This is a genomic window from Chelatococcus sp. YT9 (genome assembly GCF_018398315.1).
GTDB lineage: Bacteria > Pseudomonadota > Alphaproteobacteria > Rhizobiales > Beijerinckiaceae > Chelatococcus.
Genome location: NZ_JAHBRW010000001.1, coordinates 1055184 through 1112854 on the forward strand (window position 1 = coordinate 1055184; position 57671 = coordinate 1112854).

General features: G+C 62.7%; 53 protein-coding genes and 1 other RNA gene (1 of these 54 only partly in view). 28 read left to right on the forward strand and 26 right to left on the reverse strand.

Annotation, left to right across the window (positions count from 1 at the left end):
• Positions 1–394 precede the first annotated feature (394 nt).
• The 5 genes from KIO76_RS04805 (at position 395) to KIO76_RS31545 (ending at position 5432) form a co-directional block, all read left to right on the forward strand.
• Entirely contained in the window at positions 395–601 is a 207-nt protein-coding gene (locus tag KIO76_RS04805) for a hypothetical protein (RefSeq protein ID WP_213321720.1), read from the forward strand.
• A 203-nt stretch (positions 602–804) separates the two neighbouring features.
• The gene (locus tag KIO76_RS04810; RefSeq protein WP_213321721.1) at positions 805–1971 is read left to right on the forward strand and encodes a methionine ABC transporter ATP-binding protein; all 1167 of its coding nucleotides are present in this window, start codon (positions 805–807) and stop codon (positions 1969–1971) included.
• The gene (locus KIO76_RS04815; protein ID WP_213321722.1) at positions 1961–2626 is read left to right on the forward strand and encodes a methionine ABC transporter permease; all 666 of its coding nucleotides are present in this window, start codon (positions 1961–1963) and stop codon (positions 2624–2626) included. Before KIO76_RS04810 ends, KIO76_RS04815 begins: the two co-directional genes overlap by 11 nt.
• Positions 2627–2668: 42 nt before the next feature.
• Positions 2669–3457, forward strand: a complete 789-nt coding sequence (locus KIO76_RS04820) for a MetQ/NlpA family ABC transporter substrate-binding protein (protein WP_213321723.1) — start codon at positions 2669–2671, stop codon at positions 3455–3457.
• Positions 3458–3782: 325 nt separating this feature from the next.
• Positions 3783–5432, forward strand: coding sequence for an adenylate/guanylate cyclase domain-containing protein (locus KIO76_RS31545; protein WP_213321724.1), 1650 nt, complete (start codon positions 3783–3785; stop codon positions 5430–5432).
• On the opposite strand, the gene efp is transcribed toward KIO76_RS31545, so the two are convergent.
• Positions 5408–5974, reverse strand: a complete 567-nt coding sequence (gene efp, locus KIO76_RS04830; protein WP_213321725.1) for an elongation factor P — start codon at positions 5972–5974, stop codon at positions 5408–5410. The genes KIO76_RS31545 and efp overlap by 25 nt on opposite strands.
• A gap of 143 nt (positions 5975–6117) precedes the next feature.
• Between efp and epmA the strand changes: the two genes are divergently transcribed.
• Together epmA and KIO76_RS04840 are read left to right on the forward strand one after the other, a co-directional pair.
• A complete protein-coding gene (epmA, locus tag KIO76_RS04835) occupies positions 6118–7176 on the forward strand; it encodes an EF-P lysine aminoacylase EpmA (protein WP_249729490.1) in 1059 nt (352 codons plus the stop codon).
• Positions 7177–7255: 79 nt separating this feature from the next.
• Complete coding sequence (locus KIO76_RS04840) at positions 7256–8290, forward strand: lysine-2,3-aminomutase-like protein (RefSeq protein ID WP_249729739.1); 1035 nt, start codon at positions 7256–7258, stop codon at positions 8288–8290.
• Between the two features lie 243 nt (positions 8291–8533).
• Here KIO76_RS04840 and arfB read toward each other — a convergent pair whose 3' ends face one another.
• Positions 8534–8956: an alternative ribosome rescue aminoacyl-tRNA hydrolase ArfB gene (arfB, locus tag KIO76_RS04845; protein ID WP_213321727.1), complete on the reverse strand. Its 423-nt coding sequence runs from the start codon at positions 8954–8956 to the stop codon at positions 8534–8536.
• 197 nt (positions 8957–9153) lie between these two features.
• Between arfB and KIO76_RS04850 the strand changes: the two genes are divergently transcribed.
• The 3 genes from KIO76_RS04850 (at position 9154) to KIO76_RS04860 (ending at position 11092) form a co-directional block, all read left to right on the forward strand.
• Entirely contained in the window at positions 9154–9456 is a 303-nt protein-coding gene (locus tag KIO76_RS04850) for a (2Fe-2S)-binding protein (protein WP_213321728.1), read from the forward strand.
• A 319-nt stretch (positions 9457–9775) separates the two neighbouring features.
• The gene (gene bfr, locus KIO76_RS04855; RefSeq protein ID WP_213321729.1) at positions 9776–10255 is read left to right on the forward strand and encodes a bacterioferritin; all 480 of its coding nucleotides are present in this window, start codon (positions 9776–9778) and stop codon (positions 10253–10255) included.
• 189 nt (positions 10256–10444) lie between these two features.
• The gene (locus tag KIO76_RS04860) at positions 10445–11092 is read left to right on the forward strand and encodes a glutathione binding-like protein (protein WP_213321730.1); all 648 of its coding nucleotides are present in this window, start codon (positions 10445–10447) and stop codon (positions 11090–11092) included.
• Positions 11093–11136: 44 nt separating this feature from the next.
• Here the strand turns inward: KIO76_RS04860 and KIO76_RS04865 are convergent, their stop codons facing one another.
• On the reverse strand, positions 11137–11739 hold the full coding sequence (locus tag KIO76_RS04865; RefSeq protein ID WP_213321731.1) for a MarR family winged helix-turn-helix transcriptional regulator: 603 nt from the start codon (positions 11737–11739) through the stop codon (positions 11137–11139).
• A gap of 523 nt (positions 11740–12262) precedes the next feature.
• On the opposite strand from KIO76_RS04865, the gene KIO76_RS04870 reads away from it, so the two are divergent.
• Entirely contained in the window at positions 12263–12523 is a 261-nt protein-coding gene (locus KIO76_RS04870; protein ID WP_213321732.1) for a YMGG-like glycine zipper-containing protein, read from the forward strand.
• A 35-nt stretch (positions 12524–12558) separates the two neighbouring features.
• Here the strand turns inward: KIO76_RS04870 and KIO76_RS04875 are convergent, their stop codons facing one another.
• A complete protein-coding gene (locus KIO76_RS04875; protein WP_213321733.1) occupies positions 12559–14022 on the reverse strand; it encodes a hypothetical protein in 1464 nt (487 codons plus the stop codon).
• Positions 14023–14035: 13 nt separating this feature from the next.
• Complete coding sequence (locus tag KIO76_RS04880) at positions 14036–15448, reverse strand: MBOAT family O-acyltransferase (RefSeq protein WP_213321734.1); 1413 nt, start codon at positions 15446–15448, stop codon at positions 14036–14038.
• Between the two features lie 248 nt (positions 15449–15696).
• Here KIO76_RS04880 and ggt point away from each other — a divergent pair, with 248 nt between their 5' ends.
• Both ggt and KIO76_RS04890 read left to right on the forward strand, forming a co-directional pair.
• Positions 15697–17406, forward strand: a complete 1710-nt coding sequence (gene ggt / locus KIO76_RS04885) for a gamma-glutamyltransferase (protein ID WP_213321735.1) — start codon at positions 15697–15699, stop codon at positions 17404–17406.
• Positions 17407–17414: 8 nt separating this feature from the next.
• Positions 17415–18398 carry an NAD(P)-dependent oxidoreductase gene (locus KIO76_RS04890; RefSeq protein ID WP_213321736.1) on the forward strand — a complete coding sequence of 328 codons (984 nt, stop codon included), beginning with the start codon at positions 17415–17417 and terminating at the stop codon, positions 18396–18398.
• 9 nt (positions 18399–18407) lie between these two features.
• Here the strand turns inward: KIO76_RS04890 and KIO76_RS04895 are convergent, their stop codons facing one another.
• The 5 genes from KIO76_RS04895 to KIO76_RS04915 all read right to left on the reverse strand — a co-directional run bounded on the left by KIO76_RS04895 (position 18408) and on the right by KIO76_RS04915 (position 21086).
• Entirely contained in the window at positions 18408–19235 is an 828-nt protein-coding gene (locus KIO76_RS04895) for a TIGR00282 family metallophosphoesterase (RefSeq protein WP_213321737.1), read from the reverse strand.
• A 111-nt stretch (positions 19236–19346) separates the two neighbouring features.
• Entirely contained in the window at positions 19347–19937 is a 591-nt protein-coding gene (locus KIO76_RS04900; protein WP_213321738.1) for a 5-formyltetrahydrofolate cyclo-ligase, read from the reverse strand.
• Between the two features lie 22 nt (positions 19938–19959).
• Positions 19960–20115, reverse strand: a non-coding RNA gene (gene ssrS, locus KIO76_RS04905) — 6S RNA.
• Between the two features lie 196 nt (positions 20116–20311).
• Positions 20312–20683, reverse strand: a complete 372-nt coding sequence (locus KIO76_RS04910; RefSeq protein ID WP_213321739.1) for a cell division protein ZapA — start codon at positions 20681–20683, stop codon at positions 20312–20314.
• Positions 20684–20813: 130 nt separating this feature from the next.
• Positions 20814–21086, reverse strand: a complete 273-nt coding sequence (locus KIO76_RS04915) for a DUF4164 family protein (RefSeq protein WP_213321740.1) — start codon at positions 21084–21086, stop codon at positions 20814–20816.
• Between the two features lie 284 nt (positions 21087–21370).
• Between KIO76_RS04915 and tkt the strand changes: the two genes are divergently transcribed.
• The 10 genes from tkt to KIO76_RS04965 all read left to right on the forward strand — a co-directional run bounded on the left by tkt (position 21371) and on the right by KIO76_RS04965 (position 32798).
• Positions 21371–23359 carry a transketolase gene (tkt, locus tag KIO76_RS04920; RefSeq protein WP_213321741.1) on the forward strand — a complete coding sequence of 663 codons (1989 nt, stop codon included), beginning with the start codon at positions 21371–21373 and terminating at the stop codon, positions 23357–23359.
• Between the two features lie 68 nt (positions 23360–23427).
• Positions 23428–24435: a type I glyceraldehyde-3-phosphate dehydrogenase gene (gene gap, locus KIO76_RS04925; protein WP_213321742.1), complete on the forward strand. Its 1008-nt coding sequence runs from the start codon at positions 23428–23430 to the stop codon at positions 24433–24435.
• A gap of 162 nt (positions 24436–24597) precedes the next feature.
• Positions 24598–25128, forward strand: coding sequence for a hypothetical protein (locus KIO76_RS04930; RefSeq protein ID WP_249729491.1), 531 nt, complete (start codon positions 24598–24600; stop codon positions 25126–25128).
• Complete coding sequence (locus KIO76_RS04935; RefSeq protein ID WP_213321743.1) at positions 25125–26321, forward strand: phosphoglycerate kinase; 1197 nt, start codon at positions 25125–25127, stop codon at positions 26319–26321. Before KIO76_RS04930 ends, KIO76_RS04935 begins: the two co-directional genes overlap by 4 nt.
• Before the next feature lie 80 nt (positions 26322–26401).
• Positions 26402–27466 (forward strand): class II fructose-bisphosphate aldolase, encoded by a 1065-nt coding sequence (gene fba / locus KIO76_RS04940; protein ID WP_213321744.1) that lies wholly within the window; start codon positions 26402–26404, stop codon positions 27464–27466.
• Between the two features lie 140 nt (positions 27467–27606).
• Positions 27607–28263, forward strand: coding sequence for a thiamine phosphate synthase (locus KIO76_RS04945; protein WP_213321745.1), 657 nt, complete (start codon positions 27607–27609; stop codon positions 28261–28263).
• Positions 28260–29417 (forward strand): tetratricopeptide repeat protein, encoded by a 1158-nt coding sequence (locus tag KIO76_RS04950; protein WP_213321746.1) that lies wholly within the window; start codon positions 28260–28262, stop codon positions 29415–29417. The genes KIO76_RS04945 and KIO76_RS04950 overlap by 4 nt, the downstream gene beginning before the upstream one ends.
• Positions 29418–29645: 228 nt before the next feature.
• Entirely contained in the window at positions 29646–30455 is an 810-nt protein-coding gene (locus KIO76_RS04955; protein ID WP_213321747.1) for an inositol monophosphatase family protein, read from the forward strand.
• 323 nt (positions 30456–30778) lie between these two features.
• The gene (locus KIO76_RS04960) at positions 30779–31765 is read left to right on the forward strand and encodes a flagellar motor protein MotA (RefSeq protein ID WP_213321748.1); all 987 of its coding nucleotides are present in this window, start codon (positions 30779–30781) and stop codon (positions 31763–31765) included.
• Between the two features lies 1 nt (position 31766).
• A complete protein-coding gene (locus KIO76_RS04965; RefSeq protein WP_213321749.1) occupies positions 31767–32798 on the forward strand; it encodes a peptidoglycan -binding protein in 1032 nt (343 codons plus the stop codon).
• Here KIO76_RS04965 and KIO76_RS04970 read toward each other — a convergent pair.
• Positions 32785–34635 carry an ABC transporter transmembrane domain-containing protein gene (locus KIO76_RS04970; protein WP_502761834.1) on the reverse strand — a complete coding sequence of 617 codons (1851 nt, stop codon included), beginning with the start codon at positions 34633–34635 and terminating at the stop codon, positions 32785–32787. The two genes, KIO76_RS04965 and KIO76_RS04970, sit on opposite strands and share 14 nt — an antisense overlap.
• Before the next feature lie 135 nt (positions 34636–34770).
• Here KIO76_RS04970 and rpmE point away from each other — a divergent pair, with 135 nt between their 5' ends.
• On the forward strand, positions 34771–35001 hold the full coding sequence (gene rpmE / locus KIO76_RS04975) for a 50S ribosomal protein L31 (protein ID WP_213321750.1): 231 nt from the start codon (positions 34771–34773) through the stop codon (positions 34999–35001).
• 293 nt (positions 35002–35294) lie between these two features.
• Here rpmE and rcdA read toward each other — a convergent pair whose 3' ends face one another.
• Complete coding sequence (gene rcdA, locus KIO76_RS04980; protein ID WP_213321751.1) at positions 35295–35816, reverse strand: protease adaptor protein RcdA; 522 nt, start codon at positions 35814–35816, stop codon at positions 35295–35297.
• Between the two features lie 437 nt (positions 35817–36253).
• Positions 36254–36448: a DUF1192 domain-containing protein gene (locus KIO76_RS04985; RefSeq protein ID WP_213321752.1), complete on the reverse strand. Its 195-nt coding sequence runs from the start codon at positions 36446–36448 to the stop codon at positions 36254–36256.
• Between the two features lie 449 nt (positions 36449–36897).
• On the opposite strand from KIO76_RS04985, the gene KIO76_RS04990 reads away from it, so the two are divergent.
• A complete protein-coding gene (locus KIO76_RS04990; protein ID WP_213321753.1) occupies positions 36898–37617 on the forward strand; it encodes a DUF1013 domain-containing protein in 720 nt (239 codons plus the stop codon).
• Positions 37618–38238: 621 nt separating this feature from the next.
• On the opposite strand, the gene KIO76_RS04995 is transcribed toward KIO76_RS04990, so the two are convergent.
• The 5 genes from KIO76_RS04995 to KIO76_RS05015 form a co-directional block, all read right to left on the reverse strand.
• Positions 38239–39042, reverse strand: coding sequence for a tetratricopeptide repeat protein (locus KIO76_RS04995; protein ID WP_213325029.1), 804 nt, complete (start codon positions 39040–39042; stop codon positions 38239–38241).
• A 707-nt stretch (positions 39043–39749) separates the two neighbouring features.
• The gene (gene rpsU, locus KIO76_RS31315; RefSeq protein WP_019403310.1) at positions 39750–39980 is read right to left on the reverse strand and encodes a 30S ribosomal protein S21; all 231 of its coding nucleotides are present in this window, start codon (positions 39978–39980) and stop codon (positions 39750–39752) included.
• Positions 39981–40143: 163 nt separating this feature from the next.
• Positions 40144–41256, reverse strand: coding sequence for a 5-(carboxyamino)imidazole ribonucleotide synthase (locus tag KIO76_RS05005; RefSeq protein ID WP_213321754.1), 1113 nt, complete (start codon positions 41254–41256; stop codon positions 40144–40146).
• Positions 41253–41756 (reverse strand): 5-(carboxyamino)imidazole ribonucleotide mutase, encoded by a 504-nt coding sequence (purE, locus tag KIO76_RS05010; protein ID WP_213321755.1) that lies wholly within the window; start codon positions 41754–41756, stop codon positions 41253–41255. The genes KIO76_RS05005 and purE overlap by 4 nt, the downstream gene beginning before the upstream one ends.
• A gap of 178 nt (positions 41757–41934) precedes the next feature.
• The gene (locus KIO76_RS05015) at positions 41935–42153 is read right to left on the reverse strand and encodes a YdcH family protein (protein ID WP_291975789.1); all 219 of its coding nucleotides are present in this window, start codon (positions 42151–42153) and stop codon (positions 41935–41937) included.
• Between the two features lie 495 nt (positions 42154–42648).
• Here KIO76_RS05015 and KIO76_RS05020 point away from each other — a divergent pair, with 495 nt between their 5' ends.
• Entirely contained in the window at positions 42649–43698 is a 1050-nt protein-coding gene (locus KIO76_RS05020; RefSeq protein ID WP_213325032.1) for an RluA family pseudouridine synthase, read from the forward strand.
• Positions 43699–43867: 169 nt separating this feature from the next.
• Entirely contained in the window at positions 43868–44767 is a 900-nt protein-coding gene (gene rpoH, locus KIO76_RS05025) for an RNA polymerase sigma factor RpoH (protein WP_213321756.1), read from the forward strand.
• Positions 44768–44911: 144 nt separating this feature from the next.
• Here rpoH and KIO76_RS05030 read toward each other — a convergent pair whose 3' ends face one another.
• Entirely contained in the window at positions 44912–46186 is a 1275-nt protein-coding gene (locus KIO76_RS05030; RefSeq protein WP_213321757.1) for a histidine kinase, read from the reverse strand.
• 31 nt (positions 46187–46217) lie between these two features.
• Entirely contained in the window at positions 46218–47510 is a 1293-nt protein-coding gene (locus KIO76_RS05035; protein ID WP_213321758.1) for an adenylosuccinate synthase, read from the reverse strand.
• A gap of 341 nt (positions 47511–47851) precedes the next feature.
• On the opposite strand from KIO76_RS05035, the gene KIO76_RS05040 reads away from it, so the two are divergent.
• Complete coding sequence (locus KIO76_RS05040; protein WP_213321759.1) at positions 47852–48769, forward strand: DMT family transporter; 918 nt, start codon at positions 47852–47854, stop codon at positions 48767–48769.
• Positions 48770–49000: 231 nt separating this feature from the next.
• Here KIO76_RS05040 and serA read toward each other — a convergent pair whose 3' ends face one another.
• The 6 genes from serA to ftsH form a co-directional block, all read right to left on the reverse strand.
• Entirely contained in the window at positions 49001–50590 is a 1590-nt protein-coding gene (gene serA / locus KIO76_RS05045; RefSeq protein ID WP_213321760.1) for a phosphoglycerate dehydrogenase, read from the reverse strand.
• A gap of 211 nt (positions 50591–50801) precedes the next feature.
• A complete protein-coding gene (locus KIO76_RS05050; protein WP_213321761.1) occupies positions 50802–51968 on the reverse strand; it encodes a phosphoserine transaminase in 1167 nt (388 codons plus the stop codon).
• Between the two features lie 239 nt (positions 51969–52207).
• Positions 52208–53092, reverse strand: coding sequence for an outer membrane protein (locus tag KIO76_RS05055; protein WP_213321762.1), 885 nt, complete (start codon positions 53090–53092; stop codon positions 52208–52210).
• 451 nt (positions 53093–53543) lie between these two features.
• Positions 53544–54365 (reverse strand): outer membrane protein, encoded by an 822-nt coding sequence (locus KIO76_RS05060; protein ID WP_213321763.1) that lies wholly within the window; start codon positions 54363–54365, stop codon positions 53544–53546.
• Positions 54366–54765: 400 nt separating this feature from the next.
• Complete coding sequence (gene glmM, locus KIO76_RS05065) at positions 54766–56115, reverse strand: phosphoglucosamine mutase (RefSeq protein WP_213325033.1); 1350 nt, start codon at positions 56113–56115, stop codon at positions 54766–54768.
• A gap of 271 nt (positions 56116–56386) precedes the next feature.
• Positions 56387–57671, reverse strand: the 3' portion of a protein-coding gene (gene ftsH / locus KIO76_RS05070) for an ATP-dependent zinc metalloprotease FtsH (protein WP_213321764.1). It continues 638 nt past the right edge of the window; 1285 of the gene's 1923 nt are visible here — the last part of the coding sequence; the start codon falls outside the window, past its right edge; its stop codon occupies positions 56387–56389.

Genomic DNA, 57671 nt, shown 5'->3' on the forward strand with positions numbered 1-57671 from the left:
CGGCTGATATACAATGGATATATGTGAAAAATCTAATTTTACAGAAACTGTTGACTTTCATGAGAGCGTCGTTATGTATGGACCCGTGGGATCGGCGAAAGCTGGTCCACCGCGGGAATTTGAAAGCAGCTTGCGCCGCGTCACCAAACGCTAAAGCGCCACGAAGTGTCTTCGTGGCTCCGGTCATTGCAGGAGATGCGCATGGCACTTTCTCTCTTGGATCAGACGCCGCCGAGCAAGGCTCCGCGCGCAGCCGGTCTTACTCTCCGCTCCCTGCGAATGTGTCAGTGTCGCCGTAACGGCACACCCATGTGCTGTTGTAGCCAGCACATCTGACCAGCCATTCCAGACAATCTGAGCGAGAGAGGCGCCACAGCACGGGCGCAGAACCATCATGTACGACAGTTATCTCATCGAGGTCGCAGGGCGGCCCGCAGGCATCGTTGCGCGGGACACCCATGGCTATCGGTTCCACGCGTCGGCGCGGCCGTTCTATAGCTTGAACGGGCAAGTCTTCGCCGATCCATGGGCTGCACAGAAGGCCGCGCAGCGCCATCTTAACGGAACCGGTCGACGTCATGTCCCGCACCGTGTCGACTGATCCCGCACGGTGTTGATGGCCGCGCTGCCCCGATGCGCTTGTGGCAGCGCGCAAGCCGACGCGGGGCCGTGTTCCATCAAACCCGGTGGCAAGGTCAAGCGTAATCGAGGTGGCGTTGCGAGCTTATACTTTCGCAGCACAAGCAATCGGCGCGGCTCCACCCGTGTTATTCTGCACCAATCCTGTGAGAAACGAGATCAACCGTGAACGCTCTTCCATTCCATCCGCAGCACGCCGCTCAGCCGCCGTTGGCCGCTGATGATGCGGTCGTGCGTTTCGAGGGCGTCGCTAAGACATTCGCCGCCCGCGGTGGGCAGACCGCGGTCGCAGCCCTGGAAGATATCGATCTTGCAGTCCGGCGCGGCTCCATTCTCGGCGTCATCGGGCGCAGCGGCGCCGGCAAGTCCACCTTGATCCGCCTCGTCAATGGGCTGGAGAAGCCGACAGCGGGCCGCGTCTTGGTCGATGGCACCGACGTCGCGCGGCTGCCGGAGAAGGAACTGAGACAGATCAGACGCACGATCGGCATGATCTTCCAGCACTTCAACCTGTTGTCCTCTCGCACGGTCTACGACAATGTCGCGCTGCCGCTCGAAATCGCAGGCGCCAGCCGGGAGGAGATCCGCAAGCGCGTCAGCCCGCTCATCGAACTCGTTGGCCTTGCTGACAAGCGTGACCGCTATCCGGCCGAGCTCTCCGGCGGGCAGAAGCAGCGCGTCGGCATCGCCCGCGCTCTCGCGACACGTCCCAAGGTCCTGCTGTCGGACGAAGCGACGTCCGCCCTCGATCCCGAGACCACCCACTCGATCCTCGACCTGCTCGCGACGATCAATGCCGAGCTCAAGCTCACAATTCTCCTGATCACCCATGAGATGGCCGTTATTCGAAGCATCGCGCGTGACGTTGCGGTGATCGATAGCGGCCGCATCGTGGAGAAGGGAGACGTCTTTGACCTCTTCACAAGACCGCATCATGCGACGACCCGGACCTTCCTGGCCGCCGAAAGTGGCCGCGCCCTCCCCGCCTATGTGGCCGCTCGCGTGACCGCCGCGGCCACTCCCGACAGCCAGGCCGTCCTGCGCATCATTTTCAGGGGTTCGCATGCGACCGACCCCGTGCTGTCGCAGATCACGCGCAACTTCGCGATCGACGTCAATATCCTAGGTGGCACTGTCGACGAGATTGCCGGACGGCCGTTTGGCACATTGATCGTCGCGGTGCCTGACGACGCCAGCCTGCTGCAACGCATCACCGCCTTCCTCACCGCACGCGGGCTCGACGTAGAGACCTTGGGCTACATAGCACTCGGCGCCGAGCAAGCCCCGGCAGATGCCGCGCAGAACAAAGGGGGACACAGCCATGTCGCCTGAAATCATCCGTCTGATCGCCGCGTCGACGCTCGATACGCTCTATATGGTCGCAGCCGCGACGGCGATCGGCACGGTGATCGGTCTGCCACTCGGCGTGTTCCTGGCCACGAGCAAGCGCGGTGAACTGCTGTCGGCTCCGCTCGCCAACAGTGTTCTCGGCATCATCGTGAATGCCACGCGCTCGACACCCTTCATCATTCTCACCGTGTCGATCATCCCGTTCACCCGCCTTGTCGCAGGCACATCGATCGGCACGACGGCGGCCATCGTCCCCCTCGCGGTGGCCGCCACCCCGTTCATCGCTCGCCTCGTTGAAGGCTCCATCCGCGAAGTCGACCAAGGCTTGATTGAGGCGGCACGCGCCATGGGCGCAAGCCCGGTGCAAATCCTCGCGAAAGTGCTGGTGCCAGAAGCATTACCCGGGATCGTGCTCGGCCTGACGCTCGCCATCGTCAGCCTCATCGGGTTCTCCGCCATCGTCGGTGTGGTTGGCGGCGGCGGCCTCGGTGATCTCGGCATCCGCTATGGCTACCAGCGCTTCATGCCGGATGTGATGGCGGCTGTCGTCCTCGTCCTCATCCTTCTCGTGCAAGGCATTCAAAGCCTCGGCGACGCCCTGTCTCGCAAGCTCAACAAGCGCGTGCGCCACGGTTGACGGCGCGCTCTACCCCGGAAACATCGTTCTACGGAGACCGCCATGAAATTCTCGTTCTCGACCCTCGCCATCGTGGCCAGCTTTGCACTGGCGGCGACATCCCTGTCCGCTCAGGCGGAAACGATCAAGATTGGCGTGACGCCCGGTCCGCACGCGCAAATCCTGGAAGCGGTGAAGCCAATTGCCGCCAAGCAGGGTGTCACGATCGAGATCGTGGAATTCTCCGACTATGTCGTGCCCAATCAAGCGTTGGATTCTGGGGATATCCAGGCCAACTCGTTCCAGCATGAGCCTTTCCTGGATAACCAGAAAGCCGATCGGGGCTTCAAGATCGAAAATGTGGGCTCGACCGTGACCTTCCCTCTCAGCATCTACTCCAAGAAATACAAATCGTGGAATGACATCCCCGACGGCTCCACGATAGCCATCCAGAACGACCCGACCAACGGCGGGCGCAGCCTCCTGCTCCTGCAGGCCAAAGGGCTGATCAAGCTGAAGGACGGCGTGGGCTTCAAGCCGAGCCCGCTTGACATCACGGATAATCCCAAGAAGCTGAAGTTCCTGGAAATCGAGGCGGCTCAGACCCCCCGCACCCTCGATGACGTGGCGGCGGCCTCGATCAACACCAACTACGCGACCTCGGCAGGCATCGATCCGTCGGCGATCATCCTCACCGAGGATGCGAAAGGTCCCTATGTGAACATCATCGCGGTCCGTAGCGCCGACAAAGACAAGCCGTGGGTGAAGGTACTTGTCGACAGCTACCACACGCCCGAAGTGAAAAGCTTCATCGAGAAAACCTTCAAGAACTCCGTGCTCGCGAGCTGGTAATTCGGAAGCAACGGCCGCCGCGCGTGGCCGAGTCGATGTGACTCCCTACTCAACTATTCTCCGCCCGAGACTTGGCAAACCCGGATGGCCCTCCCATCCGGGTTCTTTTTTGCGTTGCCCCGGTGCGCCTCTCCGTGTGCGCCACCGCATAGCTCCAGGCAGCCCGAACCCCGATGCTGCCCCTTGCCGGGACGTTCCGCTGGAATTTGCAGTCCTTCACCAGCCGGCTGGGGCGCCGACATGTGCCGCACGCGGCCTCGCGCGTTTCCGATAGGCTGCCGGGGCGAAAAGGGTTAGTTTCCGCCTGCTATGGCGAGGAGCAATCGTGTTCGGTTTTCTGGTTTGGACGGCGCTATACTGTGTTCTCGCTGTCCTGGCGCATAATTATGGGGCCATTGCCAACGACATCACGGTGTTGTGGCCGGCAGGCGGCGTCGCACTTTACCTGATGCTGCGCTACGGTCGCGCCAACCTCCTCATGGCTCTCGGGCCGACAGTCACCGGCGGTCTTCTCGCCGCCATCATAACGACCCTGCAGAAGGATCAACCGACCTTCGGGTTCTTCCTGACAGAGGTATTGCTCATCACCGCGGCAGTGATAGGCGCAATATCCGGCGCCGCCATGAGCAGGCTCTTCTTCCAGAATTGGGATGGCCCGAAGGATCCATTCAGCCATCCCCGGAGCATGGTCATCCTACTGGCGGCGGGCTGCGAGGCTTTCGCCTTCGGCAGCGCGCTGGTCGGCACCACGATATTGCGCGGTTCATTGGCCTTGCGGGGAATTGAGCCACTCGGAGGAGCCGCAGATTTCATAGGCAGCTTCATTCCTTGGCTCATCGGCGACCTCGCGAGTTGCGTGATGGTGACGCCAGCCTTGATCGCCTGGAGCCAGCCCGGCCGATGGGAGCGCCCCCCGGTAACAGTGCTGACCCTCTGGGGTCTGACGATACTGACGGCGCTCGCGGCGCTTTTCGTCAACCTGCCCGCTATGCTCGAGAATGCCGCCATGCTGCTGTTGATCGGGCCAGCGCTGGCAGCCGCAGCCTTTTCCACCAGGCCGAGGCTCTTCTGCGCCATCGTGCTGACAACCGCCAGCCTCACCCTGATGGTGGTCGGCAGTCACGACAGCGACTCGAATTTCGAGCTTCCGATCCTCCTGCTGCTGGCTCAGCTCTACATTCTTACCGTCACATCGACGCAATTCGTGCTTTACGCCACGGTGGCGGAGAGCCGGCGCAGCGCGGCCGAGCGCATCAATCTCGCGCGCCATTTTTCACCCAACATGGTGGAACTCGTGGCGCGCCTGGGGCGTCCCTTCGCGAAACCCCGCAAGCTTCCGGCCACGGTGCTGTTCTGCGATATCCGCAACTTCACCAGCTTTTCGGAAGCGGCAGGGCCGGAGGAGACGATGGAACTCCTGCGGGATTTCCATAAGGCGATGGCCAAGGTCATCTTCGCCCATCACGGCACGCTTGACCGTTTCCTCGGGGACGGGCTCATGGCGGTGTTTGGAATGCCCGAACCACGCAGCGACGACGCGCGACGGGCACTCGCCTGCGGATTTGCGATGCTGGAGGCGCTCGACGGCCTCAATCGAAGCCGCGCTGGACGCGGGCTGCCTGAAATCGCGATGGGGATCGGGATCCACAAGGGCGACGTGATGCTCGGGGACATCGGCGGTGAGCAGGCGCTCGCCATCACCGTAGTGGGCGACACGGTCAATGCCGCAAGCCGCCTGCAGGCCCTATGTCGAACCTACAACGCCGCGCTCATCGTCAGCCAGGAAGCGCTCGATGCGGTGCGCAACTGTGACGGCGGCATTATTCCGCCGGCACTGGGCCAACTCAGCCATATCGGCAACACGCTCTTGCGCGGCCGCAGTCAGGAAACAGAGATCTGGGGCCTGACCGAAGCGGCGCCTGTTCGGCCGCTCCTGCCGGCGGGAGAACCTCAGTCCTTCGCACGCTCGACATAGGTGTTGTCAGCCGTCATCACGACGATGCGCGTACCGGCGGAGATATGCGGCGGTACCATCACACGAATGCCGTTCGACATCTGAGCCGGCTTGTAGGATGAGGAAGCGGTCTGCCCCTTCACCGTCGGCTCCGTCTCCACCACCTCGAGCACCACGCGCTGCGGCAGCTCGATGGAAACAGCCACGCCCTCGTGGATCGAGATCATGCAGGCCATGCCTTCCTGCAGATAGACGGCCTGATCGCCGACCACATCGGCCGGAACTGTAATCTGATCGAAGCTTTCCGGGTTCATGAAGACGTAGTCGGCACCATCCTGATAGAGATAGGTGTGCTCGCGATCCTCGACATAGGCGCGCTCGACCTGCTCGGTCGTGCGATAGCGCTGCGAGGTCTTCACACCGTCGGACAGGCGTCGCATGTCGATCTGTGTGGTAGGCGTTCCCTTGCCTGGAAAGAAGCTCTCGGCCGACAGCACGGCATACAGCGCCCCGTCCACCTCAAGAATATTGCCTTTGCGCACGGAGCTCGCGATAACCTTCACGGTGGTCGTCCTTAATTTATCGAATGGCTACAGACATCGGCGCGCCTTCAAGCCACCAATGCCGCTGAATTTCGGTGCACAATACCGATCTTGACGGCAAGCGCCATATCCCGCACCGAAAAAACGCTCCGGATCTCTTCAAAATGCCGATGTTGCCGTCGTTCTCGCCGTCACCCTGGTGGTCCCGCGAACAGCACGCCCGCCGCCGTCCCGCTCTTCTCGCGCGACAAGCGATCATCCGAGCCCTGCGGGAACACTTCGCGGCGCAGGATTTCGTCGAGGTCGAGGCTGGCATTCTTCAAGTCTCACCGGGCAACGAAACACATTTGCATGCCTTTCGCACCATGCTCGTGGGCCTGGACCAGGGCGACACCCCGCTTTATCTGCATACATCGCCGGAATTCGCCTGCAAGAAGCTGCTCGCCGCTGGCGAGGCGCGGATCTTCGACATCGCCCGTGTCTTCCGCAACCGGGAGCGCAGCCCGCTGCATCATCCCGAATTCACGATGCTGGAGTGGTACCGGGCCGGGGCGAGTTATGAAAGCCTGATGGCCGATTGCGCGGACATTCTGGCGATCGCCGCCGACGCCGCGTGCAGCACCGTCTTCCGGTATCGCGAGCACACGGCCGACCCGTACGCAGACCCGGAGCGCCTCTCTGTCGCGGAGGCCTTCTCCCGCCATGCCGGCATCGATCTCGCCGCTGTTCTGCCGGGGAATGATCTGGGCGCGGCCCGTGACGCCTTCGCGGCCGCCGCGCGCGCGGCGGGCCTGCGCGTGGCGGAGGATGATGGGTGGAGCGACATCTTCAGCCGAGTCATCAGCGAATGCGTCGAACCCCGGCTTGGGCTGGGGCGCGCGTCCATCCTCCACGATTATCCCGTGAGCGAAGCCGCCCTCGCCCGCCCCAAGCCAACCGATCCACGCTTCGCGGAGCGCTTCGAGCTCTATGTCTGTGGCGTCGAGCTCGCCAATGCCTTCGGCGAACTGACAGACGCCGAGGAACAGCGCAGCCGCTTCATTCATGACATGGACGAGAAGGAGCGCATCTATGGCGAGCGTTATCCGCTCGATGAGGATTTTCTGGCGGCGCTGGCCGCGATGCCACCGGCGAGCGGCGCCGCGCTCGGCCTCGACCGCCTCGTGATGCTGGCTGTCGGTGCCCGCAGTATCGAAGACGTACTCTGGACACCCATGCCCTGAAGGGGCACAACCGCTCTTGATGAATTCACCCGTCAAACCATACCACCCCGGCGCCGCGCATGTGCGGCCCGCGCGCCAGATGACCCGCCCCGCGGAACTCGCGGCGGGCGGCCTCGTGGCGCCGGAGCGGATCGCCGCGCTCGATGCTGTCGCCGCCCGCTATGCCGTGGCGGTGACGCCGGCCATGGCGGATCTGATCGACGCCGCCGATCCCGACGATCCCATCGCCCGGCAGTTCATTCCCGATCCCGCCGAACTCAACCGCCGGGCCGGGGAGATCGACGACCCGATCGGCGACGAACCTCACGCCGCCGCGCCCGGCATCGTGCATCGCTATCCTGATCGCGCGCTGCTCAAGCTGGTGCATGTCTGCGCCGTCTATTGCCGCTTCTGCTTTCGCCGGGAGATAGTGGGCCCGGGCGCCAAGATGCTGACGCCGGACGAGATGGCGGCCGCCCTCGCTTATATCAGGGGGACGCCTGCCATCTGGGAGGTGGTGATCACAGGCGGGGACCCGCTGGTCGTCTCGCCCCGCCGTATCGCCGAAGCAGTGAAGGGCTTGGCCGCCATCGACCATGTCAAGGTCATCCGTTGGCACACCCGCCTGCCCGTCGTCGATCCCGCGCGGATCACGCCGGCGTTGGTGAACGCGCTCAAGGCCGAGGGCAAGGCGAGCTATGTGGTGCTGCATGCGAACCATGCGCGGGAGCTGACGCCCGCCGCCCGCGCCGCCTGCGGGCGCCTCGTCGATGCGGGTATCCCGATGCTCAGCCAGTCCGTGCTCTTGAAGGGCATCAACGACACGCCGGAGGCGCTGGCTGAACTCCTGCGCGCACTCGTCGAGAGCCGCGTCAAACCTTATTACCTGCACCAAGGGGATCTCGCGCCCGGCACCAGTCATCTCCGCACGACCATCGCAGAGGGCCAGGCGCTGATGCGCGCTTTGCGTGGCCATGTCTCTGGCATCTGCCAGCCGACCTACGTCCTCGACATTCCAGGCGGCCACGGCAAGGTGCCGGTCGGCCCCGGATATCTCTGCGAGAGCGTCGAAGCAGGCAGTTACGACGTCACGGACTATCAGGGCGTGACCCACCGTTATCCACCAAAGGCCTGAAGCTCCACGACAAGGCTTCACCTCACCCGACCTCGCCGCCTCGATCCCTGCCCTCAGGGGAAGGTGGCCTCGCGCCAGCGAGGTCGGGCGGGGGGTCAGAGGCCGGGAGCGATGCTCGGTTGGCCATGCAACTGTTGTCTTGCTTGCTGGCCGGCCAGCACTAGGCCCCACCCGGCGCCTACGGCCCCCAAGGGAGGGATCGGCGCTGCACTTCCACCGTTTCATCCCGGCGGCGCGCCAGTCTCACTCCTCTCCCGGCTTGCGTCCACGTAATCCCTTGATGGCGCTCCGGCGGCTCTTGCTTTCCAGTCGCCGCGCCTTCGAGGCCAGCGTCGGCTTCGTCGCGCGCCGGGGCTTGTCCACATGGGTCGCCTGCCGGATGAGCTCGATGAGCCGTTCGAGCGCCTCCTCGCGGTTGCGCTGTTGGCTCCGGTGGGCCTGCGCGGTGATCACGATCACGCCATCGTTGGTCAACCGGCTGCCGGCCAGCTTCATCATGCGGATCGCGACGTCGTTGGGGAGCGAAGGCGAGCGCCGGATGTCGAACCTGAGCTGAACCGCCGTCGAGACCTTGTTGACGTTCTGCCCGCCCGGGCCAGCCGCGCGGACAAAGCTTTCCTCGATCTCCCGTTCGTCGAGCTCGATGCGATCGGTAATGCGGATCATCGCCTGCCTGCCATTTGCCTCATCCGGCATAACGCGCCGGCCCAGATCTGCAAGCCCACGGATCTCAATACCACTGTCACGCCGATCTTCGGCGAGATGGTCGATTCTGTCGCAGGCACAGCCCTTGAATTTTTGACAGCACACGATAACTTCTTGATATCAAAGACTTTTTTGAACGATTCTAAACTGGACCGGTAATGATCGTCTGCCACTGCAACGTCGTGACCGATGCTGATATACGCAGCACATTGGCAGACGAGGACCCGATGAAGCCGCGCAGCCCCGCGCAGGCTTATCGCTGCCTCGGTTGCAGCCCTGACTGCGGCCGGTGTCTCGTAACCGTGCGCCGCATCCTGTCTGACGCCCGTGCCGCTGCCTGCCCGGTTGGCTGCGCGATTTGTCCCGGCGCCGCTCATAACCAGCACGATCATGACCATAACGAAGCCGCTCAGCCCGATATAGGCCTGCCGGAACAGGTTGCGCTGGTCGCGGCCGAGTAGGGTCGTTGTGCCGGCGTGAAGCCGGCGCCGGTTCGGACTGAAACGCTTCCCTTTCGCCTCGCATGAGAGGCGATCTACCTTTTCAAAAATGCACGACCGATCAGCCCTCGGGGCGGCGCGTCATCTCGCGATTATCTCCCTCAGGCGGGTGCACGTTCGTTCGCCTCGCTGAGGGGTTGTGCGGCAATTCGGATTGCCGATTCCTTCATGTCGCGCCTTGCCTGAAAACGCATTTTGTCTGGCTCGTCGGGCTTGATCTTTCGAATCCAAATTTATAATTATTCTAAATTGAGATTGCCTGCCAACGGAGCTGGATGCCATGAAAGGCGACGCGAAGGTCATAGAATATCTAAACCGTGGGCTGCGTAGCGAACTGACCGCGATCAACCAGTACTGGCTGCATTATCGCATGCTTGATAACTGGGGCTACAAGGCCATGGCCAAGAAGTGGCGCGCGGAATCGATCGAGGAAATGGTGCATGCCGACAAATTCGTCGATCGCATCCTCTTCCTCGATGGCCACCCGAATCTCCAAGTGCTGGACCCGCTGCAGATCGGTCAGACCGTCAAGGAAGTCATCGAATGCGACTTGGCCGCGGAAGTAGGGGCTCGTGCGCTCTACCAGGAGGCCGCAGCCTATTGCGAGACGCAAAAGGACTATCCGTCACGCGATCTCTTCATCGAGCTGATGACCGACGAAGAAGGCCACATTGACTTTCTGGAGACGCAGCTTGAGCTCATCAAGCAACTCGGTGAGCAGCTCTATGCGCAGAACCATATCGGCGAACTCGAAGACTGAGTAAGCCCCTCGCAAGCTTTCGACATTGCGTCGCCCCGGCTTGAAACGACACACCGGCCCGCCCCCCTCCGGATGGCGGGTCATCATCGGTTGATGGCGGCTGATTTGGAACCTTGCTCGGAATAAGGCATCCTCTGGCGAATGGATGGCGCACCATCCGAGCCTGGTGATGGTTTGAGCGAGCCGACGATGATCGACCTTTATTACTGGACCACCCCGAACGGCCATAAAATAACGATTTTCCTTGAGGAAGCCGGCCTACCTTACCGGATCTACCCGGTGAATATCGGCAAGGGAGAACAGTTCAACCCGGATTTTCTCAAGATCGCACCGAACAACCGGATTCCCGCCATCGTGGATCACGAGCCTTCCGGCGGTGGCGCACCGATTTCCCTGTTCGAATCCGGCGCGATTCTTCTCTATCTCGCCGAGAAAGTTCATCGCTTCATCCCAGCCGAGATCACCGGCCGATCCGAAGTCTTGCAATGGCTGTTCTGGCAGATGGGCGGCCTTGGTCCAATGGCAGGTCAGAACCATCACTTCAGCAATGTGGCCCCTGAAAAGATACCCTATGCCATTGAGCGCTATGTCAAGGAAACGGCCCGACTCTATGGCGTGATGGACAAACGCCTCGCCAATAGACCGTTTCTAGCCGGCGAATATTCGATCGCCGACATGGCGTGCTACCCCTGGGTCGTGCCTCACGAACGCCATGGGCAAAGCCTCGACGATTTTCCCAATCTCTCGCGTTGGTTCAAGACGATTGCCGAAAGGCCTGCGGTCATCCGCGCCTTCGCGAAGGCTGACGCCATACGGGCCCAGCAGGCTCAAGGCTGAGGCAAGGGGACCTGCGTCACCAACGGCGCGCAGGTCCCGGCACTTTATACGAGCCTCGCCTCGCCGTAGCGGGCGGCATTGGTCCAGATATGCTCGAGCCGTCGTAACGTCGTGAAAGTGATGCCAAATTCCCGCATCTGCTCGTCATCCCGCACCGCCAGACGATGGTATCCATCATCGATCTTGCGAATGAGATCGCACAGGTGCCGCCCTTGGTCCGACAACCGGATACGGGCCGCGCGCTTGTCACGCGGGGAGGCACTGCGCTCGACGTAACCGCATTCCACGAGCCGCTTGAGGTTATAGGACGCGTTTGAGCCGAGGTAGTGCCCGCGATCGATGAGGTCGCGTACCGATAGATCGTCCCCACCGATCGTGAAGAGCATCATCACCTGCGATGGGCTTACATCGTCAACACCCAGCCGCGTCAGATCATTGCGCAGAAGATCGAGATAGCGTCGATAAACACGCTCTACAATGCGCACGAGCTCCAGATGGGGCACGTGCCCGGGCTCCAGATCGTCGTTATCCTGATCGACGGGCGGCAACTGATCGATCGAAAAGTCGTGGACAGCACCACTTTCGATACGACTTGCACAAGGCGCGATCGACGCGCCTGCCTTGGGGCCTCTTGCTCTTTCTTCCATCCTCTCCTTACTCCACGCTCGCCACTCCAGATATGTCGTTTTGATTTTACTGTTAGCGCCAATACTTAGGAGCAAACCGTCACCATAGCAATATCTCTGGCATGGCTACAATCTAATAACATCGTGCTCACGCCATATTATATGTTCATATCAGCCAATTACAACCGGTCATATAAAAAGTAATTGCTCAGGATTTTGTTTATTGTCGATATCTCGACTTCATAATTAATTACAAACATATTTATATGCAAAAGGTTACCCGAATACACTGCAATATTCGACGGAAATCGAGGGCATCGGCATGCCCCCCGCAAACGCCAATATGCGACAAGGACTGGAACTGCGGCTGGGTGCGTGCAGTGTTGTTGCCGGAAGAGCGTCACGGCCCGCTGAGAAGCCGCGCCGCTTCATGAGCTGAAGGCAAAGGCGGCCATTGCGGTTGGCACGGTTTATTCTCGCACCGTGTTCGCCTAAAACGTGACTGTATGCTTCGTTATGTAGCGTCCATGGAGGAAGTCAGTCTATGAAAAAGCTATTGGCCGTCAGCGCTTTGGCGCTTGGTCTCGCAGCTTGCAACCCCAACAATCCAACGGATCGCACGGTTGGTGGCGCCCTCATTGGCGGCGGCGCAGGCGCTCTTGTTGGCGGCCTCGCGACAGGAACCGCTGGCGGTGCCCTGGCCGGCGCCGCCATCGGCGGTGTCGGCGGCGCAATCGTGGGCAATGCCACCACGCCCCGCTGCGACTATTACTGGTACCGTGGTCGCCGCTATCAGCAGTGCTGACGCGACGCGGCGGGCGCATCCATGCGCCCGCCCCTCTATCTGCTTCCGCAGTCTACCGTGAATGATTGCAGGTTGAACTTCAGAAGCCGTGGATCGTTGCCTTGGCCGAGCTGCAGCGGCGACTTCACTTTACGATGCCTTAGATGGAGCAGGGCGACGCCCCTCGCCTCTGCGGGCACGTCGACCGGCTCCGATGCCGATTGCCAAGCCTGCGATGGGGAGAGCCTGACCAGACTGTCCTCTTGATCCCCGTGGAGAAAATGGCCGAGTGTCAGCCGGCAGCGACTCTCAGGCAAACGGATGGCCAAGACGGATTCCAGCCCATCCGACCAGATGAAGCTGTTGGCTTCGGGCTGCGACCAGCCCCGGCCGAACAGGATGTTGTTCTGAATGGCCGTCTGATCGATCACGTGCTTGCCGTTACTGGCCGGAATCCGGCCCCAGTAAGCCGCTCCAGCGAGCGCAGCATCGACAGCCTCCAGCCGCTGTTGAGCGAGTTCGGTGGACGACCGGAACTCCGGCGCTAGAATTCCCGCCTCTGCCATCTGCTCGGCCAAACGGCGCGTGCGGATACGCGCGCCCTCCGCGATGGGGTGGTAGTATGTGTCGAGCATATAGCGCTCGTCGGCGAAATAGTAGTCACGTGGACTGCCGATGATGGGAATGCCGACGCGCCCCATCGCAGCCCGCAGCGCGTTTTCGGCAGGGCGGAAATCTCTCTCATAGTCATCGTAACAATCTTTTCCGATCACGACTGGCCAGGTGAGCGCGATCTTTGCCCGCCGGGCGCGCGCGATCCCAGCCAGTCTGTCTGCCAGCCGCTCCAGATCAGGCGCCCCGTTCTTTTGTCCGAACAGCAACATGCTGCGGCAGTCAAAAAAGCCGATATAGCGCGGGACGGGTCCATCGTTGAGCGCCGAGCCAAAGGGCGAATGCTCCAGCTGAGAATACCATCCGGATACAATGGCCTGAGAGCTCGGCGGCGCCTCGCCAAGCGCGCGGGAACGCATATACTTGAATATTGAGGAAAACCTCATGCCCTTGAAAAAGAACTTCATCCGATCCCAAAAGGACAAGGCACGGTAATAGTGCTTCAATGTCATAAAAACGTTATCTGTGAACGTCGGATCACTAAATTGGCCGACGTAGTAGTTCCACTCGAGCGGCATGATCAGAACGTCACCCGCATGGAGATACTTCTCCAGCCGAGCGAGCTTCATATCGAGCGGATAGCCCGCGTGATCTGCAAGCAGCACGGTCTGACGCCCGAACTTGCGTTCGAGAATCTCCGGATCAAGCCCCACATAGGCGTTGGATCCCGCATCGATGATGATCCGAGGACCGGTCGTTTGCTCAAAAAGAACCTGCCTCACAGACAGCGGAGGATCTTGGACTGGCAGGACCAGCAGGCGATCGAAGAGCAGGAAGCTCGCGATGGCGAGCGCCAGGAAGGTGACCACACCCGCCAGCAGGAATTGGCCGTTGCGGCTCGGTGACATCGGCGGCGGTCCTCTAAAAGTTGAAATAGAGGAACGGCGATGTTTCGCCGCCGCCTGCGTGGATGAGAGCGAGGAAGATTGCAACGCCCGTCGCCACGCCGCTCACCCAGCCGATGCGCCAGCGGCCGCCAAGAACGATCGTCTGGGAATTCGGGAGCGTCCAGACTATCCCTGCGCATAGCAGGAGCAGGGCGACAAGCCATTGCCAATCCATGGCAAAGAGGCTCATAGCATCGGGCGATTGGGCGTGGCCCACCATGGCGGAGAGGATGCCGGCCGCCGCCGCGCCATCCGGCGCGCGAAACGGCACCCAGGCTGCATTGACGAACAGGAACGTCAGCGGCAGCGCGAGGGCCGGGGTCATGCGCATCCCGGCTTGCACCCAAAGCCGATGCAGCACGATGGCGGTGCCATGCATGGCGCCCCAGATCACAAAGGTCCAAGCTGCGCCATGCCAGAGGCCGCCGACCAGAAAGACGATGAAGAGATTGCCGAGCGTCCGGGATTCGGTGCCGCGGTTACCGCCGAGTGGAATATAGAGATAATCTCTCAGCCAGCGTGACAGCGTCATATGCCAGCGGCGCCAGAAATCCTGGATATTAAGTGCCTTGTAGGGCGAATTGAAGTTGAATGGCAGGAGGTTGCCGAACATCAGCGCGAGCCCGACCGCCATATCGGCATAGCCCGAGAAGTCGAAGTAGAGCTGGAAGGTATAAGCGAGGCTCGCGAGCCAGGCATCCCCGATGCCGAGCACGGCTTTCGAAGCAAATCCGCGATCGGCGAACAGTGCGAGTGTATCGGCAACCGCGAGTTTCTTGAACAATCCGATCGCGAACAGGAGCCAGCCCTGCGCCATTTCGTCGGAGAAGATCGAGATCCGCCGCCGCGCGTGAAACTGCGGCATCATCTCTTTGTGATGGATGATAGGCCCGGCAACGAGATGCGGAAAAAAGGTTACGAAGAGAACATAGGGAATGAAGGGTTCATGATCGTGACGCTTGAGATAGACATCTGAGATGTAAGCGATCTGCGTGAATGTATAAAAAGAGATACCGACGGGCAGCGCGATTTGAAAGGCCGCGCCGTGCCAGCCGGTGAGATCATTCGCCGTGCGAATAAGGAAATCGAGATATTTGAAGACGGCCAGCAGCCCGACATCGAAGACCACGCCGGCGAGAAAGATCATGCGCGCCATGCGGGGATTGTCCCGCGCGCGCATCAGTGCGGCCCCGACAATCCAGTTGACGATGATCGACAGACCCAACAGCGCGCCGTGGCGCCAACCGTCCTGGACGTAGAAGACCACCGAGGCAACTGCGAGCCACGGCACAACGAACACAGCGCCGCGAACGCGCGAAAGAAACAACGCACCGGCCAGTACGATGGGCAGGAAGACGAAGAGGAACGACTGGGAAAAGAAGAGCACGCGTGGCCAAGTTTCTCGAGTGAGTCGTCGACTTCGCCATCGGCGAGTATGATTTTTCCATACGCCGCGCTGCGAAGACAATCAAGGCGCGGTCATCGCAGATTGGAGGCAGAGGCGGCGTAAGGGAAGATGGTTGTCGGACGCGACGTTTCGCGACAGAGTGCGCGCCGACTGAAAGGTCGCGCCATGGGCCCAACCGCGAATGGAACCGATGAGCGGCCCGCGCCGGGCCAGGGAATATCAACGTCATGACCGCCAACGCCTCGCTTCCCGGTCTGCCCACCGTCTCCCCCGCGCTCTTATGCGAGAAGACACCGGTTCGCGCAACGAAGGGGATGGTCGTCACCAACCATCCGCTCGCGTCGCAGGCGGCGAGCCAGATGCTGCTCTCCGGCGGCAACGCCATTGACGCGGCGGTGGCCGCCCTCTTCGCCCTTACCGTCGTCGAGCCGATGATGGTCGGCGTGCTCGGCGGCGGTCTGCTCCATATTCGGCAGGCAGACGGATCGCACTGCGTCATCGATGCCTTGTCAACCGCGCCGGCAGCCGCCCGCGCTGGCATGTACGAGACGGTGTCGGATGTACTGCCCGACTATCAACTCACCGTCGGTCGCCGGAATGAGACGGGCGCCGGCGCGGTCGCAGTGCCCGGGGCCCTAGCTGGCTGGTGCGAAGCCCTTAGGCGATTCGGCAAGCTGCCGCTTGGCGACGTCGTGGCCCCCGCGATCCAGCTTGCGACGCGCGGCTTCACCGTCACACCCTATCTTGTCGATTGCATCACCGACGCTGCCGCCGACCTTGCGCGCGACGCCGGCCTGGCTGGGCTTTATCTGCCAGGAGGGATGGCCCTGCAAACGGGGGATCGTCTCATTCAGGGCGACTATGCGGCGACGCTTCAAACCATCGCGGATGAGGGGGCGCCTGCGCTTTACCAAGGTGTGCTGGGGGCCGCCTTGGCATCGGCGACATCAGCTGGTGGAGGCTCCCTCGCGATGGAGGACCTCGCCAGTTATGCGACCGTCACCCGCGAAGTGATTCGCAGCCACTATCGCGGCTTCGAGATCGTCGGGCCACCGCCCCCCTCCTCCGCCGGTGTGCATATCGCCCAGATGCTCAATATCCTCGAGGCTTACGACATCGGCGCGCTGGGCTTCGGCTCGGCGGACAGTGTGCATCTCCTGGCCGAAGTATTGAAGATCGCCTTCGCCGACCGCGCCGTCGCCACAGCGGATCCGGCCTTCATCGAAGTGCCGGTCGGCCGCCTCATCGATCCCGACTATGCGGCGGAGCGCCGGGCGGCCCTGTCTATGGAGCAGGCGAAGGACTGGCTGCCCGGCATTCCCGCCGGCCGCGGCCTCATGCCGCCGGAATCGCCCAACACGACGCATGTCACGACCGCGGATAGCGAGGGCAACGTGGTTGCCGCCACGCAGACGATCAATTCCGTCTTTGGTGCGCGAGTGATGGTGCCCGGCACGGGCATGGTCGCCAACAACTACATGTTCAATTTCGACCCACATCCCGGCAGGGCGCTGTCGATCGCCCCCGGCAAGCGCGTCTTCACCTCGCAGGCCCCGATGATGGCGCTCAGGGACGGGCGGATCGCCTATGCGCTCGGCCTTCCCGGCGGGCTGCGCATCTTCGGCTCGGCGATGCAGGCGCTCATCAACCTCATCGATCATGGAATGGGGTTGCAGGAAGCGGTGGAAGCGCCACGTGTGTGGACGCAGGGGTGGGACCTCGAAATCGAACGCGGCATTGATGAAGCGGTGCAAGAGGAGCTAACCCGCCGTGGCCATCGCGTCACCCGCGTGGGACGCGTGGCCGGCGGGATGAACGCCATCGCCTTCCATCCCGACGGCTCCATGACGGGCGCGGCCTGTTGGCGGGCTGACGGCACCGTTCTCGGCATCGGCGGCGGCCTTGCCCGTCCGGGTGTCCGCTTTTCAGCTCACTGAGGTCCAGCATGCGCATCCACATCCAGAACACCGGCAATTTCAATCCCCTCTATGCCGTCGACGGGGCCCTGTGGACAGCGGCGCTGGCCCGCAACGGCGAGGACGCGGCCGATTATGAGGTCACTTTCGGCAAGACGCTGGACGACTATGCCAGCAACATCAGGGACGCCGAGCTCCTGCTCAGCCACAACCGCAGCATTCCAGACCTGTTTCCCGTCGAGGCGCCCAAGCTGAAATTCGTCATGTGCGGCAATGCCGGCCTCGATTCGCTCGCCCCCTTCGATTGGCTGCCACGTGGCGTGACCCTGTTGACGAACAGCGGCACCCATGCCGACAAGGCCGGAGAATACGCGATCATGGCGCTCCTGATGCTGGCGAACGGCGTCCCGGCCTTTGTCACGGCACAGGCCGCTGCACGCTGGAACAGGAAAACCGGCCGGCTTCTGCGTGATGGTCGCCTTACCGTCGTTGGCCTTGGCGCCCTCGGTGGGGCGGCCGCCCACCACGGTAAGGCCTTCGGCATGCATGTCACGGGGGTGCGCACCAGCGCCTCACCTCACCCTGCCTGCGATCGTGTGGTCGCAACGGGCGATATCGACAGCGTTCTGCCGGAAACCGACTATCTCGTCCTCGCTTGCCCGCTGACGCCGGCCACCCGCAACATCCTTGACCGCCGCCGCCTCGCCCTGCTGCCTTCGAACGCGGGCGTGGTCAACATCGGGCGCGGGGCACTCGTCGACGAGCCGGCGCTCTGCGATGCCCTCGATGCGGGCGCACTCGCCGGCGCGGTGCTGGATGTGTTCGTTGAGGAACCGCTGCCGCCGGATGCCCGCATCTGGACGACGCCCAATGTGGTGATCACACCGCATATGTCGGCGGACGATCCCACCCGTTACATGGCGAACACGCTGGACGTGCTCTTCGCCAATCTGAAGGCCCTGCGCGAAGGGCGCTCCTTGCCGAACGCCTTCGACATCACACGGGGTTACTGAGCCGGCGGGTCAGGTCCTCTCCCAGAAGGCCGGACGATTCTCAGCCAGATGCGGGCCGATGGACACCGCCGAGACCTTCACCGCGAGGCCCGTCCGGTCATCGGTCTCGACGGCGAGGCCCGTGAGCGTCCCCTCTCCCGTCGCGGGCTCCAGCCGCGCCCCCGGGGTCTTCTGCACGAAGCGGCGGACCGCCTCCTCATGCTGCATGCCGAGGATGGACTGGTAGTCCCCGCACATGCCGGCGTCGGACTGGTACGCCGTGCCACCCGGCAGAATGCGTGCGTCAGCTGTCGGCACATGGGTATGGGTACCCACGACGATGCTGACGCGCCCGTCGAGAAAATGGCCCATGGCCTGCTTCTCGCTGGTCGCCTCGGCGTGGACATCCACAACGATCGCGTCCGCGCCGAGGCCGAGGGGACATTCGCCGACCACACGCTCCATCGCCGCGAAGGGATCGTCGAGCGCGTCCATGAACAGGCGCCCCATGACATTGGCCACAAGAACACGCGCGCCTGTCGCGGTCTCGACCATGGCGACGCCCCGCCCAGGCGTGCCCGGCGGAAAATTCACCGGCCGCAGCAGGCGCGGCTGCCTTTCGATGAAAACGAGGGCTTCGCGCTGATCGAAGGAGTGATTGCCGAGGGTGACGACGTCAGCCCCGGCTCCCAGGAGATCGTCGCAGATCGCCTCCGTGAGCCCGAAACCGCCAGCGGCGTTCTCACCATTGATGATCACGCAATCGAGCGCCCACGCCTGTCTGAGACCCGGCAGAAGGCGTGTGACTGCGGAACGGCCAGGACGCCCCACGACATCTCCAAGAAACAGCAGACGCATGGCTCCCCTCGAAAAGCTTGTGTCGATCATCACGTCTTGCAGGGTTCGTCGCAGCGGCGCAAGCGACACCTGTCACGGCGGAAAAGTAATCAAAGGGAAGTGAACTGCGATTCACCTGCCGTCACGCCCGGCGGCGAGGACCCCGTGCTCTGTGGCGACATAGTCCAGAGGCTGGTCGTGGGGCTCGGTCGGCACCACCGGCACCTCCTGCATGGCATAGGCGAGACCTATCGTCGTCAGCGGTCCGCTTGCCCTGAGCCTTGCTATCACCCGGTCGAAGAAGCCGCGGCCATAGCCGAGCCTGTGGCCACGTCGGTCGAAAGCGACGAGGGGAACGAGAAGGATCGCCGGCCGCACCGACGGAGCCCCCGCGTGGGGGCCGAAGGTACCGAGCCCCACGGATTGAAGCGGATCACCCTCCCTCCACAGATGGAATGAAAGGTCATCATCCACGATCACCGGCAGAGCGGTCGGGACGCGCCGTTCGGCAAGCGCCGACAGCAAGGGTTTCGGATCGATCTCGCCCCTGATCGGCCAGTAACCGCCGACGGCATCCTGCGGACGAAAAATTGAGAGCTCCAGCACCCGCCCGGCAAGGGCGGTGCTGGCGGCGACGCCGTGAGAGGATGCAAAGATTTTGCGGGCAGCAAGGACGGAGGCGCGAAGGTCGGACTTGCGCGCCGCGATCGTTCGATCGTTCAAAGGCTTGACCCGTTGAAAGAAGCGCGGAGCCACGAAGGCCGTTGGAGTGACGATCCCGGGAACCTACATAAGTAGGTGGGCGCCGTATGCCCAGGTCCACGGACCCGGCCAGGGACAGCTCCCTAGGAGATCGTAAGGCCCCGGGGAATATGTCTCCTGACGCGCCCCATAGCCCCGCAAGGACGAAGATAATCGCCCCTTGCCCGGAATGCTAGAGCCCACCGCTATCAGAAATGACGTGAGGCAGCGACGTCGGGACGGCACAACCGCAGATCGCTCCGTCATTAGCGTCCTCTCTCCCGGCGGAAGAAGAACAGGGTGAGGGGAAAGGGTGAAAGTCCTTCACCCCCGCCTCCGGCGCGGCCTCTCAAGCATTACCCGTTCTGTTGCGGTGAATTGAGCTCGCGGGCTATGCGCTCGATGCGCTGGGCGGCGGAAGCGACTGCCTCGGTGAGTTCGGCCTCCATGGTACCAACGCGTTCGTCGCCGGCTCCGACCGCCTCCTTGAGCTTGGCCACCTCGGCTTCGAGATTGGCGATACCCCGTTTTGCCTCGGACAATTCGTCTGCGATCGTGAGCGCGGCCATGACATGGAGACGCATGTCGCCAATCTCACCGAAGGATTGCCTCAGTTCGAGAATGCGGCCATCAAGCAAACCGGCCAAAGCGGCGATATGCTCTTCTTCGCCAGGCCCGCAAGCCATGCGATAGTTGCGCCCGGCGATGCTGACATTGACTTCTGCCATTCAGCCCTCCCCGCCCCGAGACCATGAAGCGGATCCCACATTACCCTTCAAAGATATACTCCACAAATGCACGGCAAAACCGGCTGCGAGATCACCATGTCTGCCGCATCCGGCCGGGATGAGGAACAGTCTACCGCCGCCCGGCCTCGGCGAGGATGGACCCGACGACGCTCGTGGCGCGGGCAAGCCGCTTGTCGACGTCATCGGTGACGGCCTCCAGATTGTTCAGACGCGCCAGCGTTCCGTCGAGTTCCACAGCCATGCGCGCCCGATCGTCCTGCATCAGCGACAGCTCGGTCTCGAGGTCGCCGCGGCGGCGTTCGGTCTCCAGCCGGCGCATGGTGGTGGCCTCCAGCGTTCCGATGGCCGCCTCGAGTCGCTTCAGCGCCTCAGCAAGCGTCATGTCGATCGCCCTCCCTGGCCTTTGAGTTACGCATCCGCGGCAGGGTGCGTGGATCCTTTCAACCGATCTCGCGGCGCAATACGGCGCGCACCCGAATCTCTGCCATATCCCTGCCAATTCTCCGCGACAGGGTGGCGGGTGCGAGATAGAACGTCAATGAGCCTCTTTGACTTGCCCATATCTACTGCTATCAAGCCCTCAACGTGCCAGGCGCTCCCACGCCCCACGTCCATCGCGCGATTTTTCGCGATCGCAGTGACCTCCGAACGCGTGCAGGCGAAACAATGACATCCCAGGTAGAACACGACCGTCTGGCCAATGCGCTCCGCGCCCTTTCCATGGATGGCGTGGAGAAGGCCAAGTCCGGCCACCCCGGCCTGCCAATGGGCATGGCCGACGTCGCGACGGTCCTGTTTTCGCGCTTCCTGAAGTTTGATGCCGCCGATCCGTTCTGGCCAGACCGCGACCGCTTCGTGCTGTCGGCCGGCCATGGCTCAATGCTGCTCTATTCCCTGCTGCATCTGACCGGCTATGAGAGCGTCACCCTCGACGAGATCAAGCGTTTTCGCCAGCTGCACTCGAAGACCCCCGGCCATCCCGAAAATTTCGTGACCCCGGGCGTCGAAACGACCACCGGTCCGCTCGGACAGGGGCTCGCCACTGCGATCGGCATGGCAATGGCTGAGCGCATGCTCGCCGCTGAATTCGGCGACGATCTCGTCGACCACTATACCTATGTGATCGCCTCCGACGGTGACCTCATGGAAGGCATCAGCCACGAGGCAATCGCCCTCGCCGGCCATCTCAAGCTTTCCCGGCTCATTGTCCTCTATGATGACAATGGCATCTCCATCGATGGGCCGCTCTCTCTCGCCGACACCGTGGACCAGGTGAAGCGCTTCGAGGCGGCCGGCTGGCTCGCTTCTCGCGTCGACGGGCATGATCCCCAGGCTGTCGCTGTGGCTCTCGCCAACGCGCGCACCGCCGACAGGCCTGTGATGATCGCCTGCCGCACCACCATCGGTTTCGGTGCGCCGAAGAAAGCGGGAACGTCCAAGGCCCATGGCGAGCCTCTCGGTGCGGAGGAACTGGCAGGCGCCAAGGCCGCCCTGAAATGGGAATACGGCCCGTTTGAAATCCCCTCCGATATCGCAAGCGCCTGGCGGGCGATCGGTGAGCGCGGACGCGCCGCGCGCGAGGAGTGGCAGCGCCGCCTCGCAGCCGCGCCGCAGAACACCCGGGACGATTTCGCGCGGCGGCTCGTCGGCGAACGGCCGAAGGCGCTGGCGCCCGCGATCTCGGCGCTCAAGGGCAAGCTGATCGCCGAAGCGCCCGCCATCGCCACCCGTAAGGCGAGCGAGCTCGTCCTCGAAGCCGTCGTGCCACTGCTCCCGGAACTGGCGATCGGGTCGGCGGACCTCACGCCCTCGAACAACACCCGGACCAAGACGGCCAAGGCCATCAATGCCACCGATTTCAGCGGCCGCTACATCCACTACGGCATCCGTGAATTCGGCATGGCCGCGGCCATGAACGGCATCGCCCTGCATGGCGGCTTCCTGCCTGCCGGAGCCACCTTCATGGTGTTCACCGATTACGCCCGCCCAGCCATGCGCCTCGCGGCGCTGATGGGGACGAGCGTAGTCTATATCATGACCCACGACTCGATTGGTCTTGGCGAGGATGGCCCGACCCACCAGCCTGTGGAGCATCTGGCGGCGCTACGCGCCATGCCGAACATGCGCGTCTTCCGTCCGGCCGACGCCGTCGAGACCGCTGAAGTCTGGCAGCTCGCGCTCACCCGTAAGGACGGCCCGACGGTGCTGGCTTTGACGCGCCAGAATCTGCCTCTGCTGCGCAAGGAAGCCGTCGAGAGCAACCTCTGCGCCACGGGTGCCTATGAGCTGTCACCGGCAGGTGGGAAAGCGATCGCGACACTTTTCGCGTCAGGCTCAGAGGTCGAGATCGCCATGGCGGCACAGGCGAAGCTGGCCGAGAAGGGCATCCATGCCCGCGTGGTATCCGTACCGTCGCTCGAGCTGTTCCTCGAACAGCCGGAAGACGTGCAGAAGGCCGTGGTTGGCGATGCGCCCATCAAAGTCGCTATCGAGGCCGCAGTCCGCTTCGGCTGGGATGCTGTCATCGGCCATGACGGCATCTTCGTCGGCATGGCGAGCTTTGGCGCCAGCGGGCCCTATAAGGATCTTTACGCTTATTTCGGCATTACGGCTGAAAGCGTTGTGGAGCGTGTCACCGCGCGCCACAACGGCTGACAGCGGTCAGTATTATCGGATACGGAAAGGCATTCCTGCCCAGGGATGTCCAGCGGAGGAGTAAGGTTATGGCGGTTCGGGTCGCGATCAATGGGTTCGGGCGTATCGGGCGCAATGTGCTGCGCGCCATCGTGGAAAGCGGACGCACGGACATCGAAGTCGTGGCGATCAACGATCTCGGCCCCGTCGAGACGAACGCCCATCTGCTGCGTTTTGACTCGGTGCATGGCCGCTTTCCGCACCAAGTGACGGTCGAAGGCGATACCATCAACGTCGGCCGCGGGCCGATCAAGGTCACTGCCATCCGCAACCCCGCCGAGCTGCCGCACAAGGATCTCGGGGTCGACATCGCCCTCGAATGCACGGGCATCTTCACAAGCCGCGAGAAAGCAGCCGCGCATCTCACCGCCGGTGCCAAGCGCGTCCTCGTCTCCGCCCCGGCCGATGGTGCCGATCTCACCGTCGTCTACGGCGTCAATCACGACAAGCTGACCAAAGATCATCTGGTCGTTTCGAATGCGTCCTGCACCACGAACTGCCTCGCGCCCTTGGCCATGGTGCTCGACGAAGCCTTCGGCATCGAGCAGGGCTTCATGACGACGATCCACGCCTATACCGGCGACCAGCCCACGCTCGACACGATGCACAAGGATCTCTACCGCGCCCGCGCGGCCGCGATGTCGATGATTCCGACCTCCACAGGCGCTGCCAAGGCCGTTGGGCTCGTGCTGCCGCAGCTAGCCGGAAAGCTTGATGGCACCTCGATCCGCGTGCCGACGCCGAATGTCTCGGTCATCGACTTCAAATTCGTGCCGAGCCGCGCCGTCACGAAGGACGAAGTGAACGCCGCTCTCAAGGCGGCCGCTGAAGGCCCATTGAAGGGCATTCTCGCCTACACGACGGCGCCCAATGTCTCGATCGACTTCAACCACGATCCGCATTCCTCGACCTTCGCCCTCGACCAGACGAAAGTGCTGGATGGCAAGCTGGTGCGCGTGATGTCCTGGTACGACAACGAATGGGGCTTCTCCAACCGCATGTCCGACACCGCAGTTGCGATGGCGAAGCTGCTCTGAGACAGCTTTATTGTAAGAAGGCATCGGCAAAGCCGGTGCCTTTTGCGTTCTGAGATACGAGCGTACCTGCCACGGTAAGAGAGCTTTGGTGAGGACGCTTCGATCGCGAACAGCCGGCGGATCCCCCATCCGCTATCTCTTCTCGCAACTGGATGGATGCCCATGAGCGACCCCCGGACGAGTGGACGTATCGAACCCAGCCTTTCGACACCTGAGGCGGAGGTCCCGCCGCCCCCGCCGGCACCACAGCCTGACCCTCGTCCGGCGCCGCCGCCTCAGCCGGTGCCCGAAGCACGGGTAGCGCCCGCGGCCCAGCCGGCACCTCAGACAGCTCCACGCCCGGCGCCGGCGTCGGCACCGCAGACCGCCCAGCCGCAGCCATCCGCACAAGCCGTCCCAGCGAGCCAGCGTTCTGGCCTCGACCAGCTGGCACGCATCGAGGAGAAAGCGGCGCGCATCGAGGAAAAATTCGCGCGTTCCGAAGCCTTGATGCTGCGGCTCGAAGCGCAGATCGAGAAATCGACCGGCATCACCGGCTCCCTCGCGCGCCAGGAGGATGTCTCTGCGGTTGACTACCGCGTCAGCCGTCTTCCCGGCTACGGAGCTCTCATTGTCGTCGCAGCACTGGCCGCCATCGGCGGCGCTGTGCTCGCCGTCATCCTTCTCCGCTACGCAGGAGGCCTTGGCCTATGACCTCGTTCCGCACCCTCGACGAAGCGCCGGTAAAGGGGCAGCGCGTCCTCGTACGCGTCGACATCAATGTCCCCATGGAAGATGGCAAGGTGACCGATGCCACGCGCATCGAGCGAGTGGTGCCGACGCTGCGCGAGATTGCCGATCGTGGCGGCAAGGTGATCCTGCTCGCCCATTTCGGCCGCCCGAAAGGCAAGCGCGAGCCGAAGGACAGCCTGAAACCCGTGGCGAAGGCCGTGGCGGCAGCAATGGGGAAGCCGGTTGCCTTCGCCGAGGACTGCATCGGCGAGACAGCCCAGCAAGCAATCGCCAAGCTCCACGATGGGGATGTCCTTCTCCTTGAAAACACCCGCTTTCACGCAGGTGAGGAAAAGAATGACAAGGCCTTCGTCGACGAGCTCGCCAAGCTTGGTGACATCTATGTCAACGATGCCTTTTCGGCTGCCCATCGCGCCCATGCCTCGACAGAGGGCCTGGCCCATGTGCTCCCGGCCTATGTCGGCCGCAGCATGCAGGCTGAGCTCGAGGCGCTGCGCAAAGGCCTGGAAAAGCCCGCCCGCCCTGTCGTGGCCATCGTCGGCGGTGCCAAGGTATCGACAAAGCTCGATCTCTTGGAAAACTTGGTCGCCAAGGTCGACGCGCTCGTCATCGGCGGTGGCATGGCGAACACGTTTCTGCATGCCCAGGGCGTCAATATCGGCAAATCACTCGCTGAGAAGGACCTAGCCGATACAGCCCGCCGCATTCTCTCGGTCGCGCAAGAAAAGAACTGCGCCATCATCCTGCCGGTGGATGGCGTCGTCGCTTATGAGTTCAAGGCGAACGCCCCCCACCACGCCTATGGCTTCGACGCCGTGCCGACCGACGGCATGATTCTCGATGTCGGCCCGCAATCGATCGAGCGCATCAAATCCGCGATCGACGATGCGGCCACCATCGTGTGGAACGGCCCGCTCGGCGCGTTCGAGTTGAACCCCTTCGACCATGGCACGGTCGTCGCCGCGCGGCATGCCGCCGAGCGAACGAAGCAGGGCAAGCTCGTGTCGATCGCCGGGGGTGGTGACACCGTCGCGGCTTTGAACCAAGCCGGCGTGGGCGGTGATTTTACCTACGTGTCGACGGCCGGCGGGGCCTTCCTCGAATGGCTCGAGGGCAAGGACCTGCCGGGTGTCAGCGCTCTGAAGGCGTCCTGATCCGCAATTCGGGCCCAGTCGGCCCTGCCGCTCCCATCCCCTAGTGGCCGCTGGCCACCGTCGCATAGGAGATCTGAACCGTGTCTCGCATTACCCTGCGCCAGTTGCTCGATCACGCCGCGGAAAACGGCTATGGCGTTCCCGCCTTCAACATCAACAACATGGAGCAGGGCCTCGCCATCATGGCGGCGGCTGATGCAGCCGATGCCCCTGTCATCATTCAGGCGAGCCGCGGCGCGCGCTCCTACGCCAATGACCTCGTTCTCGCGAAACTGATCGAGGGCCTCGCCGAGCTCTATCCGCACATCCCGCTGTGCATGCATCTCGACCACGGCAACAACGAAGCCACCTGCGCCACCGCTATCCAATACGGCTTCACCTCCGTGATGATGGACGGCTCTCTCAAAGCCGACGGCAAGACCGCCGCCGACTGGGACTATAACGTCGGCATCACCCGCAAGGTGGTGGAGATGGCCCATTGGGGCGGCGTGTCGGTCGAGGGGGAGCTTGGCGTGCTCGGCTCTCTGGAGCATGGCGGCGGCGAGCAGGAGGACGGCCACGGCGTCGAGGGCGAGATCAGCCACGACCAGCTGCTGACCGACCCCGAAGAGGCCGTGAAATTCGTCAAGGAAACCCAGGTCGACGCGCTCGCGATCGCCATGGGCACGTCCCACGGTGCCTATAAGTTCACGCGCAAGCCCGATGGCGCCATCCTCGCCATGCACGTGATCGAGGAAATCCACCGCCGCCTGCCGGACACGCATCTCGTCATGCACGGCTCATCCTCGGTGCCGCAGGATCTCCAGGACATCATCAACGCCTATGGCGGCGAGATGCCCCAGACCTGGGGTGTTCCGGTGGAAGAAATCCAGCGCGGCATCAAGCACGGCGTGCGCAAGATCAACATCGACACCGACAACCGTATGGCCATGACCGGACAGATCCGGAAGGTGCTGAGCGAGAACAAGGGCGAATTTGACCCGCGCAAATATCTGAAGCCCGCCATGGAGGCCATGACGAAGCTCTGCAAGCAGCGCTTTGAGGAGTTCGGCACGGCTGGCCAGGCCGGCAAGATCAAGCCGCTTTCCCTCGCCGCCATGGCGAAGCGGTATGAGAAGGGCGAGCTTGCCCCCAAGATCGGCTGATAGTCCAAGGCCGGCTGACATATCACGATCAGCCGACCGAAGGATGGCGCGCCACTCTCGCGCCATCATCAACGGCAGAATCACGTTATGCTCCGCCCTATCAGCGGAGCATCGCCGCATTTGCGGCATTGAGTGAATGAATGACCGAACCTTTCTGCCGTCTCTATCTCGTCAGCCCTGCAGTCGCTGCCCCTGAAGCCTTCGCGCCCGTACTGAAGGCCGCTTGCGCCGCTGGCGACATCGCCGCCGTATTGCTGCGGCTCGATGTGGGCGACGAACGGGCTGCCATCAACATCGTCAAGGAACTGGCGCCTGTTGCTCAGGACGCCGGGGCGGCGCTGGTCGTGGCAGGCCCTGCGGGCGTCGCGGTGCGCGGCGGCGCCGACGGTGCTCATATCGATATCCGTGGCGAGGAAGAGCCGGAGCGCATTCTCGATGACGCCGGAGAGCAGCTCCGCCCGCAACGTATCCTCGGGGTGGGCGGCCTCAAGAGCCGGCATGCCGCCATGCAGGCCGGTGAGGCCGACGTGGATTATGTGATGTTCGGCGAGCCTCGCCCCGATGGCAGCGTGCCGACCGCCGCCGAGACGCTGGAGCGCGCCGGCTGGTGGGCCTCGATCTTTGCGACGCCTTGCGTTGCTTACGCTGAGAGCCTCGGGGATGTCGGCCCGTTGGCCGCGGCCGGCGTCGAATTCGTCGCGCTTGGAGACGCAGTCTGGAGACATCCGGACGGCCCGGCGGCCGCAGTCACGGAGGCCCTTGCGCAGATAGCCGCCAACGTACCGGAAGAACCATGACGCTGCGGACGCTCATCCTCGGCGGGCTCGCGATCACCACCGTTGCATGGGTGGGAGCGGAAGCGACCGCACAGGAGAGGGCGCAGTCCCCCGCGCGCGCACCCTCTCCGCCGACGGCGTCATCAGGATCGACCGGGGACGGCAACGTCCAGAACCAGCGACCTCGCCAGTTGCCATCAACGGTGATGCCGAACTTCGATGGCCCGGGATCGTTGGATAGTCCCTTCGGCAGCCCCACCCAACGCGGCTTCGGTCAGGCTCCGCAATCGGCTATTCCGACGCTGCCGACCTTGCCCGACCCAAATGCGGACATCGCTTATGGCGCCTACCAACGTGGCCTCTACCGCCGCGCCTATGACGAGGCCAAGCAGCGAGCCGACCGCAACCCGCGCGACGCCGCCGCCCTGACCTTGCTGGCCGAGCTCACCTATCAAGGCCTCGGCATACGTCAGGACTTCGCGAAAGCAGCCGAGTGGTACAAGCTGGCGGACGCCCAAGGCGATCCCAATGCCTCCTTCGGCCTGGCGATGATGATGCTTGCGGGGCGCGGCGTGCCTAAGAACGAGATGGCCGCCCTCGGCTATCTCGAGAAGGCTGCCAAGGCCGGCCAGGGACCAGCCGCGTATAATCTGGCCGTGGCGCTCATCAGCACAGGCAAGCCGGAGGACCTGAAGCGCGCGATCGACCTGCTGCGCACCGCCGCTCAGGCGGAAATCGGCGACGCCCAATATGCTCTTGCCGTGCTGACGAAGCAGGGCCGCGGCATCCCTCAGAACGACGCCGAAGCCGCCCAGTGGATGGCGCGTGCCGCCGCGAACGACAACATCAGCGCCCAGGTTGAATATGCGATCATGCTGTTCAACGGCGAGGGGGTTAAGGCGGATGAGAAGCGGGCCGCGCAGCTGTTTGCGCTGGCAGCCGGTCGCGGCAACGCCATCGCGCAAAATCGATATGCGCGTCTCCTGGCAACGGGCCGGGGCGTGGCGAAGAACCGCGTCGAAGCCGCTGCCTGGAATCTGATGGCGACGCAGCAAGGCCTCGCCGACAGATGGCTTGACGATACCCTGAAGGATCTCTCCTCCGCGGAGAGGATCAAGGCAGAAGGGCTCGCACGCCAGCGCAATGCCGATCTCTCCGCCAATCTGCAGCCTTGACGGGCGGGCGGCGGGCAGGCACACAGCGGCATCAATATCCGGCGCCGATCTCGTTGGGCTTGGTCACCTTCTTGCGGCCAAACCCCAGAGACCGGTTCACCGGATCAATTCCCTGGGTTAGTGTCCGCAGGCCAGCCTCTCCGCCTGGCGCCCCTTGGACATATCCCTCCGGACACAATCCAAATTTACCGATGGCGTCGCGACACGGCGCGAAGGCAGACCCAAGCAATGATTCGCTCCCCGCTCATCACCGTCATGTCGGAGGCCGTCATCAAGGCCTCGCGTTCCCTCAAGCGCGATTTCGGCGAAGTCGAAGCGCTCCAGGTGTCCATCAAGGGGCCAGGCGATTTCGTCTCCAACGCCGACCGCAAGGCCGAAACCATTCTCCGCGAGGCCCTGGAGAAAGCCCGGCCCGGCTATGGACTGGTGATGGAGGAAAGCGGGATCATCGAGGGTAGCGACACCTCGCATCGCTGGCATATCGACCCGCTGGACGGCACCACAAACTTTCTGCACGGCATTCCGCATTTCTGCATCTCCGTCGGCCTTGAGCGCGACGGGCAGATGGTTGCCGGCATCATCTATGATCCGATCAAGGACGAGATGTTCATCGCCGAGAAGGGCAAGGGCGCATTTCTCAACAACCGCCGTGTCCGCGTCGCCGCGCGCCGGGAGCTGAGCGCGTCGGTCGTCGGCTGCGATATTCCGCATCTCGGCGAGCGCACCCAGGCGACCACGCTCCGCGAGATTGCGACTATGAGCGCGCGCGCCGCCGGCCTGCGCTCCTATGGCGCGGCTGCCCTTGATATCGCCTATGTTGCCTGCGGCCGCTTCGACGCCTTTTTCGGGCGCGGCCTCAAAAGCTGGGACATGGCCGCTGGCCTCGCCATCCTGCGCGAGGCGGGCGCCTTTGCAAGCGACGCCGAGGGCGGCCCCGATCCCGTCGCGAAGGGCCACATCGCCTGCGGCAACGAAGCCTTGCACCGCGAATTGCTCGACGTTCTGAAAACCGCGCGCGCGCCCCAGCCCGCCTCCTGAGGCAAGATCGGGCTGAGACGAGAGTGGCGTTCAGATTTGCGCGGCCAAGAATTGCCGGGCGGGCTCGTCATGGACGGATCATCACGCTTCATCCAAGCGGATGATCTCCATATGGGAGGCCTCCGACGCTTGCGGGACGGGTCTCGCCGTCCCCCACCCTCTAATTCATCAAAACCACGCGTACAAAAATAGCACGCTCAAGACCCGGATGCATAAAGCTCTCGGGATGGCGGGGGCTCGCCGCCCTAAAGGCTTGATTGCGAACGCCGCGCCAGCGAACATGCAGCCACTCTCTTGATTGCCGTGAGCACGCGGGTGGATGCATGGTTGCCGATGACTCCCTGAAGCTGACCCCTCCCCGGATCCACGTGATCCGCATGCTCGTATTCATCGTGCTCGTCGGCTTCCTGGCCTTTGTGCTGCACCGGCAGATCACAACGGCCTTCATGACGAATCCGGGGCTGAACGGCCTCATCATCGGCGCTCTTCTCATCGGCATCGTTCTCGCCTTCCGCCAGGTGATCCGGCTGTTCCGCTCGGTTCGCTGGGTCAACGAGTTGCGCCGTTCGAACCCGAATGCGACGCTTGATTCGCCGCCGAGCCTCCTCGGGCCTACCGCGAAGCTCTTCGGCAACAAGAACTCATCGCGGGGGGTCAGCACCCATACGTTCCGGGCGATCCTCGAGTCGATCGGCGCGCGCCTTGACGAGAACCGGGAGAATCTGCGCTATCTCGCCGGGCTCCTCGTCTTCCTCGGCCTGCTTGGCACCTTCTGGGGCCTCCTCGAGACCGTCAGCTCGGTTGGCGGGGTCATATCGTCCATGCGGACGGGCGCGGAGGCCGGCGTTCTCTTCGAGGAACTGAAAAGCGGGCTCGCTGCGCCGCTTGCGGGCATGGGCATTTCCTTTTCCTCGTCGCTGTTCGGCCTCGCCGGCTCTCTCGTCCTCGGTTTCCTCGACCTGCAGCTCGGTCAAGCACAGGGCCGCTTCTACACGGAGCTTGAGGATTGGCTGTCCGCCCATGTCGTGGATAATCCCAATCCCATGTCCGGCAGGCTGCCACCGGCCCTCGGCGGCTCCGACCAGGACGTGGCAGCGGCTCTCGAGAAGCTCGCCACCGTGATCAATGACGGGCAGGGCGGCCGCGCGGCCACCCACGCCATGGCCAATCTCGCAGAGGGCGTCCAGGGCTTGGTACAGCACATGCGCTCCGAGCAGCAGATGATCCGTGATTGGGTGGAGGCCCAGGCCAGCCAGCAGCGTGAGCTGAAGCGGCTCCTGGAACGCCTCGTCGACGAGCGGATCCGCTGACATGGCTCTGTCCCGCGCACGCCGCTCCGAGCGCCGGCTCGACTACTGGCCGGGCTTTGTCGACGCCCTGTCGACACTGGTGCTGTCGATCATCTTCATCCTGACCGTCTTCGTGCTGGGGCAGTTTTTCCTCTCCCAGGAAATTTCCGGGCGCGACAGCGCCCTGCAGCGGCTCAATCGCCAGATTCTTGAGCTGAACGAGCTCCTCGCGCTTGAGCGCGCCAACCGCCAGGATGCCGAGGATAATCTCGCCGCGCTGCAGTCCACCCTGCAAACGGCCGAGGCCGACAGACAACGCCTGCAAGGCCTCTTGAGCTCAGGCTCGGCCACCAGCACCGCCGCGAATGCCCGCATCGGCCAGCTGACCGCCGAAATCGATAAGGAAAAGGCTATCTCCGCCCGGGCGATGTCGCAGGTCGAGTTGCTTAACCAGCAACTCGCCGCATTGCGGCGCCAGCTAGCGGCGCTGGAGGATGCCCTCGCGGCCTCCGAAGCGCGCGACAAGGAAAGCCAGGCGCGCGTTGCCGACCTCGGCAGCCGCCTCAATGTCGCGCTGGCGCAGCGTGTCCAGGAACTGGCTCGCTTCCGCTCGGACTTCTTCGGTCGCCTGCGGCAGATCCTGGGCGAGCGGCCGGACATCCGCGTCGTCGGCGATCGCTTCGTTTTCCAGTCGGAGGTCTTTTTCGACGCAGGCTCTGCCGCCCTTCTGCCCGCGGGCGCGGCCGAACTCGACAAGGTGGCTAGCGCGCTGATCGATCTCGATAAGGAAATCCCGGCGGATATCCCATGGATCATCCGCGTCGACGGCCACACGGACAAACGTCCGGTGTCGGGCTTTGGCGAGTTCAAGAGCAACTGGGCCCTGTCCGCCGCACGTGCCATCGCCGTCGTGCAATATTTCGTGAGCAAAGGCGTGCCGCCCCAACGGCTCCTCGCCGCCGGCTTCGGCGAGTACCAGCCGATCGAGCTCGGCGATAATGACGACGCTTACCGCCGCAATCGCCGCATCGAACTGAAGCTTACGGAACGGTGAGCCCACCGCCGCCTGCCGCTACAGCAACCCGCTCGGGCGTGGCATGGCTGAATTGGAGCCGCGCCAGGCGTGCATAGAGCCCGCCGCGGGCGACAAGGCTTTGATGCGTTCCTTCTTCCACGATGCGCCCCTCGTCGATCACGAGAATGCGGTCGGCCGAGAGCACGGTTGCCAGGCGGTGGGCCACCACGAGTGTCGTGCGCCCTTCCATCAGACGATCCAGCGCGTGTTGCACGAGCTGCTCGCTCTCGGCATCGAGAGCCGAGGTCGCCTCGTCGAGCACCAGGATCGGCGCGTCCTTCAACACCGCCCGGGCGATGGCGATGCGCTGCCGCTGGCCGCCGGATAGCGTCACGCCCCGCTCCCCGACAAGGGTGTCATAAGCCTGGGGCAGCGCCTGAATGAAACCGTCGGCAGCTGCAAAAGCAGCGGCCTGCCGCGCCTCGGCCTCACTCGCGTCGGGACGCCCATAGCGGATGTTGTCGATCACGCTGGTGCCGAAGACGACCGGATCCTGGGGCACGAACGCGATGCGCCGCCGCACCGCGGCGGGGTCAGCGGCGGCAATGTCGACGCCATCAACGCGCACAATGCCCTCTTGTGGATCGTAAGCACGCAACAGAAGCTGGATCACCGTGCTCTTGCCAGCCCCCGAAGGACCAACGAGCGCCACCCGCTCACCCCGGCGGATCTCGAAGCTCAGTCCATCGACCGAGGGCGTCTCGGGGCGGGTTGGGTAGGCGAAACGCACGCGCTCGAAAGCAACCGTGCCCAGTGGCGGCTCTGGCAGCTCCACCGGCCGTGCCGGAGCCGTCACCGCAGGTTTGGTCGCCAGGAGCTCGGCAAGCCGCCCAGCCGCACCAGCGGCTTGGGAAACCTCCCCCCACACCTGGCTGAGCTCGCCGAGCGATGACGCGGCAAGAACGGCATAAATGACGAATTGAGACAGGCGTCCCGCCGTCATGCGGCCGGCGAGCACATCCTGCGCGCCATACCACAGCACCGCGACCACACTCGCCGAAACAAGGAACAGGGCGATGGCAGTCAGGATGGCGCGGGCCGTCACCGAAGCCCGTGCCGCCTCGAATGTCTCCTCCGCCGCCCTGCTGAAACGCGACGCGGTCGCATCCTCGGCGTTAAAGGCCTGCATGATGCGCACGGCGCCGATGGCCTCCACCGCATAGGCTGAGACCGCCGCGAGCTTGTCCTGGGCAATGCGCGAGCGTCGCCGGACACCACGGCCGGATGCCACAAGCGGAATAACGATGATCGGAATGACGATGAGAACCAGGCTCGACAGGCGGGGGCTGGTGATCACCATCATCGTCGCCGCGCCCAGGAACAGCACGAGATTGCGCAGGGCGACCGAAGCGCTGGCGCCAAAGGCGGCCTTGATCATCGTGGTGTCGGCTGTGAGACGGGAGGTGATCTCACCACTCTTGGTCCGGTCGTAAAAGCCGGCGTCGAGTTGCGTGAGGTGCCGAAAGACGGCGGACCGCAGATCCGCGACCACCCGCTCGCCCAGCGTCGTCACGAAATAATAGCGTGTGGCGCTGGCAAGCGCGAGAACCCCGACCACGACGACGAGCACGGCGAAGTAGCTGTCGATCATCCCGGCGCCGTCCGTCGAGAAGCCATGGTCGATCACACGGCGTACGGCAAGCGGCAAGGCGAGTGTCGCAGCAGAAGCCATCAGCAGGGCGAAACAGGCCGCGGCAATGAGGCCCCGATAACGCAGGGCAAAAGGCAACAGTGGCCTGAGGGCGCTCAGCGGTGCCCGCGGCCTGGCTTCGCTTCCAAGTTCGTCCATCTGGCTTGCCGAACGGCGTGCCATCATCAATCCTCCGAATTTGCTTCCTTTTGTCCGCTTGTCCTTCGCTTGGCGCTGCGCTATAGGGTCGCGACCCTGAGACAACCTGCCGACGATGTGCGTGGTTGCCGCCGCTTGCGGTGACTTCGAAAGGATTTTGCCATGAAGGCCGACATTCACCCGCAATACCATTTTATCAAGGTCACGCAGACCGACGGTTCCACCTACGTCACACGCTCGACTTATGGCGAAGAGGGCGCGAACCTCAACCTCGATATTGACAATCTCACCCATCCGGCCTGGACCGGTGGCACGCAGCAGCTGCTCGATCGTGGCGGCCGCCTGTCGCGGTTCAACAACCGCTTCGCTGGTCTGAGCTTCGGTAAGAAGTAAGCTGCTGGGTTCTGCGCCGGGTCACACCGGCGCGACCTCGTAGGCAGACTCCTCCCCAAAAACCTCTGACAGGTCGAGCGGCCGATGAGGCCTGCACCCTGCCGGAGGGTCTGCGCTCGACAGTTACGAAATGAAACGGCGGCTGGACGATCCAGCCGCCGTTTCGTTCTGCCATAGATAACCGCGCCGCATTGCACTGGAGCCCCGCTCGGCGGCATCTCGCCTTGCGGGGCTCCAGCAATTCCGGCTCGCTGCTCCGAAGAGCCGCAAGCCGGCCCCCCAACCTTATTCTGCTAAAGCAAAACTGATTGTACGCGTTTGACTTGAGTCAAAGGCGCCTGCGTGGTGACGAAAGCCATGTCGTCGTCGCCTGTTGCGAGCACATGCTCCAGATGTTTGATGCGTGTGAAGAGACGTTGAGCCCGCACCAGCAGCTCACAAAGTCGTGGCGGCAACGCCTCATCCATGGCGGGAACTTCATTCGGCTCGGCATTGGCGAGCCGCACCTTGGATTTCTCGCTACGCGCCTCGCGCATGCTGATCTCGCCATCTGCGACCGCCCGATGCAGCAACAGCCAGGAAGCCATCTGCATCAAGCGTGTCGTGAGGCGCATACTCTCGGTCGCATAGGCGAGCGCGGCCTGTCGGCGTAGTGCGCGAGCCTCGGCGCGCCCCGCCCCTTCCAGGTAGGCGGCCGTCTCCTCGATCAGGGCCATGCCTTCGCGGAACAAGCGGCGGAACTGCTCCGAAGCAACGAAATGCACGCCGAAGGGGATCGGCGTCGTTGCCTGCCGAGTCATGTCTACGCTTGCCATACCTCACCTTTCCGGCTCCGGCCGGACGCCGACGTCTCGTAATGAAACATCGACTCCCACCTGGATCCGATATCGCAAGGAGAGCGCCAGTTGCGGCCAGGCGTAGCGGCCGCCAGGCGGTTTCGGAGCGGGCCAATATCTTGGCCACGAAGGCGAGACGGACGATTGACGCCGCCGGGCGTGTCGGGCCGAAGACGCTGCCCGGCTCGGTACGATGGCGGAGAGACAGCTTGACGCGCCGGCGACGCCGCAAAAAAAAGCCGCCCTGAGGGCGGCTGAAGGTCGAAGCAGGGAGGCGTCAAAAAGAGTGGACAGGGCCACTCAGCGTCCAGGAAATGGACAGCCTAGTCATATATCGGAAACCTTAATGGACCGTTGCCTGCCAACTCCCGTCAGATGCACGCGTCAAAAAGATACAGACAGGGGCCTCAGCCCGTTCAAGAGCGGAACACCGAATCCGCTTGTGCCCGGGAGGCTTCCTTCGCGGCTCGCGCCGCCGTCAGTCGCTCGATCTCCGCCCGGAGCAGTGCGATGCGCTCGGTCAATTCATGGAGCGAGAGGGCGCTGAGATCTTGACCGAGAACATGCTGAGTCACGGGTCGGGGAGCTTCATCATCGAAGAGGCCAACCATCGGCAATTCTCCTCATGCTGCCATCGCGGGGGCCACGCCCATCGTTCATGGAACACTTACTCCGATATGGCAATCAAGGCCGATAAGGCAACCGGAGCCTGCATGGGAGAGACATTTACGCGCCCAACATCGCTTTCTCGCTGTTGGCCATTTGCCAGCGACCGTTGCAGCGCCTATATTCCGCCAGTTCCCCTTCATCGGTGGTGACGTCCCGCCCTGGCCGGTTAGCCTGGCCGGAAGCCCGCGGAAGGTTTACCTAGAGCGCTTGTGGGCCGGGTGGTATCATCCGATCCGCAGGAAATCGCTCCAGATCAATAACTTGGAGCCAAATTGGCGGCGAATTGCGGGCGCTCAAGCGTCCCGCCACCTGCCAAATGGGCTCTGGCGCTTGACCTCACAGGCGTCGTCGTGAAGACGATGCTAGAAATAAGACCTTTAAGGAGCTCCCTATGTCCACGGGCCCCCTGATGCCGAAAGCGACCGCCGTCTGGTTGGTCGAGAACACGGCATTGACCTTTGAGCAGATCGCTGAGTTCTGCAAATTGCACCCGCTCGAGGTGAAGGGCATCGCCGATGGCGAAGTCGCGATCGGCATCAAGGGTCTTGATCCGACGAGCACGGGCCAATTGAGCCGCGAGGAAATCAGCCGTGCGGAAAAGGACGAAAACCACGTCCTGCGCATGGCGGCGCCCAAGGTCAAGCTGCCGGAACAGAAGCGCAAGAAGGGCCCGCGCTACACGCCGGTTTCGCGGCGCCAGGACCGTCCCAATGCCATCCTCTGGCTGCTGCGCAACCATCCGGAGTTGAAGGATGCGCAAATCATGCGGCTGATCGGGACCACCAAGACGACGATCCAGCAGATCCGCGAGCGGACTCACTGGAATGCGGCCAGCCTTGCGCCCATGGACCCGGTCACTTTGGGACTTTGCTCCCAGATCGATCTTGATTTCGAGGTCGCGCGTTCCGCCAAGGATCGCCCCGCCCAGCTGGATGCCGGCCAGACATTGCTCTCGCCGGAGGAGACGACCGCACCGCTCCCCGAAGACGCGATTGATCCTTTCGGCGACATGAACCGTCCCAGGAAGGAAGAGGATGACGCGATCGACGCGGACAGCGTTTTCGCTAAGCTCAAGCAACTCCGGCCTCGGGACGACGAGGACGAGGATTGAGCATCCCGCGCCAATGCGCTTGAGGCTTCGGGAGAATTTGCGCTCCCAGCTCCGGATTCCAGGGCGTCCAGTTGGGCGCCCTTTTTGCTGAAATGCACCGGCTCGGCAAGTACTGCGCCACTGCAATGCATTGAAACGCGCTGCAACGCCGCTGTCATTCCCCCGGGGGCGCGGGGCGATATGGTGTGCCTGCTGGCAGCGCCATAGCAGGTACGGTGGTTATGCTCATTGCACAGTGGATTGCGACCGCAATCGCCGGTTTGTCCTTTTGGCTGGCCATGGGCTACACGCTCTGGCGCGGCCTCGGTCCGGTGGCCTGGTGCGCAGAGATCGCTGCCAAATTTGAAGCCCGCGGGAAAGCTTCAGCGAGAGCGGCTTCTCAAACCTGTGCGCTCGGCGCGCATATGTTCGCGAGGCGGGACGAGGCCATCAAGCGCTGAGGACGGCCAGACAGGCTCTCCCGCCGCTTTGCACGCCGCATCGAGCAGCCCTGTGGCGGGGCTTGTACGCTGGATCTCCAGCGAACGGAGCCGGCTTGGATGAAGCAGACCTCCCTTCCCCTGGACGCTGACTGGCCCGCCCTTTCTCAAGCAAAGCAAATCCGGACAGACGGACTCGGCCCTAGCCGAAGAGGCCGCCGCCGCCTTGAACACGGCGGAGCCCCTGCTTGGCGACATCATTATTCGGATCGACCGAAATGGCGCGCTGATAGGATTCGATCGCCTCGTTCTTCCTGCCGAGACGTTCGTAGGCCATGCCCCGGCCTGCCCATGCATCGGCGTTGCGGTTGTCGACATTGAGCGAGGCATTGAAGTCCTCGACCGCCTTGTCATATTGGCCCACCGCGAGGAGGCTCTGGCCTCGTCCTGTGTATGGCGCCGCGACAAAGGGGTTGCGGTCGAGAGCCGCGTCGAAATCCTTGATGGCCAATTGGTTCTGGCCCTGCCTTTGGTAGACGAGCGCACGGGCGTGGAAGGATTCGGCCGATTCGGGGTTGAGCTGGATCGCCCGGCTCAAATCGGCCTGGGCCTGATCGAAGCGCCCCTGCACGCGAAGCAGATTGGCACGCCCGACATAGGCGGGAGCATAGTTTGGATCGGACGCGATCGCGCGGTCGAAATCGCCCAGCGCCTGCTGGTCGCGGCCGGTCTGGCGATAGGCCAGGGCGCGATTCGTATAGGCCGGCGCGTAGTTGGGGTTAAGCTTAACGGCCTGAGAGAAATCAGCGATGGCTTCAGAGAACTGCCCTGTGCGGGCATAGGCAGCACCGCGGGTGTTGTAAGCTCCGGGATCGCTGGGATTGGCCTTGATCACATCCGTCAGCGACGCGATGTTGGTCGATGTCGCGGCCGAGTTATCCTTGACGAGCTCAGCGACCCTGGCCGACTGCGGAGCTACTGTTTCACAGGCCACAAGACCACCCATCAGGCCCGCAGCCGCAACCAGCCGAGCGCCAACCCAGAAGCGATATCCCGCCGTGCCATGAAAACGGCGAGGAGAGGCCTGCGCCGCGCGCTGATTCATCACCACAGATTCTCCTACCCTTGATACCGGTCAACACCCGGCATCCCACACGAGGCCGCTCTGCCGCCATGACGGGGATGCCAGCCGGGACGCAATAAACACCGCTCTGGTTAACCCTTAACCATCATTCTGGCGAAATCCGGTTTCTGATTCATGCAGTGTGTTCAGCTGGAAACATTTCGACATCGCTGCAATTTCCAAAGACACGACCCGCGTTCTCTGCAGGAGTGGGAAATTGTCTTTTATTGACAACGCCCTATGGGCATGGGCCTTCCTCTGCAAGGCAGAGTTTGAACTGATTGCATTGTGATCCCTGACCTGCGGCGCGACGGATTGTCTCGACGTGCGCCACATGCAGACCAGCGTAGCAGTCAGGACATGCGTCCAGCAGCCCCTTTCGGGCGGCGTTGAAGCGTCGCGCGGCGGAAAAAGGAAAAGGCGCCCAGGAGAGCCGGGGCGCCGCATAGCCTATCTGTCAATTTACGACGCCAAGACACTGCGCATCATCGATGCAGCCACGCCATGGGCCGCTGCCGAAACACGATAGCCCTGCCGCCGATCATCGGCATCGACGCAGCAATCCTGGCTGTGCCGTGCTCGGTGATGAATCAGCGCGTGGGCTTCGGCTTCGAAGGCAGGAGGCCTTCACGCTGAAGACGCTTGCGCATCAGCTTGCGCGCGCGGCGCACGGCTTCGGCCTTTTCGCGAGCCCGCTTTTCAGAGGGCTTCTCGTAATGTCCGCGAAGCTTCATCTCACGAAAGATGCCTTCACGCTGCATCTTCTTTTTCAGCGCACGCAGCGCTTGATCGACATTGTTGTCGCGAACGAGAACCTGCACGCCTTCATCCCGTATTCTGAGTAGTAGGTTTGGCAAAAGCCGAAAGCGGCGCCGAAACGCGCCGCCACAAAGGATGGTTGCGAATAGCAGATGTCATCACGGCTGTCCACCATCCCAGCCATGATTCCGGTATCAAATACCGTCAGCCTGTCACATCCGCATGTCATTCGGGCAGGACGCGGGTCACGTGGCCCATCTTGCGTCCGGGGCGCGCGCTCGCCTTGCCGTAGAGGTGAAGGTGCAAGCCGGGCTGCGCGACGATGTCAGCCCATGCCTCGACATCGGCCCCTATCAGATTGCGCATCTCCACCCGGCCGTTGCGACGGGTAGAGCCCAAAGGCCAGCCGCAGACCGCGCGGATATGCTGCGCAAATTGCGAGGTGACCGCCCCTTCGATTGTCCAGTGGCCGGAATTGTGCACCCGCGGCGCAATCTCATTGACGACGATCGGGCTGCCCTCACCTTCGAGAACGAACATTTCGACGGCGAGCACCCCGACATAAGACAGGGCGTCGGCGATAGCCTTTGCGGCCGCAATGGCCTCCGCGGTCCGCTCCGCGGACAGCGCACTTGGCACTGTCGTGATATCAAGGATGTGATGACGGTGGACGTTCTCGCAGACATCGTAAGCCGCAAAGGCACCCGCCTGGTCGCGCGCACCGACCACAGACACTTCACGCACGAAAGGGACGAACCCTTCCAGAATGGCCGGCGCATGGCCGATAGCCGCGAGAGCCGCATCTAGATCTGTTCCCGCCTCGATCTTTACCTGCCCCTTGCCGTCATAGCCGAAACGGCGCGTCTTCAGGATCGCGGGCGTGCCGAGGTCGGCCAAGGCCTCAACCAGGTCTTGCCTGCTGGCAACGTCCCTAAACGGCGCGGTCGGAATACCGAGCTCCGCGACGAACCGTTTCTCGAGCAAACGGTCCTGGGTGGTTGCGAGGGCCGTTTGATCCGGGAAGAGCGGCACGTGCCGACGAAGAAGGTCCACGCTCTCAGCCGGGATATTCTCGAATTCATAGGTGACGACATCGACCGCGGCCGCGAAGGCAACAAGCGCCGCCTCATCCTCATAGCTGGCCACGGTGTGCTTGCCAGCAACCTCGAACGCCGGACTGTCCGCGTCAGGCGCGAAGATGTGGGTTTTCAACCCGTAGGAGGCGGCGGCGATCGCCATCATACGGCCGAGTTGTCCGCCGCCGAGAATCCCGACAGTCGCGCCAGGGGAAAGCAAGCCCGCCTTAGCTGCACCGCCAGCAGAAGAACTCGTGCTCATGACGTGATCTCGGGGACATCCGCTACGGCGGCTGTTTGCCGCTCGCGCCATGTCTTGAGGCGCGCCGTCAGCTCGGCATCGTTGAGGGCCAGAACTGCAGCCGCGAGCAACGCCGCATTCACGGCGCCAGCCCGGCCGATCGCCAGTGTCCCGACAGGAATCCCAGCCGGCATCTGCACGATCGACAGCAGGCTGTCCTGCCCGGAGAGCGCCTTTGACTCAACAGGCACGCCGAATACAGGCAAATGCGTCAGCGCGGCCGCCATGCCGGGCAGATGTGCCGCCCCGCCCGCGCCAGCGATAATGATCTTGTAGCCGGCATCGGCCGCGCCCTTCGCAAAGTCATACAGCCTGTCCGGCGTACGATGGGCCGATACGATCCTGGCATCAAACGCGACGCCCAGCGCTTCGAGGGTCTCGGTGGCATGACGCATGGTCGCCCAGTCCGACTGGCTTCCCATGATGACGGCAACCGGTGCTTTGCCCGCTTTTCCATTCATCGGGTGATCATCCCCTTCCAAAGCGGGCGAATGCCGTAGCCGGCGCTTCCCATACGTTTGCGCTCCTCTGAAAATCGCGCCATAGCGGGTGTGGAGGCCCTACGCAAGGGCAGACTTGCTCACACCGCCTTGCCCTGCCCGCCCACGCCAGGCAGCGCCGGTCGGCAAGCCCCCGCCCTCACGCGATGATGTCCGGGGTCAACTGGTCCTCGATGAAGGAAATGCGGTCTTTCAAGACGAGTTTCCGCTTCTTCAGCCGCTGGATCTGTAACTGGTCGGCGGGACCCACATGCTCCAAGGCGCCGATCGCCATGTCGAGATCACGATGCTCTTCCCGCAGCCGCGACAATTCGGCCGCGAGGACATCCAGCTCATTGCCTTCGAACAGTCCAGCCACCGACGGCTTATCGGAGTTCTCAGCCCTCGGCGGAGGAGTTCCTCCACCTTGCAGCGACACAATCGAGGGCGGCAACCGCACGTCGTTCACCCGCGCCTCCGCGTCTGTCCTCGCCGAGGTGCTGCACCAGCGCCCATATGATCACCCCTGCAACACGTCGATTGCGTGTCCATGCTGGTCCGAAATTCTCTCACGACAACGAATCCCACCGGGACCGCGTGGTATCCTTTGGACCAAGAGCCTCAGACAGTGATTAGCTGTCAAGGCGCCTGCTGTGCCCGGCGCGCATCATACGCCGGAGCGCAAGAACGTTCCACCGTAACGATGGCGCAGCCGCTGCTTCAAGGCGTTGCAGTGACTATCCGTCACGGCGGAACTGCGATGGGGATTGGGTTCACTTCGCTCATGGGGCCTCTGTAGCGATGCCGGCTTGGTGAGGCCTTGCCCTGCTGGATGGTGCTTGCCCCGTTGGCGGGACTGATGCATGCCTTCCCGATGCACGCTTCCTCCGACCTAGCTCAGACCGCGTCCACTCAGGTGCAGACCGTTACCGTAGCGGACAACCTCGCCGGCGACCGCCTGGATCGATTTCTCGCGTCGGCTTTCGCTGATCTCTCCCGGTCTCGCTTGCAGCAACTGGTTCGGGCTGGGCAGGTCCGCATCAATGGCGCAGTCGTGGAGGATCCGAAGCACAAGGTGACTGCTGGTGCGAAGGTCACCCTCGTGATACCGCCTGCTGCGCCGGCAGAGCCCGAACCGGAGTCGATCCCCCTCACGGTGCTCTACGAGGACAATCACATCATTGTCATCGACAAGCCGGCAGGCTTGGTCGTGCATCCCGCGCCCGGTCACTCGAGCGGAACGCTCGTCAATGCCTTGCTTGCCCATTGCGGTGAGAGCCTTTCGGGGATCGGCGGCGTGCGGCGTCCGGGCATCGTGCATCGACTGGACAAGGACACGTCCGGAGTCATGGTGGTGGCCAAGACTGATCAGGCGCATGCCGCGCTGTCCCAGCAGTTCGCCGACCATGGCCGCACGGGGCCGCTGGAACGGGTCTATACAGCTGTGGTCTGGGGCCTCCTGCCGACCGCGAAGGGGACCATCGACAAGCCGATTGAACGCGCGATGCATAATCGGGAGAAGATGACCGTGACCCGCGAGGGGCGCGGACGGATCGCCATCACCCACTATGAGGTTGATGGGATCTTCAGCGGCGATACGGAGCGGGGCATGGAACCCATAGGAAGCTTCGTCCGTTGTCGTCTTGAAACAGGGCGAACCCACCAGATCCGCGTTCACATGGCCCACATCGGCCATCCCCTGCTGGGCGACCAGCTGTATGGGCGGGGCTTCAAGACGAAGGAGAGCCTGCTCAGTCCTGCCGCCCGCTCCGCACTCGAGGCGCTTGGACGGCAGGCGTTGCATGCGCGCACCTTGGGCTTTGCCCATCCGGCAACGGGCGAGTTCATGTGCTTTGAAAGTGCGCCGCCGGGTGATCTGTCACGACTGGTATCGGCTTTGCCGAGAGCAAGGCCCGAACAGTAGATCATGTGCGGAAACGCACTGCATTCAGTGCCTTCGCACTGCAATATGCTCCAGACGCAGAAAGGTGCCTCGCCCGCTCAGGTCGAGACCTATATGCTACAATACGGAGCCGGCCAGATAGGCGGCTCTAAGACAACCTGCCTTAAAGGGGGTTGGTTAGGAGGTTTTCATGGCTTCGACGGTTCTTCCCGCGCTGCTGAACGAAGGTGGCCTGTCGCGCTATCTCGATGAGATCCGCCGGTTTCCGATGCTGAAACCGGAAGAGGAATTCATGCTCGCCAAACGTTGGCGCGAGCAGGATGATCGCGAAGCGGCCCATAAGCTTGTCACGTCCCATTTGCGGCTCGTAGCCAAGATCGCCATGGGCTATCGTGGCTACGGCCTGCCAATTTCGGAAGTCGTCTCGGAGGGTAACGTTGGCCTTATGCAGGCCGTTAAACGCTTCGAGCCCGATAAAGGCTTCCGCTTGGCCACCTATGCGATGTGGTGGATCAAGGCCGCGATTCAAGAGTACATCCTTCGCTCGTGGTCGTTGGTCAAAATGGGAACCACGGCCAATCAGAAGAAGCTGTTCTTCAATCTGCGCAAGGCCAAGAGCCACATTTCGGCTTACGAGGAAGGGGATCTTCGCCCCGACCAGGTCAAGACGATCGCCACGCGTCTCGGCGTCTCCGAGCAGGACGTCATCGACATGAATCGTCGTCTCAGCGGCGATACGTCGTTGAATGCCCCCTTGCGGCAGGAAGGCGAAGGCGAGTGGCAGGATTGGCTCGTGGACGACAGCGCCGACCAGGAGACGATCCTGGCCAACGAAGAGGAAGGGCGGAACCGCCTTTCAGCTTTGCGCGACGCGCTCGGCGTCCTCAACGACCGCGAACGGCGGATCTTCGAGGCCCGGCGCCTCCAGGACGAGCCCGTGACCCTTGAAGATCTGTCTGGTGAGTTCGGCGTCTCGCGTGAACGTGTCCGGCAGATTGAAGTCCGCGCCTTCGAGAAGGTGCAGGAAGCGGTGAAAAAAGGTTTGGCCAAGCTCGAGATGGCTAGCCCGGCCGCCCTGCCCGCGATGTGATACAAGCAGCCTGGCTGATTGCCGGTATGACGAAAATGGCCCCTTCCGGGGCCATTTTTTTTGTCTCATATCCGGCCTTGCTGAAAGTCAGATGCTGGAATAGCGGGGCCTTTGAGCTCGGGGTCGGCTCCGACCGGCGAACTGCTATTGCCAGAGGCGGAAGGCCTCGTTGATGGCTTGATCGCCCGATACACCCTTCTCGAACGCGAGCACGGCGCGGCGCCCGTTGGCGAAGCGAAGCGGTAGGTCGATCCATGCCTGGCTTTTCAGCAGAGAGGCGTTGCGCTCCATATCCGCGCTGAGGTTCGATAACCCGATCAGGAAAATGTTTTCAGTGACCGGCACGGGCAGGCCGGCGAGCGGCGTGCCGCGGCCGCCCTCGTCCGCCTTCAGCTGCATCACGCCGACATCGCGGACCGAGCGCGCCGGGTCGCCGGATGTGTTGCGGAACGTGAGCTCGACCGTATGGGACGCTGGCAGCGTCGTATCGCGGTTGCGTCGGAGCACAAGCGCAAGCGAGAGGCCCGCTTCCGGGACCTCGACATCTGCGTGAACGACACTCTCGAGAGGCTCGCCCTGCCCGGGATTGATGCTGTCGATCCGCCATGTCGTGCGCCCCGCCCGCACCAACGGTGCCCCCTGAGGGTTATCAGGCGATTCCTCATAGAGGCTCGCGCGCTGCGCGACGGCAACACCCCCTTGAGGTGCCTGTTGCTGCGCGGGAGGCTGCTGCGGGCTGGCGGTTTGGACCGGCGGCGCCGCGGGCGGTGCGGCCGGCGCAGCCTCGCCACCCAGACGCTCCGTGAATTTGCCGTCACCTTGCTCTTGGGGCGCGGCCTGCTCTTCCTCGCGGGGAATTTCGACGGGCCTGTCGCGCAGCACGACCGCAACGCCCGCTATCGCCGCAACAACTGCGGCAAGCACGCCCGCGACGACGAAAGTGCGCATGTGGCTGCGCCAGTCCCGCTTTGGGCGAACCGGGGCCAGCCGCGGCCGCTCACGGCCTGGCGATCCGTTTCCATCTGCATCCGCAGACCTGAGATCAGATTGCGGGGTTCCAGCCGGGTACGGCTCAAGATGCTCATCCTGCGACGGCGAAGCTTCGCTCGCTGAGGCGTGGCCTTCGTCAAACGCCTGGGGCACTTGCTCGAAGGCGTGCAGGTTCTCTTGATCGGGCCAGTTGTCCTGCGGCCAAGCGGGCTCTTCGCGCGGCCGAGCCTCCGCTTCGATTCGCGCAATGACAAGATCGAGCGCGGCGTATTCGCGATCGATATCCGCGTCGGCAAGCGGCGGCTCGACATTGCGCAACTGCTGAACGAGCACGGTACGCGCTCGCTCGTAGATGGCTCCGCGAGTCTCGGGCGTATTCTCCGGCAGACCAGAAATTGCCCGCTGCAGCAGGGTGTAATAATCGGCCATTCAGGTCGAATGTCTCGAATCGGTCGCCACGTCAACCTTCGAAGGGGTTATGCACCAGGATCGTGTCATCACGCTCGGGGCTGGTCGAGAGAAGCGCAACTGGCGCGCCGATCAATTCCTCGATACGTCTGACATACTTAATGGCCTGAGCGGGGAGATCGGCCCAGGAACGGGCCCCCGCTGTCGAGCCTTCCCATCCCTCGATTGTCTCGTAAATCGGCTCCACGCGGGCCTGCTGCGCCTGCCCGGCGGGCAGATAATCGTATTCTTTGCCGTCGAGGCGGTAGCCTACGCAGACATTGATTGTCTTGAAGCCGTCGAGGATGTCGAGCTTGGTCAAGGCAATGCCGTCGATGCCTGAGGTCTTCACCGTCTGCCGGACGAGGACAGCATCGAACCAGCCGCAGCGACGTTTGCGGCCGGTCACGGTGCCGAACTCATGGCCGCGGGTCCCGAGCATATCGCCGATCTCGTTGTCTTGCTCGGTTGGGAACGGGCCCCCGCCTACACGGGTCGTATAGGCCTTTGCGATGCCCAGCACATAGCCGATGGCGTTGGGGCCGAGTCCTGAGCCGGCGGCCGCCTGGCCCGCCACGGTGTGGGAGGATGTGACGAAGGGGTAGGTGCCGTGGTCGACATCAAGCAGGGCGCCCTGCGCACCCTCAAACAGGATGCGCTTCCCAGCGCGGCGATGCTCATCGAGCAGCATCCACGTCACGCCCATATAAGGAACGATCTCGGAGGCGATATCCTTGAGTTCGGCAAAGATCTCGCCTGCGTTGAACTCCGGCAGCCCGAAGCCCCGCCTCAAGGCATTGTGATGGACGAGAAGCCGCTCGATCTTTTCCTCGAGCGTGTCGAGATCCGCCAGATCCATCACGCGAATCGCACGGCGGCCGACCTTGTCTTCATAGGCCGGCCCAATGCCCCGGCGGGTGGTGCCGATCTTTGTACCGCTGTTGGAGTTTTCCCGCAGCGCATCAAGCTCGCGATGCAGCGACAGGATCAGAGCAGCATTGTCGGCAACGCGGAGGTTCTCCGGCGAGATCGTGAGCCCCTGCTCCTTCAGGCGCGAGATCTCGGAGATCAGGGCCTGAGGGTCGAGAACAACGCCATTGCCGATGACGCCCAGCTTGCCGGGCCGCACGACGCCCGACGGCAGGAGGGAAAGCTTGTAGGTCGTGCCATCGATGACAAGCGTATGACCGGCATTATGACCGCCCTGGAAGCGAACGACCACGTCGGCCTGTTCGCTCAACCAGTCAACGATCTTGCCTTTACCTTCATCGCCCCACTGGGCACCGACTACAACGACGTTCGCCATATCCTTCAAGCCGGCCGAAAGCCGACCCCTCACATGACAAACCCCGGCGCAAGGCCGGGGTCCTTACAGCCTCTCTTCGACGATTAGGCCCGCGAGGTCAAGCCACAGCGTCGCCGCGCCCTCCCCTGGCAGTTCACAACCCGCGTTACCCGTCGCCGGACGAAACTTGTGACGGTGTTTATGCATGTCTGCCTTGCGCCGGGCCTGCTAACCCTGGTCTTGCCCTATTGGCTATCGTCGCGCCTCGAATAGCCCTTCTCCGTGGATCAGCTACCATCGGGGAACATCGCGCGCAGGAGTGCCTCTTCCCATGATCGTGACCACAAGCGCGTCGAGCAGCAATGCCTGATACGAACTCCCCGATCGGCCGCGCCACACAGTGGTTGTTCAATCAAGCCTATGTGCTGCTTCCCCTCACGATGCTGATGTGGGCGGGCAATGTCACCGCCAGCAAATTCGCTGTCGACCAGGTCTCGCCCATGGCGATCGTGTGCCTGCGCTGGGCCATTGTCTGCGTCGTGCTGCTCAGCTTCAGCCGGAAGGATATCATCCGCGATCTGCCCGTGTTGAAATCCCGCTGGCCGATCATCGCCGGCATGGGAACATTGGCTTTCACGGGGTTCAACGCCCTGTTCTACATCTCGGCCTACGAGACCACCGCCGTCAACATGACGATCATCCAGAGCGCGATACCCGTCTTCGTGGTCCTCGGCGCGATCCTGTTCTTCGGCCAGCGGATCAATCTGGGCCAGGCCGCCGGCCTCGTCCTGACGATTCTCGGCGTGCTGGTGACCGCATCCCACGGTAACCTCGAGACGCTGCTGAACCTCTCTGTTAATCGCGGCGATCTCTTCATGCTGATCGCCTGTGCGTTCTATGCGGCCTACGCCTTGCATCTGCGCAGCCGGCCCAAGGTCTCCGACACAGCCTATTTCGCGGCTCTGGCCTTGGCCGCGTTCGTCTCCTCCCTGCCGCTGCTCGCCATCGAGATCGCCCAAGGCAAGGCCTATTGGCCTACACCGACCGGCTGGCTCACCCTTCTTTATATCGGGATCTTTCCGTCTCTCCTCGGGCAGATCTTCTTTATCCGTTCCGTGCAGCTCATCGGTCCGAGCCGCGCCGGTCTGTTCAACAATCTGATGCCCGTCTTCGGCATCATCCTGTCCATCGTGCTTCTTGGCGAAGCCTTCGGTCTCTACCAGATGGCGGCCATGGTGCTGGTGATCGGCGGCATCCTCATTGCCGAACGCCTGCGTTAGGATCGATCGACATGAGTGGCGCCTTTCCGAGTGGCCCCGGCCCCTGTGTCATCGGCTCAGTCACGCGACGAGGATTGCCTCCCCTGAGGGGAGGGATCGATGCGGCGCGACTGACTTGGTGACCCCTCGTGGCTCTCAGCCAGGGCAAAAAAATGACGGCCCTGTAAGGCCGTCATTGATAGCGCATGGAAAGGAAGTCGGGCCGCGAGGCCTCTGTCGCCGGCAGCCGCCTCAGAACGTGAGCGGCTTGACCTGCTTGACGCCTGGGATGGTCTGGACGCTGGAGAGCACGTCGTCAGGCACGGCTCCGTCCACCTCGACAAGCGCGATGGCCGAGCCACCCTGCCGGTCGCGGCCCAACGCAAAAGTCGCGATATTGACACCGGCATCGCCGAGCACGCTCGCGAAACGGCCGATGAAGCCGGGCTTGTCCTCGTTCGTCACATAGATCATCGACGGCGCGAACTCCGCATCCACCTTGATGCCCTTGATCGCGACGATGCGCGGCGCCCCGTCAGCGAAGACTGTGCCGACCACGGAACGCTCCTGCTTCTCCGTGACGACCGTCAGCGTGATTAGCGCATCATGCTCGCCCTGGGCCTCGCGCGTCGTCTCTTCGATGACGATGCCGCGCTCCTTGGCAACGCTCGGCGCCGAGACGACATTGATATCCGCCAGCATCGGGCGCAGCAGGCCAGCGACCGCCGCCGAGGTGAGCGCCTTGATCTTCAGCGAGGCGACCGTGCCCTCATACGTGATGTGGACGCTCTTGATCCCCGTTTCCGTCAACTGACCCGCGAAGGACCCAAGATTCTCAGCCAGCGCGATGAAGGGCTTCAGCTTCGGCGCTTCCTCGGCAGTGATGGACGGGAAGTTCACCGCATTGGAGATAGCGCCACGCAGCAGGTACTCGGACATCTGCTCGGCGACCTGGAGCGCGACATTCTCTTGCGCCTCTGTCGTTGCCGCGCCGAGATGCGGCGTGCAGACCACGTTCGGATGGCCAAACAGCGGGTTTTCCTTGGCGGGCTCCTCGACGAACACGTCGAAGGCAGCGCCTGCGACATGGCCGGAGTCGAGGGCCGCACGCAGGGCCGCCTCGTCGACGAGACCGCCGCGGGCGCAGTTGATGATGCGCACGCCTTTCTTCGTCCTGGCCAGCGCCTCGGCAGACAGAACATTCTTCGTCTTTTCCGTCAGCGGCGTATGCAGCGTGATGAAATCCGCGCGGGCCAGAAGATCATCGAGCTCAACCTTCTCGACACCGAGGTCCAGCGCCCTCTCCGGTGAGAGGAAGGGATCGTAGGCGATGACTTTCATCCTCAAGCCGATGGCGCGCTCGGCGACGATGGAGCCGATGTTGCCGCAACCGATGATGCCGAGCGTCTTGGCCGTGATCTCGACGCCCATGAAGCGGTTCTTCTCCCACTTGCCGGCCTGGGTGGAAGCATCGGCGGCGGGGATCTCGCGGGCCAGCGCGAACATCATGGCGATGGCGTGCTCGGCGGTCGTGATCGAATTGCCGAAGGGCGTGTTCATCACGATGATACCCTTGGCGGTCGCCGCCGGGATATCGACGTTGTCGACGCCGATGCCAGCGCGGCCGATGACCTTCAGCGATTTCGCCTCTTCAAGGATCTTGGGCGTGACCTTGGTGGCGGAGCGGATCGCGAGACCATCGTAGTTGCCGATGATGGCGGCGAGCTTGTCCTTGTCCTTGCCGAGATCCGGCTGGAAATCGACCTCGATGCCGCGATCCCGAAAGATCTGCACGGCTGCGGGAGACAGAGCGTCGGAAATGAGAACCTTGGGAGCAGGCATGATGTGGCCTCTCTACTCCCCTCCCCTTACGGAGGGGTTTGGGTGGGGTCGATGGCCCGAGCGCGACGACGAAGCGTTCAGCGCCGGCCTTGAGAATGTTCATCAGCAAGGACGGGGGATGATCATGAGGATCCTGTCCCCCCGCCCTTCTCTTCCGGGGACAAGGAAGAGAGTCTCTGGCGGCGCGCGTGCCGCCTCAGGCGAAGCTGATTCAGGCGAGCTTGGCCTTTTCCTGGGCAAAGGCCCAGTCGAGCCATTCGGTCAACGCCGTCACATCGGCGGTGTCGACTGTCGCGCCGCACCAGATCCTGAGGCCGGGAGGGGCATCGCGATAAGCGCCGATGTCATAGGCGACATCAAGCTTGTCGAGGGCGGCGGCGAGGCCCTTGGCGACGGCGGCGACAGCCTCCGGACCCTTGGCGACCACATCGGCATCGACGATCGACAGGCAGACCGACGTGTTGGACTGCGTCTCGGCGACTTTGGCGAGATTGGCGACCCACGGGGTCTTCGCCACCCAGTCGGCAATCGCTTTGGCGTTGGCATCAGCCCGCGCGACCAGCGCATCAAGGCCACCGAGCGACTTCGCCCATTCCAACGCGTCGATATAGTCCTCGACGCAGAGCATCGACGGGGTGTTGATGGTCTCGCCCTGGAAGATGCCCTCCACGATCTTGCCGCCCTTGGTCATGCGGAAGATCTTCGGCAGCGGCCAGGCCGGCGTGTAGCTCTCAAGCCGGGCGACGGCGCGCGGCGAGAGAATGAGGATGCCATGGGCGCCCTCGCCACCGAGCACCTTCTGCCAGGAGAAGGTGACAACATCGAGCTTCGGCCAGTCGAGGCGCTGGGCGAAGGCAGCCGAGGTGGCGTCGCAGATCGTGAGACCTTCCCGATCGGCGGCGATCCAGTCCGCATTAGGGACGCGCACGCCGGAAGTGGTGCCGTTCCAGGTGAAGACAACGTCGCGGGTCTTGGTATCGACTTGCGTCAGATCCGGCAGTTCGCCGTACCCAGCCTTGATGATGCGGGCATCGGCGAGCTTGAGCTGCTTGACCACATCGGTCACCCAACCTTCGCCAAAGGATTCCCAGGCGAGCATGTCGACCGGGCGGGCGCCGAGCAGCGACCACAGCGCCATCTCGACCGCGCCTGTATCCGACGCAGGCACGATGCCGATGCGGTAGTCGGCAGGCACCTGCAAGATTTCACGGGTGAGATCGATCGCCTGCTTGAGCTTGGCTTTGCCAATCTTGGCGCGGTGTGAGCGGCCTAGCGAACTCGTATCGAGGGCGGCGGCATCCCAGCCGGGGCGCTTCGCGCAAGGGCCAGACGAAAAATGAGGCCGCGCGGGGCGCACGGCGGGCAGCGTCTCTGTCATGTCATTCCATCCTTACAGATGGGCGCCTTCCGTTGGGGGAAGGTGTCCCGCGGATGGAGATACGGGAGATGGGACCGACAGTCAACGGGCGATTGGTACGAAGCTTTCAGACCCACCTTTGCCAACCGCCCGTCGCGTTGATGGGAGACTCCGGCTGCACCTGGCCAGGACAGGGGGGCTCACAGGGCTTGGCTGCTCCTCCGTGTCACCTGCGTCGCCAAGGACGCCTTGCTCGGCATCTAGAATTTCACGCCAACCGCGCCGCGCAAGGCATTGATATCCGCGCGAGCCTTCGAGAACGACATGAAGCGGATGTATTCATACTCACCACGCAAGAAGACGCCGTCGGTCAGAAGCATATCAACGCCCAGCCCCGCCGCCATGCCATAAGCGAATTCGTTGTTCTTTTTCTCGGATAGTGTGGTTGGATTGGGGTCGAGACTAGCCATAGGCCTTCCCATGCCGGAATAATCATAGGCTGTCACTGCCACCGACGCGGACCGATCAATGCTGGCCCGGCCGACTGCCACGCCCATCATCGCATAGGGCATAATAGAGCCAAAGGCATAGCCGGCGCGCGCGCGTAAGGTCATGTAATCCGTCAGTTTGACGGTAGATCGCGTATCCAAACCGACGTTATAACTGTATCGATCCGAAGCAAGATAACTGCGCTGCAGTTGATCCCGCGCCGTTATATCGAGCGCGGTGTGATTGTAGTTGGCTTCAATACCAAGGACCACGTCATCCCACTGGCTGTTATAACCCAGAAAGCCTCCGAAAATCCCCCGCCGCGCATCGCGCTCGGGGAGCGCCGTCCATCCCGAGACGGCGGCTTCGGCCTCGATGATCGTATCCCGAAGCACATGCGCGATGAGATCGCCAGTTGCCCTGCCAAAGTCGACATTCGTATTGGCATAACCGGCCTGCGCACCGACATAGACGCCACTCCAGTCCGCCGCATCGGCTGGCTTGTCATCCATGATCGCGCCGCGCAACGAGGAGTAGTCGAGATCCGCGGCCTGCGCCCCTGTCAATTGGCATGTGAGCGCGCTTCCAGCCAGCAGATACACCATGGTCAGCCGGTTACGCGCCGAAAGATTCATCCCCAAGAATGCCGCCCGCATGGTCCTGTCTTCCTCGAAGCGTGTTTCACGCAGCGCGGCGACACCCCTCCGGTCGTCGCCGCGCGCTCCAACTCACAACGACTCATTACGGCCAGCGGATACTTGACTTTTATGTTTAACGAACGACTAAAGCAAATGCGATAAAAATATCGAAAAGGAAAAACTTATATGCAACGTGTTATTCATAAGAATATCATCTTCGGAATTATCAGAAGATTGCCAATATTTCAGATCCATATACGTCAAAACGACAAATGAAGAACGCTATCCTCATCAGGAATTCTAAATCTGAAATCGACCCATCAGGAACAGCTTTCGCATTGGATACACCAGGCCAAAAAGGAATGGAGCCTGTTGCGTGGAAAGCTGCCTCAGCTCTCAACGCAAACAGGCTCCATGCGATCATAGGCGCCGGCGTCCCGTCCCGCGGAACGCCGCCGGCAGAGCGCGCTTAATAGCTGCGCATCAGAGGCTCATCGACAGCCGCGTAGCTCGGACCGCCCAGCATCCAGCGCAGGCCGATCTTGATGTCGTGCGAGCTCAAATCCTTGAACTTCATCGGGTTATAGACCGAGTTATAACCCGTATAGGTGATCAGGTCACCTGACTCGGCATCGCCCAGATTGAGGTAGCGATAGGCAAGTTCGACAGTGAAATTCGGCGTCACTTCATAGCCCAGGCCGGCGTAGAGTGCCCAGGCGAGATTCCATTTGGACTTATCACGCCCGTAAGCAAGTCCCTGCGTGATGATGTTGGTATCCGTGAACCCCGTGATCGTGTTGCGTGTGACGCCGATGCCCGCGCCAACGAAAGGCGTGATGCCTGACCACGTCCCGAGATCGAAATAAGCATTGAGCAGCGTCGTCCACTCCGTCTTGCCGCCGGAGTATTGGTCTGTCGCATAGCCGGTCGAAAGATAAGGAGCCTCGTATATATCGAGCCCCTTGAAGTTAGCTCTCGCACGATATTCCGTTGTCAGATCGGTGCGGAACCAGTTGTTGAACTTGTAACCGACGCCGACGCCAGCAAAAGGCGCAGCATCAAAGTCTTTATTGATATTGACGACGGTTGTGCCCTGATAGAGCACGTTATCGAGCTTATCGACCTGCTGGTTGCTGAAACCGATATCGCCGCGCAGATACCATCCGCTCATGTCGAGCGGCACCGGAGGCGCTAGCGGGGGTGGCGGTGGCAAGAGATCCGCGGCGAGACCAGCCCCCATGCTCCCCACAACAAAGCTGCCCGCCAGGACGAGAGATTTCATGCCACGCATGAACGAAGTTCCTTCTTGTCAGGGAAGGGTCCGATTGTGGAGCTCCCCACTGCACATGAAGGGACACTCGCATAAAACTCTTAAACAGATCTTAACCTTAATACTTCACCATAATGAGTATTCAGCTTATCGCCTTTCATCGGTGCACAGGACGAGCGGATTTATCCACGATCCCGCCAAGGCGTCGCGAAACACGTTCTTCTTAACAACCTGATTTCACTTAAATTTTTACGAGAGCCTGCGGACGGCGAGGCATAATCGAGAACGCTTGGGTCCGGCACGCCGTTGGCGTGCAAACAACCGGCCCGGAGTACAACGGGTCCGGTTCATCACCAGAACTACCGAAAATGGTAAAGAAGGGGGTCCGCGTAACCTACGCGGCGCGCCCGGACCGGTCGAATCACGCTGCCGCAGCGGCCCGCGTGAAAGCCTCAACGACCTCGTCTACGACGCTCTCGACGAGAGCACGATCGTCACCCTCTCCCATCACGCGGATGAGAGGCTCGGTGCCTGAAGGCCGTATGACCAGGCGCCCGCCTGCGCCGAGCTTCTTACGTGCAGCGTCAACCACCGGCCCGACCAGCTCTTCGGAGAGGGCCTGATCTCTGCGGTAGCGCACATTCTTCAAAATTTGCGGCAACCGCTCGAAGCACTGGCAGATTTCGCTCACCGGGCGGTTGCGTCCCTTGACCACGGCCAGAAGCTGAAGAGCCGCGACGAGCCCGTCGCCGGTGGTCGCATGGTCCGGCATAATGATGTGCCCGGATTGCTCGCCACCGAGATTGTAGCCATCCTGGCGCATACGCTCGAGTACATAGCGATCACCCACCGCGGTACGGACGAGATCAATGCCAATGCCCTGAAGATAACGCTCAAGCCCCAGATTGGACATGATCGTCGCAACGATCCCCGGCCGGGACAGGCGCCCGTCCTCCTTCCAGGAGGTGGCGATGGCCGCCATCAGGCTGTCGCCGTCCACGAGGTGCCCCTTCTCGTCGACGATGATGACTCGATCAGCATCACCATCGAGCGCAATTCCGATGTCCGCACGCGTTTCCCGGACCTTGGCAATCAACGCGGCCGGTGCCGTTGATCCCACATCTCGGTTGATGTTGAAACCGTCGGGCTCGACGCCGATGGAAATAACATCCGCACCAAGCTCCCACAGGGCTTCGGGCGCCACTTTGTAGGCCGCACCGTTGGCGCAGTCGACCACAATACGCAGCCCGTCGAGATCAAGCTGTCGCGGCAACGTCCGCTTGGCAAATTCGATATAGCGCGCATGCACGCTCTCGATACGCTTCGCACGGCCAAGACTGTCGGGTTTTGAGAGGCGCAGGCGGAGATCAGCGTCGATCAACCCTTCGATTTCCTCCTCGACCTCATCGCTCAGCTTGTAGCCATCGGGACCGAACAGCTTGATGCCGTTGTCCTCGTAAGGGTTATGCGAGGCGGAGATCATGACGCCGAGATCACAGCGCATGGAGCGGGTGAGCATCGCAACGGCCGGCGTCGGCATCGGACCGAGCAGCAGCACGTCCATGCCGACGGAGGTGAAACCTGCCACCAGCGCATATTCGATCATATAGCCGGACAGACGCGTATCCTTGCCGATCACCACACGATGGCGATGCTCACCGCGCTGGAACAGAAGTCCCGCCGCCTGCCCGACCTTCAGGGCGAGCTCAGGCGTGATAACGGCATTGGCCAAGCCGCGAATGCCATCTGTTCCGAAATACGCGCGTCTCATATCGGCAGCCTTCTGCTTGTCCTCGGCGGGAGATTCCATCTCAAGGCGCGTTTTACGTCCCTTGCGCGCCATCGCAACCTCCCCAGCCCATACCGCTAGAACCGTACGGATTCTGACGCTTATAGCAGCGCCGTCCGCCGACAGTGACCGAACTTCGTTCAAAAAATATGAGCGAATCTTTCAAGGCGGCCGTCAACGACTGTGTCTCCCAAACAAAAACCTCCGCCGGATGAAACCGGCGGAGGCTTGAAGAGGCTCTTTGGACCAGCAGTCAGACCTGCGGCTGAGGCTCCAGCCCCGTGTCCGGCTCACCACGCGGCCTGTTGCGACCCGTGGTCGGCACGGCTGAGCTACGGCTCGGCGTCTTCGGCTCGCCACTGTCTCGGGTTGGCGGCTTGCCGTTCAGGAGATCACGGATCTCCTCACCGGACAGCGTTTCATACTCCAGAAGAGCCTGCGCCAGCGTTTCCCAATCATCGCGCTTCTCGATGAGGATGCGCCGAGCCTCGTTCTCGCCGTCCTCTATCAATTTGCGGATCTCAGCGTCGATGAGCTTCGCCGTTTCATCGGACATGTTCTGGCTTTGCGCCACCGAATGGCCGAGGAATACCTCCTGCTCGTTGGACTGGTAGCGGACGCGACCGAGCTTGTCGGACATGCCCCATTCCATGATCATCGCTCGTGCGAGGCGGGTGGCCTGCTGGATATCGCCGCTCGCTCCGTTGGTGACCTTGTTGGGGCCGAACTTGAGGATCTCAGCCTCGCGGCCGCCGAAGGTCATGGCGATGCGCGAGACACACCATTCGCGCGTATAGGAGTGACGATCACTTTCCGGTAGCGACATCACCATGCCGAGCGCGCGGCCGCGCGGAATGATAGTCGCCTTGTGGATCGGATCATGGCTCGGCACGTTGAGGCCGACGATCGCATGGCCTGCCTCGTGATAGGCGGTGAGTTCCTTCTCCTCCTGGGTCATGGCCATGGAGCGGCGCTCGGCGCCCATCATCACCTTGTCCTTGGCATCCTCGAACTCGGCCTGAGTGACGATGCGCTTTCCACGCCTCGCCGCGAGAAGTGCACCTTCGTTCACGAGGTTCATCAGGTCGGCGCCGGAAAAGCCGGGCGTGCCGCGCGCGATGGTCTTGAGATCGACGTCGGGCGCCAGCGGAACCTTGCGGACGTGGACGCGCAGGATCTTCTCGCGGCCTGCGACATCCGGGTTCGGGATGACGATCTGGCGATCGAAACGGCCGGGGCGCAGCAAGGCGGGGTCGAGCACGTCCGGACGGTTGGTCGCGGCGATGATGATGATGCCTTCGTTCTGCTCGAAGCCGTCCATCTCGACGAGGAGCTGGTTCAGCGTCTGCTCGCGCTCGTCATTGCCGCCGCCGAGGCCGGCGCCGCGATGGCGGCCGACCGCGTCGATCTCATCGATGAAGATGATGCAGGGGGCGTTCTTCTTGGCCTGCTCGAACATGTCGCGCACGCGGCTCGCGCCGACGCCCACGAACATCTCGACGAAGTCCGAGCCCGAGATCGTGAAGAACGGCACGTTG

Bases quoted from the DNA above. Each gene is read 5' to 3' on its own strand.
- KIO76_RS04840 (WP_249729739.1), top strand. From the start codon at position 7,256: ATGACCCGCCCCGCGGAACTCGCGGCGGGCGGCCTCGTGGCGCCGGAG.
- gap (WP_213321742.1), top strand. From the start codon at position 23,428: ATGGCGGTTCGGGTCGCGATCAATGGGTTCGGGCGTATCGGGCGCAAT.
- KIO76_RS04890 (WP_213321736.1), top strand. From the start codon at position 17,415: ATGCGCATCCACATCCAGAACACCGGCAATTTCAATCCCCTCTATGCC.
- KIO76_RS04915 (WP_213321740.1), bottom strand. From the start codon at position 21,086: ATGACGCTTGCTGAGGCGCTGAAGCGACTCGAGGCGGCCATCGGAACG.
- rpoH (WP_213321756.1), top strand. From the start codon at position 43,868: ATGGCTTCGACGGTTCTTCCCGCGCTGCTGAACGAAGGTGGCCTGTCG.
- KIO76_RS04820 (WP_213321723.1), top strand. From the start codon at position 2,669: ATGAAATTCTCGTTCTCGACCCTCGCCATCGTGGCCAGCTTTGCACTG.
- KIO76_RS05035 (WP_213321758.1), bottom strand. From the start codon at position 47,510: ATGGCGAACGTCGTTGTAGTCGGTGCCCAGTGGGGCGATGAAGGTAAA.
- ggt (WP_213321735.1), top strand. From the start codon at position 15,697: ATGACCGCCAACGCCTCGCTTCCCGGTCTGCCCACCGTCTCCCCCGCG.
- KIO76_RS04950 (WP_213321746.1), top strand. From the start codon at position 28,260: ATGACGCTGCGGACGCTCATCCTCGGCGGGCTCGCGATCACCACCGTT.
- KIO76_RS04860 (WP_213321730.1), top strand. From the start codon at position 10,445: ATGATCGACCTTTATTACTGGACCACCCCGAACGGCCATAAAATAACG.
- KIO76_RS05040 (WP_213321759.1), top strand. From the start codon at position 47,852: ATGCCTGATACGAACTCCCCGATCGGCCGCGCCACACAGTGGTTGTTC.
- KIO76_RS04815 (WP_213321722.1), top strand. From the start codon at position 1,961: ATGTCGCCTGAAATCATCCGTCTGATCGCCGCGTCGACGCTCGATACG.
- KIO76_RS04935 (WP_213321743.1), top strand. From the start codon at position 25,125: ATGACCTCGTTCCGCACCCTCGACGAAGCGCCGGTAAAGGGGCAGCGC.
- KIO76_RS04990 (WP_213321753.1), top strand. From the start codon at position 36,898: ATGTCCACGGGCCCCCTGATGCCGAAAGCGACCGCCGTCTGGTTGGTC.
- rcdA (WP_213321751.1), bottom strand. From the start codon at position 35,816: ATGGCAAGCGTAGACATGACTCGGCAGGCAACGACGCCGATCCCCTTC.
- KIO76_RS04910 (WP_213321739.1), bottom strand. From the start codon at position 20,683: ATGGCAGAAGTCAATGTCAGCATCGCCGGGCGCAACTATCGCATGGCT.
- bfr (WP_213321729.1), top strand. From the start codon at position 9,776: ATGAAAGGCGACGCGAAGGTCATAGAATATCTAAACCGTGGGCTGCGT.
- KIO76_RS04850 (WP_213321728.1), top strand. From the start codon at position 9,154: ATGATCGTCTGCCACTGCAACGTCGTGACCGATGCTGATATACGCAGC.
- KIO76_RS05005 (WP_213321754.1), bottom strand. From the start codon at position 41,256: ATGAGCACGAGTTCTTCTGCTGGCGGTGCAGCTAAGGCGGGCTTGCTT.
- KIO76_RS04865 (WP_213321731.1), bottom strand. From the start codon at position 11,739: ATGGAAGAAAGAGCAAGAGGCCCCAAGGCAGGCGCGTCGATCGCGCCT.
- KIO76_RS04970 (WP_502761834.1), bottom strand. From the start codon at position 34,635: ATGATGGCACGCCGTTCGGCAAGCCAGATGGACGAACTTGGAAGCGAA.
- arfB (WP_213321727.1), bottom strand. From the start codon at position 8,956: ATGATCCGCATTACCGATCGCATCGAGCTCGACGAACGGGAGATCGAG.
- KIO76_RS04870 (WP_213321732.1), top strand. From the start codon at position 12,263: ATGAAAAAGCTATTGGCCGTCAGCGCTTTGGCGCTTGGTCTCGCAGCT.
- rpmE (WP_213321750.1), top strand. From the start codon at position 34,771: ATGAAGGCCGACATTCACCCGCAATACCATTTTATCAAGGTCACGCAG.
- KIO76_RS04895 (WP_213321737.1), bottom strand. From the start codon at position 19,235: ATGCGTCTGCTGTTTCTTGGAGATGTCGTGGGGCGTCCTGGCCGTTCC.
- epmA (WP_249729490.1), top strand. From the start codon at position 6,118: ATGCCGATGTTGCCGTCGTTCTCGCCGTCACCCTGGTGGTCCCGCGAA.
- KIO76_RS05060 (WP_213321763.1), bottom strand. From the start codon at position 54,365: ATGCGTGGCATGAAATCTCTCGTCCTGGCGGGCAGCTTTGTTGTGGGG.
- KIO76_RS05020 (WP_213325032.1), top strand. From the start codon at position 42,649: ATGCACGCTTCCTCCGACCTAGCTCAGACCGCGTCCACTCAGGTGCAG.
- serA (WP_213321760.1), bottom strand. From the start codon at position 50,590: ATGCCTGCTCCCAAGGTTCTCATTTCCGACGCTCTGTCTCCCGCAGCC.
- KIO76_RS04955 (WP_213321747.1), top strand. From the start codon at position 29,646: ATGATTCGCTCCCCGCTCATCACCGTCATGTCGGAGGCCGTCATCAAG.
- KIO76_RS04945 (WP_213321745.1), top strand. From the start codon at position 27,607: ATGACCGAACCTTTCTGCCGTCTCTATCTCGTCAGCCCTGCAGTCGCT.
- KIO76_RS04960 (WP_213321748.1), top strand. From the start codon at position 30,779: ATGGTTGCCGATGACTCCCTGAAGCTGACCCCTCCCCGGATCCACGTG.
- KIO76_RS05055 (WP_213321762.1), bottom strand. From the start codon at position 53,092: ATGCGGGCGGCATTCTTGGGGATGAATCTTTCGGCGCGTAACCGGCTG.
- tkt (WP_213321741.1), top strand. From the start codon at position 21,371: ATGACATCCCAGGTAGAACACGACCGTCTGGCCAATGCGCTCCGCGCC.
- KIO76_RS04930 (WP_249729491.1), top strand. From the start codon at position 24,598: ATGAGCGACCCCCGGACGAGTGGACGTATCGAACCCAGCCTTTCGACA.
- KIO76_RS05050 (WP_213321761.1), bottom strand. From the start codon at position 51,968: ATGACAGAGACGCTGCCCGCCGTGCGCCCCGCGCGGCCTCATTTTTCG.
- KIO76_RS05030 (WP_213321757.1), bottom strand. From the start codon at position 46,186: ATGGCCGATTATTACACCCTGCTGCAGCGGGCAATTTCTGGTCTGCCG.
- KIO76_RS04985 (WP_213321752.1), bottom strand. From the start codon at position 36,448: ATGGTTGGCCTCTTCGATGATGAAGCTCCCCGACCCGTGACTCAGCAT.
- KIO76_RS04995 (WP_213325029.1), bottom strand. From the start codon at position 39,042: ATGGGTGGTCTTGTGGCCTGTGAAACAGTAGCTCCGCAGTCGGCCAGG.
- purE (WP_213321755.1), bottom strand. From the start codon at position 41,756: ATGAATGGAAAAGCGGGCAAAGCACCGGTTGCCGTCATCATGGGAAGC.
- glmM (WP_213325033.1), bottom strand. From the start codon at position 56,115: ATGAGACGCGCGTATTTCGGAACAGATGGCATTCGCGGCTTGGCCAAT.
- KIO76_RS04965 (WP_213321749.1), top strand. From the start codon at position 31,767: ATGGCTCTGTCCCGCGCACGCCGCTCCGAGCGCCGGCTCGACTACTGG.
- KIO76_RS04875 (WP_213321733.1), bottom strand. From the start codon at position 14,022: ATGTCACCGAGCCGCAACGGCCAATTCCTGCTGGCGGGTGTGGTCACC.
- KIO76_RS04805 (WP_213321720.1), top strand. From the start codon at position 395: ATGTACGACAGTTATCTCATCGAGGTCGCAGGGCGGCCCGCAGGCATC.